Annotated in this window: 48 protein-coding genes and 1 pseudogene (2 of these 49 only partly in view); 35 read left to right on the top strand and 14 right to left on the bottom strand. The window is 72.0% G+C overall.

The features are described from left to right. The 4 genes from HB662_RS00495 to HB662_RS00480 form a co-directional block, all read left to right on the top strand. Positions 1-5,512: the 3' portion of a type I polyketide synthase gene (locus tag HB662_RS00495; protein ID WP_168046093.1), read on the top strand. It extends 1,790 nt beyond the left edge of the window; only the last 5,512 of its 7,302 coding nucleotides appear in the window; its start codon lies beyond the left edge, outside the window; it ends in the stop codon at positions 5,510-5,512. Positions 5,513-5,547: 35 nt separating this feature from the next. Beyond that, complete coding sequence (locus HB662_RS00490; RefSeq protein WP_168046091.1) at positions 5,548-6,870, top strand: aminotransferase class I/II-fold pyridoxal phosphate-dependent enzyme; 1,323 nt, start codon at positions 5,548-5,550, stop codon at positions 6,868-6,870. Further along, positions 6,867-7,982: a hypothetical protein gene (locus tag HB662_RS00485; RefSeq protein ID WP_168046089.1), complete on the top strand. Its 1,116-nt coding sequence runs from the start codon at positions 6,867-6,869 to the stop codon at positions 7,980-7,982. The genes HB662_RS00490 and HB662_RS00485 overlap by 4 nt, the downstream gene beginning before the upstream one ends. A 71-nt stretch (positions 7,983-8,053) precedes the next feature. Next, positions 8,054-9,373 (top strand): capsule biosynthesis protein, encoded by a 1,320-nt coding sequence (locus HB662_RS00480; RefSeq protein WP_168046087.1) that lies wholly within the window; start codon positions 8,054-8,056, stop codon positions 9,371-9,373. A gap of 229 nt (positions 9,374-9,602) precedes the next feature. Here the strand turns inward: HB662_RS00480 and HB662_RS00475 are convergent, their stop codons facing one another. Continuing rightward, the gene (locus HB662_RS00475; protein ID WP_245185359.1) at positions 9,603-10,385 is read right to left on the bottom strand and encodes an SDR family NAD(P)-dependent oxidoreductase; all 783 of its coding nucleotides are present in this window, start codon (positions 10,383-10,385) and stop codon (positions 9,603-9,605) included. Continuing rightward, positions 10,382-12,076: a capsular polysaccharide export protein, LipB/KpsS family gene (locus tag HB662_RS00470; RefSeq protein WP_168046085.1), complete on the bottom strand. Its 1,695-nt coding sequence runs from the start codon at positions 12,074-12,076 to the stop codon at positions 10,382-10,384. Before HB662_RS00470 ends, HB662_RS00475 begins: the two co-directional genes overlap by 4 nt. 291 nt (positions 12,077-12,367) lie before the next feature. Here HB662_RS00470 and HB662_RS00465 point away from each other — a divergent pair, with 291 nt between their 5' ends. The 9 genes from HB662_RS00465 (at position 12,368) to HB662_RS00425 (ending at position 21,664) form a co-directional block, all read left to right on the top strand. Then, on the top strand, positions 12,368-12,784 hold the full coding sequence (locus HB662_RS00465; protein ID WP_168046083.1) for a DVU3141 family protein: 417 nt from the start codon (positions 12,368-12,370) through the stop codon (positions 12,782-12,784). 38 nt (positions 12,785-12,822) lie between these two features. Further along, complete coding sequence (locus tag HB662_RS00460) at positions 12,823-13,632, top strand: ABC transporter permease (RefSeq protein ID WP_168046081.1); 810 nt, start codon at positions 12,823-12,825, stop codon at positions 13,630-13,632. Next, positions 13,632-14,282, top strand: a complete 651-nt coding sequence (locus HB662_RS00455) for an ABC transporter ATP-binding protein (protein ID WP_168046079.1) — start codon at positions 13,632-13,634, stop codon at positions 14,280-14,282. Before HB662_RS00460 ends, HB662_RS00455 begins: the two co-directional genes overlap by 1 nt. After that, the gene (locus tag HB662_RS00450; RefSeq protein ID WP_168046077.1) at positions 14,251-15,471 is read left to right on the top strand and encodes a capsule biosynthesis protein; all 1,221 of its coding nucleotides are present in this window, start codon (positions 14,251-14,253) and stop codon (positions 15,469-15,471) included. The genes HB662_RS00455 and HB662_RS00450 overlap by 32 nt, the downstream gene beginning before the upstream one ends. A gap of 212 nt (positions 15,472-15,683) precedes the next feature. Next, positions 15,684-17,477 carry a polysaccharide biosynthesis/export family protein gene (locus HB662_RS00445; protein ID WP_245185358.1) on the top strand — a complete coding sequence of 598 codons (1,794 nt, stop codon included), beginning with the start codon at positions 15,684-15,686 and terminating at the stop codon, positions 17,475-17,477. 130 nt (positions 17,478-17,607) lie between these two features. After that, a complete protein-coding gene (locus HB662_RS00440; protein ID WP_342449412.1) occupies positions 17,608-18,588 on the top strand; it encodes a Bug family tripartite tricarboxylate transporter substrate binding protein in 981 nt (326 codons plus the stop codon). 60 nt (positions 18,589-18,648) lie between these two features. Next, the gene (locus HB662_RS00435) at positions 18,649-19,578 is read left to right on the top strand and encodes a hypothetical protein (RefSeq protein WP_168046075.1); all 930 of its coding nucleotides are present in this window, start codon (positions 18,649-18,651) and stop codon (positions 19,576-19,578) included. A 54-nt stretch (positions 19,579-19,632) separates the two neighbouring features. Beyond that, on the top strand, positions 19,633-20,613 hold the full coding sequence (locus HB662_RS00430; protein WP_168046073.1) for a CorA family divalent cation transporter: 981 nt from the start codon (positions 19,633-19,635) through the stop codon (positions 20,611-20,613). Positions 20,614-20,707: 94 nt separating this feature from the next. After that, a complete protein-coding gene (locus HB662_RS00425) occupies positions 20,708-21,664 on the top strand; it encodes a Bug family tripartite tricarboxylate transporter substrate binding protein (protein ID WP_168046071.1) in 957 nt (318 codons plus the stop codon). 104 nt (positions 21,665-21,768) lie between these two features. Here the strand turns inward: HB662_RS00425 and HB662_RS00420 are convergent, their stop codons facing one another. Then, positions 21,769-22,200: a nucleoside deaminase gene (locus HB662_RS00420; protein WP_168047517.1), complete on the bottom strand. Its 432-nt coding sequence runs from the start codon at positions 22,198-22,200 to the stop codon at positions 21,769-21,771. Between the two features lie 110 nt (positions 22,201-22,310). Here HB662_RS00420 and HB662_RS00415 point away from each other — a divergent pair, with 110 nt between their 5' ends. The 6 genes and pseudogenes from HB662_RS00415 (at position 22,311) to HB662_RS00390 (ending at position 27,733) form a co-directional block, all read left to right on the top strand. Continuing rightward, positions 22,311-23,027: a gamma-glutamyl-gamma-aminobutyrate hydrolase family protein gene (locus HB662_RS00415; RefSeq protein ID WP_168046069.1), complete on the top strand. Its 717-nt coding sequence runs from the start codon at positions 22,311-22,313 to the stop codon at positions 23,025-23,027. Next, positions 23,024-23,818: pseudogene (locus HB662_RS00410) on the top strand (pseudouridine synthase); the annotation flags it as partial. The gene HB662_RS00415 and the pseudogene HB662_RS00410, both read left to right, overlap by 4 nt. A 148-nt stretch (positions 23,819-23,966) precedes the next feature. After that, positions 23,967-24,536, top strand: coding sequence for a 16S rRNA (guanine(966)-N(2))-methyltransferase RsmD (rsmD, locus tag HB662_RS00405; protein WP_342449411.1), 570 nt, complete (start codon positions 23,967-23,969; stop codon positions 24,534-24,536). 53 nt (positions 24,537-24,589) lie between these two features. Further along, entirely contained in the window at positions 24,590-25,303 is a 714-nt protein-coding gene (locus HB662_RS00400) for a sulfotransferase family protein (protein WP_168046063.1), read from the top strand. A gap of 100 nt (positions 25,304-25,403) precedes the next feature. Further along, the gene (locus tag HB662_RS00395; RefSeq protein WP_168046061.1) at positions 25,404-26,168 is read left to right on the top strand and encodes an EAL domain-containing protein; all 765 of its coding nucleotides are present in this window, start codon (positions 25,404-25,406) and stop codon (positions 26,166-26,168) included. Between the two features lie 86 nt (positions 26,169-26,254). Next, positions 26,255-27,733 (top strand): methyl-accepting chemotaxis protein, encoded by a 1,479-nt coding sequence (locus HB662_RS00390; protein ID WP_168046059.1) that lies wholly within the window; start codon positions 26,255-26,257, stop codon positions 27,731-27,733. A 123-nt stretch (positions 27,734-27,856) separates the two neighbouring features. On the opposite strand, the gene HB662_RS00385 is transcribed toward HB662_RS00390, so the two are convergent. Continuing rightward, the gene (locus HB662_RS00385; RefSeq protein ID WP_171970196.1) at positions 27,857-29,212 is read right to left on the bottom strand and encodes a glycosyltransferase; all 1,356 of its coding nucleotides are present in this window, start codon (positions 29,210-29,212) and stop codon (positions 27,857-27,859) included. Between the two features lie 214 nt (positions 29,213-29,426). Between HB662_RS00385 and HB662_RS00380 the strand changes: the two genes are divergently transcribed. Beyond that, positions 29,427-30,884, top strand: a complete 1,458-nt coding sequence (locus tag HB662_RS00380; protein ID WP_280863880.1) for a mannose-1-phosphate guanylyltransferase/mannose-6-phosphate isomerase — start codon at positions 29,427-29,429, stop codon at positions 30,882-30,884. A 40-nt stretch (positions 30,885-30,924) separates the two neighbouring features. Beyond that, positions 30,925-33,117, top strand: a complete 2,193-nt coding sequence (locus HB662_RS00375) for a glycosyltransferase (protein WP_168046057.1) — start codon at positions 30,925-30,927, stop codon at positions 33,115-33,117. On the opposite strand, the gene HB662_RS00370 is transcribed toward HB662_RS00375, so the two are convergent. Together HB662_RS00370 and purD are read right to left on the bottom strand one after the other, a co-directional pair. Continuing rightward, entirely contained in the window at positions 33,095-33,778 is a 684-nt protein-coding gene (locus HB662_RS00370) for a PEP-CTERM sorting domain-containing protein (protein ID WP_209443049.1), read from the bottom strand. The two genes, HB662_RS00375 and HB662_RS00370, sit on opposite strands and share 23 nt — an antisense overlap. 147 nt (positions 33,779-33,925) lie before the next feature. After that, positions 33,926-35,197, bottom strand: coding sequence for a phosphoribosylamine--glycine ligase (gene purD / locus HB662_RS00365; RefSeq protein WP_168046055.1), 1,272 nt, complete (start codon positions 35,195-35,197; stop codon positions 33,926-33,928). Positions 35,198-35,251: 54 nt separating this feature from the next. Here purD and xseA point away from each other — a divergent pair, with 54 nt between their 5' ends. The 3 genes from xseA to HB662_RS00350 are packed head-to-tail and all read left to right on the top strand — an operon-like array spanning position 35,252 to position 38,282. Next, positions 35,252-36,718 carry an exodeoxyribonuclease VII large subunit gene (xseA, locus tag HB662_RS00360; RefSeq protein ID WP_168046053.1) on the top strand — a complete coding sequence of 489 codons (1,467 nt, stop codon included), beginning with the start codon at positions 35,252-35,254 and terminating at the stop codon, positions 36,716-36,718. Continuing rightward, on the top strand, positions 36,715-37,536 hold the full coding sequence (locus tag HB662_RS00355) for a M23 family metallopeptidase (protein ID WP_168046051.1): 822 nt from the start codon (positions 36,715-36,717) through the stop codon (positions 37,534-37,536). The genes xseA and HB662_RS00355 overlap by 4 nt, the downstream gene beginning before the upstream one ends. Then, positions 37,533-38,282 (top strand): SDR family NAD(P)-dependent oxidoreductase, encoded by a 750-nt coding sequence (locus HB662_RS00350; RefSeq protein ID WP_168046049.1) that lies wholly within the window; start codon positions 37,533-37,535, stop codon positions 38,280-38,282. Before HB662_RS00355 ends, HB662_RS00350 begins: the two co-directional genes overlap by 4 nt. 118 nt (positions 38,283-38,400) lie before the next feature. Here HB662_RS00350 and HB662_RS00345 read toward each other — a convergent pair whose 3' ends face one another. The 5 genes from HB662_RS00345 to HB662_RS00325 form a co-directional block, all read right to left on the bottom strand. After that, entirely contained in the window at positions 38,401-39,432 is a 1,032-nt protein-coding gene (locus HB662_RS00345) for an amino acid ABC transporter substrate-binding protein (protein ID WP_168046047.1), read from the bottom strand. A 62-nt stretch (positions 39,433-39,494) separates the two neighbouring features. Continuing rightward, complete coding sequence (locus HB662_RS00340; protein WP_168046045.1) at positions 39,495-40,688, bottom strand: MFS transporter; 1,194 nt, start codon at positions 40,686-40,688, stop codon at positions 39,495-39,497. A gap of 296 nt (positions 40,689-40,984) precedes the next feature. Continuing rightward, complete coding sequence (locus tag HB662_RS00335; RefSeq protein ID WP_168046043.1) at positions 40,985-42,625, bottom strand: acyl-CoA synthetase; 1,641 nt, start codon at positions 42,623-42,625, stop codon at positions 40,985-40,987. A gap of 64 nt (positions 42,626-42,689) precedes the next feature. Beyond that, the gene (locus HB662_RS00330; protein ID WP_168046041.1) at positions 42,690-43,496 is read right to left on the bottom strand and encodes an enoyl-CoA hydratase; all 807 of its coding nucleotides are present in this window, start codon (positions 43,494-43,496) and stop codon (positions 42,690-42,692) included. A gap of 99 nt (positions 43,497-43,595) precedes the next feature. Then, positions 43,596-44,219, bottom strand: a complete 624-nt coding sequence (locus HB662_RS00325) for a hypothetical protein (RefSeq protein WP_168046039.1) — start codon at positions 44,217-44,219, stop codon at positions 43,596-43,598. 158 nt (positions 44,220-44,377) lie between these two features. Between HB662_RS00325 and HB662_RS00320 the strand changes: the two genes are divergently transcribed. The 4 genes from HB662_RS00320 to HB662_RS00305 all read left to right on the top strand — a co-directional run bounded on the left by HB662_RS00320 (position 44,378) and on the right by HB662_RS00305 (position 47,185). Further along, positions 44,378-44,683 (top strand): DUF4212 domain-containing protein, encoded by a 306-nt coding sequence (locus tag HB662_RS00320; RefSeq protein ID WP_168046037.1) that lies wholly within the window; start codon positions 44,378-44,380, stop codon positions 44,681-44,683. Between the two features lie 3 nt (positions 44,684-44,686). Then, positions 44,687-46,474 (top strand): sodium:solute symporter family protein, encoded by a 1,788-nt coding sequence (locus HB662_RS00315; RefSeq protein WP_168046035.1) that lies wholly within the window; start codon positions 44,687-44,689, stop codon positions 46,472-46,474. Positions 46,475-46,563: 89 nt separating this feature from the next. Further along, complete coding sequence (locus tag HB662_RS00310; protein ID WP_168046033.1) at positions 46,564-46,884, top strand: YggT family protein; 321 nt, start codon at positions 46,564-46,566, stop codon at positions 46,882-46,884. Between the two features lie 10 nt (positions 46,885-46,894). After that, on the top strand, positions 46,895-47,185 hold the full coding sequence (locus HB662_RS00305) for a hypothetical protein (RefSeq protein WP_168046031.1): 291 nt from the start codon (positions 46,895-46,897) through the stop codon (positions 47,183-47,185). A gap of 22 nt (positions 47,186-47,207) precedes the next feature. Here HB662_RS00305 and HB662_RS00300 read toward each other — a convergent pair whose 3' ends face one another. Then, on the bottom strand, positions 47,208-47,837 hold the full coding sequence (locus tag HB662_RS00300) for a Tat pathway signal protein (RefSeq protein WP_168046028.1): 630 nt from the start codon (positions 47,835-47,837) through the stop codon (positions 47,208-47,210). Between the two features lie 204 nt (positions 47,838-48,041). Between HB662_RS00300 and HB662_RS00295 the strand changes: the two genes are divergently transcribed. The 4 genes from HB662_RS00295 to HB662_RS00280 are packed head-to-tail and all read left to right on the top strand — an operon-like array spanning position 48,042 to position 51,504. Next, positions 48,042-49,757, top strand: a complete 1,716-nt coding sequence (locus HB662_RS00295; RefSeq protein ID WP_168046026.1) for a tetratricopeptide repeat protein — start codon at positions 48,042-48,044, stop codon at positions 49,755-49,757. Continuing rightward, positions 49,754-50,614: a 4-(cytidine 5'-diphospho)-2-C-methyl-D-erythritol kinase gene (locus HB662_RS00290; RefSeq protein ID WP_168046024.1), complete on the top strand. Its 861-nt coding sequence runs from the start codon at positions 49,754-49,756 to the stop codon at positions 50,612-50,614. The genes HB662_RS00295 and HB662_RS00290 overlap by 4 nt, the downstream gene beginning before the upstream one ends. A 42-nt stretch (positions 50,615-50,656) precedes the next feature. Beyond that, positions 50,657-51,037, top strand: coding sequence for an ArsR/SmtB family transcription factor (locus HB662_RS00285; protein WP_245185355.1), 381 nt, complete (start codon positions 50,657-50,659; stop codon positions 51,035-51,037). Further along, positions 51,034-51,504 carry an SRPBCC family protein gene (locus HB662_RS00280; protein ID WP_168046022.1) on the top strand — a complete coding sequence of 157 codons (471 nt, stop codon included), beginning with the start codon at positions 51,034-51,036 and terminating at the stop codon, positions 51,502-51,504. Before HB662_RS00285 ends, HB662_RS00280 begins: the two co-directional genes overlap by 4 nt. Before the next feature lie 4 nt (positions 51,505-51,508). Here HB662_RS00280 and HB662_RS00275 read toward each other — a convergent pair whose 3' ends face one another. Next, entirely contained in the window at positions 51,509-52,678 is a 1,170-nt protein-coding gene (locus tag HB662_RS00275; RefSeq protein WP_168046020.1) for a pyridoxal phosphate-dependent aminotransferase, read from the bottom strand. A gap of 56 nt (positions 52,679-52,734) precedes the next feature. Then, positions 52,735-54,270, bottom strand: coding sequence for a gamma-glutamyltransferase (locus tag HB662_RS00270; protein ID WP_168046018.1), 1,536 nt, complete (start codon positions 54,268-54,270; stop codon positions 52,735-52,737). On the opposite strand from HB662_RS00270, the gene HB662_RS00265 reads away from it, so the two are divergent. The 3 genes from HB662_RS00265 to HB662_RS00255 all read left to right on the top strand — a co-directional run. After that, positions 54,209-55,615 carry a M48 family metalloprotease gene (locus tag HB662_RS00265; protein ID WP_168046016.1) on the top strand — a complete coding sequence of 469 codons (1,407 nt, stop codon included), beginning with the start codon at positions 54,209-54,211 and terminating at the stop codon, positions 55,613-55,615. The two genes, HB662_RS00270 and HB662_RS00265, sit on opposite strands and share 62 nt — an antisense overlap. 8 nt (positions 55,616-55,623) lie before the next feature. Continuing rightward, the gene (locus HB662_RS00260) at positions 55,624-56,361 is read left to right on the top strand and encodes a DsbA family protein (RefSeq protein ID WP_245185354.1); all 738 of its coding nucleotides are present in this window, start codon (positions 55,624-55,626) and stop codon (positions 56,359-56,361) included. A gap of 83 nt (positions 56,362-56,444) precedes the next feature. Beyond that, positions 56,445-57,071: the 5' portion of a Bug family tripartite tricarboxylate transporter substrate binding protein gene (locus HB662_RS00255; RefSeq protein WP_168046014.1), read on the top strand. The gene runs 333 nt beyond the window's last position; only the first 627 of its 960 coding nucleotides appear in the window; it begins with the start codon at positions 56,445-56,447; its stop codon lies beyond the right edge, outside the window.

Here is a 57,071-nt window from a genome sequence, read left to right as displayed (position 1 = left end):
GGCGCTGGCGGCGGAGGGGCTGCGGCCGGACCTCGTGCTCGGCCATTCGGTGGGCGAAGTGGCCGCGGCCCATGCCGCCGGCCTGCTGGACCTGCCGGCCGCCGCACGGCTGGTGGTCGCAAGGTCGCGCCAGCAGCACCGCACCCGTGGCCAGGGCCGCATGGCGGCGCTGGGCGCCACCGCGGCCGATGCCACGGCGCTGATCGCCGCCGCCGGGCTGGAATCCCGTGTCGAGATCGGCGCGCTGAACGGCCCCGCCGCGGTGACGCTGGCCGGGCCGGAGGCCGACCTCGCCGTACTGCGGCAGGCGGCGGAGGCGCGGCGCTTCGCCTATGTACCGCTGGACCTGGACTACGCCTTCCACAGCGCCGCCATGGATGCGGTGCGCGATGGGCTGCTGGAGGAACTGATCGGGCTCGCCGGCCAGCCCGGCCAGCTGCCGATGGTCTCGACCGTGACCGGCGAGATGCTGGCGGGCGATGCGGTGGGTCCCCTGTACTGGTGGCGCAACCTGCGCCAGCCGGTGAAGTTCGAGCCTGCGCTGCGCACCGCCATCGCCCGCGGCGCCCGGCTGTTCCTCGAGATCGGCCCCAACCCGGTGCTGCAGTCCTATCTGCGCGAGACCGCGCGAGCGGCCGGGGTGGAAGCGGCGAACCTGGTCAGCCTCAGCAAGCGGGATGTCGAGGGCGCGGACCCGTTCCCCGCCATTGCCGACCGCGCCTTTGCCGCCGGCGCTGATCCACGCGGCGGCCCGGCCTTCGCCGGCCCGACCTTCGCAGATATTGGCACCACCCGCCTGCCGCTGACCCCCTTCGACCGCAAGCCGGTCTGGCAGCCGGAGACGGTGGAGGCGAGCCGGCTGGTGGATCCGGTGCAGGACCACCCGCTGCTCGGCTTCCGCCGGGGCGCGGAGGCGGCGGTCTGGACCGTGTCGCTGGACACGGAGTTGATGCCCTGGCTGGCCGACCACCGGCTGGGCCCGGATGCGGTGCTGCCGGCCTCGGGCATGCTCGACATGGCGCTGGCCGCCGCCCGCACCCGTTTCCCCGACGCCGCGGCGCTGGAGGTGGGGGAATTCCGCATCCTGCGCGCCGTGCAGCTCGAACACGGACGGGCGCGGGAATTGCGCTGCACGCTGGATGCCGCCACCGGCCTGTTCCGCATCGAGGGCCGCCGCCGTCTGTCGGAGGAAGCCTGGGCGCTGCATGCGGAAGGCGAGCTGCGCGCCGCCACGGCCGCGGCGCTGGCCCCGCCCGCCTTGCCACCCGGCCCCCCCCTTGGCAGCCTGGGCGGCAGCCCGGCGGCGCTGGATGGCGCGGCCCTGCGCGGCATCGCGGCGCGGCTCGGCCTGACCTATGGCCCGGCCTTCGCGGCGGTGGACAGCGTGGCGCCGACCCAGGTTCCGGGGCAGGTGCGGGTGCGGCTGTCGCTGCCCGAATCGGCGCCGCCGGATGCCGGCTATCTGCTGCACCCCTCCCGCCTGGATGGCGCCATGCAGGGGCTGTTCGCGCTGCTGGCCGAATCGCCGCCGCCGCCTGGCACAGGCCTGGTGCCGGTGCGCTTCGGCCGGCTGGTGGCGCTGGCCGGCGCCGCGCCGGCGGTGAGTGCCGAGATCACGCTGACCCGCCGCGGCGCACGCTCCGCCACCGCGCGGATGGTGTTGCGCGATGCGGTGGGCAGCATCGTCGCCCGCATCGAGGATGCGGTGTTCCAGCGCTTCGCCCTGCCTGGCGCCGCGAATGCGGAGGATGCCGCCTACCGCATCGGCCTGGCACCGGCCGCCGAAGGTGCGCCGCCCGCCCCGGCGCTCGCGCCCGCCCTGGAAGCCGCCCGCGCCGCCGCCGCAGCGCTGGACCTGACCGAGGCAACCCTGCTGCTGGAGGCGCATGTCGCCGCCGCCGCGCAGCGCCTCTACGCCGCCGAGCCTTCCCTGCATGAAGCCGCCCCCGAGGCCTCGGCCTACGAGGCCTTCCTGCGCCGCGCGCTGGTCGAGGATGGCGCGGCGGAGCCGGTGCAGAAGGGCACGCCTGGCGGCATCCGCCTGCTGCCCGACAACGCGCTGCCGGACGCCGCGGAGATCTGGCGATCGGTGCTGGCGGAGCAGCCGGCGCTGGCGCTGGACCTCGCCTGGATCGCCGAAGCCGCGGAACGCCTGCCGGATGCGTTGCGCGGTCGCACCCGCGACCCGGCGCCGCCGCCGGCACAGGGGGAGGGCATGGCACGATTGGCGGAGGCACTGGCCGCCGCGGTCGGCGCGCTCGCCGCCTCCTGGCCCGAAACCCGGCCGCTGCGGATCCTGGAAGTGGGCGCCGCCGGTGGCGTGCTGGCGCGCCGCGTGCTGGCGCGCCTGGCGCCGATGGGCCGCGCGCTGGTCTATATCGCGGCCGGCGAGGGGCGGGTGCCGCTGCCCGAACTGCCGGAAGGCATGCCGGCGGGCAGCGAGATCCGCGGCGTCGTCTGGGACCCCCTCGGGGATGCACCGCCACCGCTGGTGGCTGACCTCGTCATCGGGCTGGCGCCGGCCGCCCGCGCCAAGGCGGGCACCACGCTCGCCGCCGCCCTGCGCCCGGCGCTGGCGGAAGGCGGCGCGCTGCTGCTGGTGGAACCCCTGCCGGGCCGCGTCTGGACCTTCGTCTGCGGCCAGGACCCGGCCTGGTGGACCGGTCTCGGGCCGGATGCGGCAGGTGGCTCGGCCGGCGGCGCGCTGCCGGATGCGGCGTTGTGGCTCGGCCGTCTGGCGGAGGGCGGCTTCCGCGCCACCGTGGCCGAACCGCTTTCCTGTGCGCCCTGGCCGGCCCTGCTGCTGGCCGCCGAACAGCCGCCACCCTCCGCCGCCGCCCTCCCGGCGCCGCCGCGCAGCCTGCTGCTGGCGGATGCCGAATCGGCGCCGCTGGCCGATGCCCTGGCCGCGCGGCTGCGGCGCCGCGGGGCGGAGGTGGAGCAGGCGACGCTGGACGAGATGCCCGCCGCCGGCAGCCTGCGCGGCGTGCGCCTGCTGGTGCTGGCGGCACCGGAGGAGCCGGCGCTGGCCGCGACGCTGGCCACCGTCACCCGCCTGGCGGAAGCCGCCGTTGGCGTTGCCGGCGGCTTCGTGCTGGTGACCCAGGGCGGGCTGCAGCCGCCGGAGGGCTGCCATGTGCCGCAGGCCGCCGCCCTGCTGGGCCTGGCGCGGGTGCTGACGAATGAGATGCCGGCGCTGCGGCCGCGGCGCATCGACCTGGCGCCCGGCCTGGCGCCGGAGGCCGCGGCGCGGCGCCTGGCCGCCGAACTGGCCCAGCTGGTGCCGGAGGCGGAGGTGGTGCTCGGCCCGGATGCACGGCTGGTGCCCCGCCTGCAACGCGGCCTGACGACGCCGGCACCCGGCGGGCCGCTGGCGCTCGGCATCGGCCAGCCGGGCCGGCTCGGCACGCTGCGCTGGGAGCCTGCCGAGGTCCGCGCCCCCGGACCCGGGGAGGTGGCGCTGCGCGTCGAGGCCGCCGGCCTGAATTTCCGCGACCTGATGTGGGCGCAGGGGCTGCTGCCGGAGGAAGTGCTGGAGGCAGGCTTCGCCGGGCCGACGCTCGGCATGGAATGCGCCGGCATCGTCGAACAGGCCGGGCCGGGCGTCGCGCTGCGCCCCGGCACCCGCGTCTTCGGCTTCGCCCCCGGCGCCCTCGCCGCGCGGGTGATCACCCGGGTGGAGGCGATCGCGCCGCTGCCGGAGGGGCTGGACCCGGTGCAGGCGGCGACCATCCCGGTCGCCTTCATGACCGCGCTGCATGCGCTGGAGACCTGTGCCGACTTGCAGGCCAGCGAGACGGTACTGATCCATGGTGGCGCCGGCGCGGTGGGCCTCGCTGCGCTGCAGGTGGCGCAGGCGATCGGCGCGCGCATCGCGATGACCGCGGGCAGCGCCGCCAAGCGCGCCTTCCTGCGCGCCGCCGGCGCCGAGCTGGTGCTGGACAGCCGCGACCCCGGCTTCGCCGACGCGCTGCGCGCCGCCTGGCCGGAGGGTGTGGACGTGGTGCTGAACTCCCTGGCCGGGGAGGCGATGGAACGCTCGCTGGGCCTGGTGAAGCCGTTCGGGCGCTTCGTCGAGCTCGGCAAGCGGGACTATGTGGAGAACCGCCGCGCGCCGATCCGCCCGCTGCGCCGCAATGCCAGCTACTTCGCGGTGGATGTGGACGAGTTGCCGCGCGCCCGCCCGGGCCAGGCCTCCCGCCTGCTCGGCCAGGTGCGTGACCGGCTGCAGGATGGTTCGCTGCGGCCGCTGCCGCATGCGCTGTTCGGGCCGGAGGAGGTGGAGGCCGCCTTCCGCACGCTGCAGGCCTCCGCCCATATCGGCAAGCTGGTGATCCGCCCGCCCGCGGAGCGTCCGGCGCTGGCGGCCCCCTGGGCGCCGCCGGCCGACCAGACCCTGATCGTCGTCGGCGGCACCCGCGGCTTCGGCCTCGCCACCGCGCGCTGGCTGGTCGGGCAGGGGGCGAAGCACCTCGCGCTGATCGGCCGCAGCGGCGGCGAGGAAGCGGCTTCCGCCTTGCGTGAGCTTTCGGCACTCGGCGCCCGTCCCGCCCTGCATCTGTGCGATGCGGCGGATGCCGAGGCGCTTGGGGCGACACTGACGAAAATCCGCGCGGCACGGCCGATCGGCGGCGTGGTGCATTGCGCCGCGGTGCTGGATGACGGCGCCGCCACGGCGATGGATACGGCCCGCTTCCGCCGGGTGCTGGCGCCGAAGCTGCGGGCGGCGGAGAATCTGGACCGGCTGACGGCGGGCGATCCGCTCACGCTTTTCCTGCTGTTCAGCTCCGCCACCACCACCTTCGGCAATCCCGGCCAGGCCAACTACGTCGCCGCCAACGCGGCGCTGGAGGCGCTGGCCCGCCGCCGCCGCGCCGCCGGCCGGCCGGCGCTGGCCATCGGCTGGGGGCCGATCGCCGATGTCGGCATGCTGGCCGATGACCGGGAGAAGGCCGAGAAGCTGAACCGCCGGCTCGGCGTCACCGGCATGACCGCCGCGGAATCCCTCGCCGCCCTGCCGGCGCTGCTGGCCGCCGCCGATGCCGCGCCGCTGCTGGTGCGGCTGTCCAACGGGGAAGGCCGCTTGGCCTTGCCGATCATGGCGGAGCCGATGCTGGCGGCGCTGGCCGGCGCGGAGGCTCCCGCGGCCTCGGACGACCTGCGCGCCCGCCTGCCCACCCTGCCGCGGCCGGAGGCGGAGGCGCTGATCCTGCGCCTGGTGACGGAGGAGATCGCCCGCATCCTGCGGCTGCCGGCCGAGGCGGTGGCGGCGGATGCGGCAGTGACCGGCCTCGGCCTCGACAGCCTCGGCGCGCTGGAGTTGCGCGGCGGGCTGGAACAGCGCCTCGGGGTGCAGGTGGCGCTCGCCGCGCTCACGGAGGAGTTGACGGTGGGGGCCTTGGCACGGCAGATCGCGGATGCGGCGCTGGCGCCGCCGGGCGATGAGGTCACCATCTCCACCTTGATGGAATCCTTCGAACCGAGCGCCGGGGCGGTACGTGCGGCCGAATAGCGGCCGGCGGGACAGCTAAGGATCAGCACCAGAGCATGAGTCGCGGTCAGGGATTCGGCCTTTCCAACGCCGCGCGGCTTGCGCTGGTCCAACGCCTTGCGCGGCGGCGCGAGGGGCAGGAGGCGCAGGCCGCCTCGGACCAGAAGGGCTTCGGGGCCATCCAGGGGCTGCGCGATTTCGGCCTGATGCAGGAGGCGATGGGCGCGCTGTCCATCGAAAGCCCGTTCTTCCGCGCGCATGAGGGAAGGGCCGGGGCGCACAGCCTGATCGGCAACCGCGACACCATCAATTTCGGCTCCTACGACTATCTCGGGCTGAACGGCGACCCGCGCCTGCACAAGGCGGCGGCGGACGCCATGGCGCGCTACGGCATCTCCGCCAGCGCCTCGCGCCTCGTCTCCGGCGAAAGGCCGGTGCATGGGGAGCTGGAGCGGCGGCTGGCGGCGCATTACGGCCAGCAGGCGGCGCTCGCCTTCGTCAGCGGGCATGCGACGAATGTGACGGTCATCGGCCATCTGATGGGGCCGCGCGATGTCATCGTGCACGACGCCGCCATTCACAATTCCTGCGTCGAGGGGGCCAAGCTGTCCGGCGCCCGGCGCGTGTCCTTCGCCCATAACGACACCCGCGCGGCGGAGCGCGAGATGGCCAGCGTGCGGCGCAGCGCCGGGCGGGCGCTGCTGCTGGTCGAGGGGCATTATTCCATGGATGGCGACGTGCCGGACCTGGCCGCGCTGGTCCGCATCGCCCGCAAGCACGACGCCTGGCTGATGGTGGATGACGCGCATGGCCTGGGCTGCGTCGGCGCCACCGGCAAGGGGGTGTTCGAGGCCGCCGGGGTCGATCCCGCCGAGGTCGATATCTGGATGGGCACCCTGTCCAAGACGCTCTGTGCCGCCGGCGGCTACATCGCGGCGCGCGGCGACCTGATCGACTGGATGCGCCACACCGTGCCGGGCTTCGTCTATTCCGTCGGCCTGTCGCCGCCGCTGGCGGCTTCCGCCGCCGCGGCGATGGACGTGATGGCGGCGGAACCCTGGCGGGTGACCAAGCTGCAGGCCAACGCCACGCTGTTCCGCGACCTGTGCCGGTCGCGCGGCTTCGACACCGGAAATTCGGAGGGGCTGGGCATCGTTCCCGTGGTGCTCGGCAGCTCCGTGCGCGCCATCCGCGTCTCGGCGGCGCTGCTGGACCATGGCGTCAACGCGCTGCCCATCGTCTTCCCGGCGGTGCCGGAGAAGCTGGCACGGCTGCGCTTCTTCCTCTCGGCCGAGCATTCCGAACAGGACGTACGGGATGCCGTGGCGGCGCTGGTGGCCGCGACGGACGGCGTGGCGCCGGCCGACCTCGCCGGGTGAGCCTGCACGCCAGCCTTGTCGCCACCGCCGCGGAAGCACGCGCCTTCCACGCCCTGCCGGCACGGCTGCGCCACCTCGGCTGGTCCGTGCCGCTGCGGTGGGAGGAGGCGCGGATGTTCGATCCGGGCTTTTTTCACTTCCTGGCGGATCATCACGTGGCCCGCTTCCTGGCCTGGCGCGATGGCAACCCGGTCGGGCGCATCGCCGCCTGCGTGCCGCATGATGCCACCGCACCCGCCAGCTTCGGCTTCCTCTGCACCGAGCAGGACCCGGCGGTGGTGGCGGCGCTGCTGGGTGCGGCGCGTGACTTCATCCGCGCACAGGGCCGGGCGGAGATGACCGGCCCGTTGTCCTTCACCATCAACCATGAGGTCGGCGCGCAGATCGGCTTCCATGACCGGCCGCCGATGCTCCGCATGCCGGGCACGCCCGGATGGCTGCCCGCCATGCTGGATGCCGCTGGCCTGCTGCCGGTGCAGGACGTACTGGCCTGCACGCTGGATGTGCCGGCCGAGCGCCACTCGGCGCGGTTCGCCGCGCTGGCGCTGAAACGCCCGGCGGATATGGCGCGGCTGCGCCTGCGGGTGATGGACCGGCGCGACTTCGCCGGCGAGGTCCGCCGCATCGCCGCGCTCTACAACGATGCCTGGGGCGCCAATTGGGGCGCCGTGCCGCTGCGCCCGGCGGAGGTGGAAAGCCTCGGCAAGCTGCTGCGCCCGCTGTTGTGGTCCGGCGAGGTCGTCTTCGCCGATTGGGACCGTACGCCGGTCGGGCTGGTCGCCGTGGTGCCGAACCTGGCCGCGGCGATGCCCGCCAATGGCCGCCTGCTGCCGTTCGGCTGGCTGCGGCTGGTGGGCGTGCTGGCCGGGCGCGTGGCCTCCGCGCGGGTGCCCATGCTCGGCATCACACAGGCCTTCCGGGGGCACCCGGCCAGCGCGCTCGCCATGGGCGCCCTGCTGCGGGAGGCGATCGGCCTCGCCGCACGGCGCGGTTGGCAAAGGCTGGAAATCTCCTGGATCCTGGAGGGCAACGCGGCAATGCGGAATGCCATGGCGCGGCTGCCCGCGCCGGTCAGCGGGCGCTGGCGGCTGTGGCGGGGCACGGTTGTGTGAAACCTCGCGAAACCGACCAGGTACTTCCCGGCATTGACAGTTTCGGCACCGGTGATGGCTATGGGGTGCACATGCCGCCCCATCCTTCGCACGCATCTCCGCCGGACCGGACCGGGGAAACTCAGGCCCGGCCCCGGACCGGCCCTCGGCACTTCCTGTTCCTTCAGGGGCCGATCAGCCCGGTCTTCTTCGAGGTCGCGGCCGGGCTCGCGCAGCTCGGCCATGTCGTGCACCGCATCAACCTGTCGCTGGGCGACCGCCTGTTCTGGCGCCAGATGCCGGGCGTGCGCCCGGCGGTGGACTACCAGGGGACGCAGACCGCCTGGCCGGAGTTCATCGCCGACTACCTCGATAAGCATGGCATCACGGATATCCTGCTGCTCGGCGAACAGCGCGCCTACCACCGTGCCGCCATCGCCGCCGCGCATCGGCGCGGCGTGACCGTGGCCGTGACCGATTTCGGCTATTTCCGCCCGGATTGGGTGACCCTGGAACGCGACGGCATGGGTGGGGACAGTCATTTCCCGCGCGACCCGGGCGCCATCCAGGCCCTCGCCCAGGGCCTGCCGCCGGCCGACCTGACGGAGCGCTATCGCGACGATTTTCGCCTGCAGGCACAATGGGACGTGGCCTACCACCTGGCCAACCTCGCCCCCTGGCCGTTCCCGCGCTACGTCAGCCACCAGCTGCACCACCCGATCTACACCTATCTCGGCATCGCCCGGCGCCTGCTGCGGCGCCGCGCGGAGCATGCGGAAGGGCTGCGCGCGCTGGAGGCGATCGGCAGCGCGCCGTTCTGGCTGTTCGCCATGCAGATGGAGACGGATTTCTCCGTCCGCGCCTATTCGCCCTACCCCGACCTCGACACGCCGATCGCGGAGGTGCTCGACAGCTTTGCCCGCATGGCCCCACCCGAGGCGCAGCTTCTGGTGAAGGTGCACCCGCTGGACCCCTGCGTGAAACGCTGGGGTCGCCGGGTGAACGCCATGGCGCGCCGCGCCGGAGTGCAGGGCCGCGTCCATGTGGCGCATCACGGGCCGCTGGACGCCATGCTGCTGCGCGGGCGCGGCCTGATCACCATCAACAGCACCGTGGGGCTGCGCGCCCTGGCCCTCGGCCGCCCGGCCAAGGCGCTGGGCGAGGCGGTGTGGAACGTGCCGGGCCTGGCGCACCAGGGGCCGCTCGACCGCTTCTGGGCCGAGGCGGAACTGCCCGACCTGTCGCTGCGCGACGCCTTCCTGGCCGCCCTGCAAGCCACCACCCAACTCCGCGGCGTATTCTACGGCACCGAAGGCCGCGCCGCGGCCGTGCAGGCCATCGTCGCGACCCTCCACGCCGACCGCGTCGGCCCGGGCCTGCAGGCGCCGGCACGGACCAGCGCCGAGGTGTAGCGCGGGTGATGGCAGGGGGGCGTCAGCCCCCTGCACCCCCGACCAGGGGCCTCGGGCCCCTGGACCGCGAGGACCTGGGTGAAGGTGGCGGAGGGGCCGGGACGACCGCGAGCATGGAGCGCGCACCGGCCCCTCCGCCACCATCACTGACGAATCACGAGGTCCAGGACCCGGGTCCTGGCGGGGAGGTGCAGGAGGGGCAGCGCCCCTCCTGCAAGCCACCCGCGCCTTACCCCTCCGGGCTCACCCGGAACCGCATGCGGCGGCTGGCCCAGTCACCGAGGCGCGGGGGCATCAGGGCGAGCAGGCGCAGGGTCAGGGCGAGGGGCCAGGGGAAGGCGGCGTTGGGGTGGCCGGCTTGCAGGGCCTGGTGGACCCGGTCGGCGGCCTGGTCCTGGGTCAGCAGGAACAGGCGGGGGCCGTGGAAGCGTTCGCCCATGGCGCTTTCGAAGAAGCCGGGGGTGATGATGGTGACGCGCAGGCCGCGCGGCGCTTCGGCGGCGCGCAGGCCCTGGCCCCAGGCGATCAGCCCTGCCTTGCTGGCGCAGTAGGCGGGAAAGTCGGGCAGGCCGCGGAAGCCGGCGACGGAGGCGATCAGGCCGATCCGCCCGGCGCCGCGCGCCCGCATGCCGGGCAGCAGGGGACCGATCAGGTTGATGGCGCCGATCAGGTTCACCGCGACCTGTCGTGCGGCGGCGGCGGTGTCTTCGGGCGTGCCGTCCGGCGCGGTGCCGGCGGAGGTGCCGGCATTGGCGACGACCAGGTCCACCGGCCCGGTGGCCTCGAAGGCGGCCAGCGCCGTGGCGATGCCGGCGGCGTCGGTGATGTCGAGCGGGGCGGTGGTGACGCTGGCGCCGCGGGTCCGGCATTCCTGCGCCACCGCCTCCAGCGCCGTGGCGGAGCGCGCGGTCAGCAGCAGGCGGGTGCCGGGGGCGGCGAAGCGCCGGGCCAGCGCGGCGCCGAGGCCGCGGGAGGCGCCGCTGATGACGATGCCGTTCGGTGCGCCCATCATTGCCAGCCTCGCAGGCGGGCGATGCTGCGCGTGAGGAAGCCCTGCAGCGCGCGCAGCCGGGCGCGGCGGCCGGTGGGGAACAGGTCCGGGCGGTCCATACGGTCCAGCAGCACCTCGGGCGGGCAGGGCAGGCGGGTCAGCGGGTCGATGCAGCGCGGATAGAGGATCAGCGCCCCGGCCACCAGTTCGTCAAGCGTCAGGTGGCGGCTGCGGGGCGGGGTGGCGGGCGGGCCGCGATCCTCCGTCAGGCCCCAGCCGGCATAGAAGGGCGTGCCCCAGCAGGTGACGGGCAGGCCGCGCAGCAGCGCCTCGAACCCGGTGAGGGAGGTGATGGTATGGACCTCGTCCACCAGCCCGAACAGCGGCGCCATGGGCACGCCGCGCAGCACCTGGTCGGCCAGACCCTCCAGCTCCGCCTCGGCGATGCGGCCGCGGCGGAAGCCGGCCTCGATGTCCGGATGCGGCTTGTACAGGATGAAGGCCTTCGGCGCGGCGGCGCGGACGGCGCGCAGCAGATGCAGGTTCTGGCGCACGCGGCCGGCGCCAAGCCGGATGGAGGCGTCGTCCTCCACCTGGCCGGGCACCAGGATGCGGATGCGGCCGGGTGGTGCTGCGATCTCCGGCACGGCGCCGGTCAGGTTGTATTTGGTGACGCCGCGCGCCACGACGGCCAGGCGCAGGGCGCGGGCACGGGTGAGCAGGGCGGGCGGGAATTCGGCGGTGGCCAGCAGCCGCGCCAGGTCGCTCTCCCGCCCCGGATCGTAGTAGGGGCCGCACTGGTCCAGGGCGAAGGAGGCGCCGGCGCGGAAGGCGGCGCCAAGGCCGGCGGAGCGGATGAAGCCATCCTCCAGCCAGCGCAATTCCACCCCGGCGGCGGCGCAGCGCGCCGGCAGGTCCTCGGGCGCGCTGGCGGACCAGGCGAGCAGGGCGCCGCCGCGGCGGGCGGCCAGCGCCACGGCGCGTTCCGGATTGCCGCTGAAGCTGGGCGGTGGCGCGGCGGAGGCGAGCAGTTCGCGTACTCGCTCCCGCTTGTAGGGGTGGATGCCGAGGCAGGCGGCGATGCCGCGCCCCTCTGCCTCCCGCGCCTGCCACAGGGCGAGCAGGTCCAGGCCCTGCTCGATGCTGCAGGCTTCGCCGCGGAACGGATCGGCGGCGCGGGTGGCGGCGAGCAGGGCGGCCCAGGTGGTGGCGGCGTCGGCGCCGGCCAGGGGGCCATCGGCCAGTTCAGCGCCGGCGGCGAGTGCCAGCAGCGCCAGGTCGCGGCTGGCGCCGTGCAGGGGCAGGCCGAGGTCGAGCAGGCACCAGGGATCGGTCGCCGGCAGGCTGCCCGGCAGCACGGGGGCGCCAGCCGCGAAGGGGTCGCGCAGCAGCAGCACCGGCTCGTCTGCTGCCTTTAGCGCATGCAGCCTGGCCAGCGCGGCCTGCCGCCCGGCCGGGTCGCAGGGGTCGAGCAGGATGTGGCGGGCAGCACCGACCTCGGGGTGGTGCCGGGGCAGGCCGGGTGGGGCGCCGAGTCGGCCGGCCGCCATCGCCGCCATCACCTGGCGCGCCTGCGCCAGGCCGGGTGCTGCCGGCTGGCGGGACAGCGCAGTTGCCACCGGGTCCGGTCCGGTGGCGATCACCAGCAGCAGCGGGAGTTGCCGCGCACCGAGGCGCGGCGAGCGGAAGGGCCCGGTTGTATAATGCAACATGGCGTGATCCGCAGGGGTGTTCCCCCTTCGGATGCCGTCGGGCCCGGCTGGTTGCAGCGTCGGCGCCTCGCCCGCTGTCGTGGCCAGCAGGCTGTGGCCAGGGAAGAAGGCGGGCAGGTAAGGGATGGCCGCCAGTGCGGCAGGCGGCAGCCGGAGCGGCGGCAGCGCGGCGTCCGCCGGCGTGGGGCCGTGATCCCCGGCTTGCGGGGGTGCTTGCCGGGGTCCTTGCATGGGTCGCTGCATGTATTTGCATTTTGCCTAAGCGGAGGGCTTCGGCTAGTCTCGACAACCATGATGCACTGCACACAGGTGCCGGCCAAGCCGGCTGCCTTCTCCAATGCCCCTGTGCTCCTGCGCGCCACGGTTGTGCTGCTGGGGCTGGTGGCCTTGACCGGTTGCGCGCGACTGGGGGCGGAGGGGCTGGGCAGTCGTGCGACGCCCGTGGCCAGCGCCCCGGCCTCGAGCGACCCGCTGGTGGTGTGGGCGGGCCAGGCGCAGCCCGGTGCGGTGGATCGGGTGACGTTGGCGAACGGGCAGACCGCGCAGGTTCGGCTGGTGCGCGCCTATTACGCCGCCAGCGGGCGCGAATGCCGCGAGATGCTGGTCGGTGCCGGCATGGTGGAACGATCCCGCCTGGTCTGCGCCGTTCCGGGTGGCTGGGTCGAGGCACGGTCCCTGCTGCGTGGCGGCGGGGCCGCCAGGCCGTGAGTGCGGCCACCGGTGGCCCGGGAGGGCCGCCCAGGGGGTTGCCGGATGGGTTTCCGGCTGCGCGGAGTCAATTCGACCGTACGATCGAGGGGCTGAAGGTCCAGGGGCGGGTCATCCACGCCCTGCTGCTGCGCGAGTTGCAGACCCGCTTCGGCCGCGGACATCTTGGCTTCCTCTGGCTGTTCCTGGAGCCGCTGCTGCTGGCCAGCATGATCGGCGTCATCAAGTCGTTCGTCTCGTCGCGGGAAATGGGCAACGTGCCGCCCTTCCTGTTCTCGGTGGTGGGCTACGCGCCGTATTTCGCCTTCCGCGCCATCATCAACCGCGCCACCACCGCCTTCCAGGCCAATATGACGCTGATGTATCACCGCCAAGTGCGGCTGATCGACATCATGCTGGCGCGCCACCTGCTGGAGATGGCCGCGGTCACCTGCGTGCTGATCATCGTGCTGGCCGGCACGTCCTGGATCACCGGCTTCATGCCGCATGACCTGCCGACGATGGTATTCGCGCTGCTGCTGCTGTTCGCCTTCGCCAATGGCCTTGGCCTGCTGGTTGCCGCCGGCGCCGCACGGTGGGAGGTGGTGGACCGCATCGTGCATCCGCTGACCTACATCTCGCTGCCCTTCTCCGGCGCGCTGTTCGCGCTGCACTACCTGCCGCGTTCCTGGCGCGAGATGCTGCTGTGGAACCCGCAGGCCAATGTGCATGAGATGCTGCGCGACGGCATGTTCGGCGACCAGATCCCCGCCTACTACGATGTGCCCTATGTGCTCGCCTGGGTGGTGCTGGTTAACCTGCTCGGCATGGCCGCGGTGCGCGCCGTGCGCACGAAGCTAGAATTCTGATGATCTACTTCGACCGGGTCTCCAAGCACTACGAATTGCGCGGCGGCGGCAAGAAGCACGTGCTGCGCAACGTCTCCGGCATCATCCGGCCCGGCGATGCGCTGGGTATCCTGGGCCGCAACGGCGCCGGCAAATCGACGCTGGTGCGGATGCTGGCCGGGGTGGAGCACCCCAATTCCGGGCGCATCGAGCGCCGGATGACGGTGTCCTGGCCGCTGGCGCATGGCGTCGGGCTGCAGAATTCGATGTCGGGCGCCGACAATGCCCGCTTCATCGCCCGCATCTACAACCAGCCGATCAAGAAGGTGCTCGACTTCGTCGAGGATTTCGCTGAACTCGGCCCGTACATGGACATGCCGGCCAAGACCTATTCGGTCGGCATGATGGGGCGGCTGCTGCTCGGCTTGTCCTTTGCGGTTGATTTCGACTGCTACCTGATCGACGAGGTGACGGCGACCGGCGACCAGCGCTTCGTGGCGCGGGCGCAGGCATTGCTGGCGGAGAAGACCCGCGGCCGATCCCTCGTGCTGGTCAGCCACGTGCCCGAACACCTGAAAATGTATTGCCGCTCCGCCGCGGTGCTGAACGAAGGCAGTCTGACCTTCTTCGAGGATGTCGATGAAGCTGTCGCCACCTATAAGGCCCTCTGAGGCCGCCACCACCTCCGGCGTGGACGCGCCGCTGCCGCAGGCGCGGCCGCGGCCGCGGCCGCGGCGCAGCCTGTTCGCGCGACTGCGGCCGAAAAGCGCGCTCGGCTGGTACGTGCTGCTCGTGCTGCTGCCCACCGCCATCGTCGGCGCCTACTACATGACCTATGCGGCCGACATGTACGAGGCCGAGGCCCGCATCCTGGTGCGCGGGCGGCCCGGTGCCAGCGGCGGCGGCGGGGCGGCCGGCATCGCCAGCATCCTCGGCGCTTCCGCCGGCGCGGTCCGGCCGGGGGCGGAGGAGGCGCAGGCGGTACGGTCCTTCGTGGATAGCCGCGATGCAGTGGACGGTCTCAGCCAGCGGTTCAACCTGGCCGAGATCTGGCGCCGGCCCGAAGCCGACCGCGTTTCCCGCCTCTGGTACGAGGATCCGGAAGCCGAGCGGCTGCTGCGCTACTACCGGCGCCGCGTCTCCGTGGAATACGACCTGGAGACCGGCATCATCACCCTGAAGGTGCTGGCCTACCGGCCGGAGGATGCGCAAGCGCTCGCCGAGGCGCTGCTGGCGCTGTCCGAGGATCTGGTCAACCGCTTCTCCGCCCGGACCTCTCAGGACACGCTGCGCGTCGGGCGCGAGGAGGTGCAGATCGCCGAGCAACGCGTGCTGTCCGCCCGCGCGGCCGTGACCGCCTTCCGCGAGCGGGAGCAGACGCTGGACCCCACCGCCTCCGTCGGTTCCGCCGTGCAGACGATCGGGCGGCTGGAGGCGGCGCTTTCGGCCGCACGGACGGAACTGCAGGAAAAGCAGGCCTTCATGCGGCGCGACAATCCGCAGGTCCAGGTGCTCAACAACCGCATCGCGGCGCTGCAGGCCCAGATCGCGACCGAACGGCAGCGCCGCACCAGTGGCGACGAGACGCTGACGCAGCAGCTTTCGGGTTATGAGCGCCTGCAGCTCGAGCGTGAATTCGCGGAACGGGTCTATGCCTCCGCCATCGGGTCGATGGAGGCGGCGCGCGCCGATGCCCAGCGCCAGCAGGTGTTCCTGATGCGCGTTGTCGAGCCGAACATGCCGGAGCGGGCGACCTTCCCGAAGGCGATGTTCAACACGATCACGCTGCTTGTGGCGCTGACCGTGCTGTTCGCGATCGGCTGGCTGGTACTGGCTGGCGCCCGTGAGCACGCCAGCTGAGGCGAGGGCCGAGGTGAGGGTCTGCGGCAACAGAAGCGGGCAATCCAGGCCCGTGCATCACGGCGGCGTGGCCTTTTCCACGCCGCCAGGACAAGTTGCCCCGACGAGGCTGCCCCCGAAAGGCTGCTCGCACAGATTGCCAAGCCAGGTTGATCGCTGGGTCTAACCGCTGGCCGGCCTCGCGCCGGCTCCATTTCCGGATTCTGCCCGACATGCTCGACTTCGCCCGCCGCCCGACTGCCGCGATCCACCGCCTGGCCTGGCACCGCCTCCCCCGCATGGTGCCGCTGCTGGCCCTGCTGCTGGCGCTGCTGCTGCCAGGGATTGCGGGCGCGCAGATCCAGGCGCCGGGGCTGCCGAATGCGGGCCAGGCAATTCGTGGCCCGGCCGTGGGCAGCCTGCCGGCGCTGCTCGGCAATACCGGCGACACCATCAACACCGCCCGCGCCGGCACATCCACCGCGGCGGAGGGCGGCCCCGTGGCCGTCGGGCCGATCGGCGACCCGGCGCGCGCCGCGGGCCCGGCCACCGTGGTGTTCGGCGCGGCGCTGTTCACCCGGGCGCCCCCCTCGGCCACCGATTCGCCCAACCCGAACTATGTGATCCGGCCGGGCGACCGCGTTTCCGTCACCATCTGGGGCTTCATCGAGGCCTCGGTGGTCGGCGTGGTGGACCCCGAGGGCAACCTGTTCCTGCCGCAGATCGGCCCGGTCCGCCTGGCCGGCACCCGCGCCGGCGATGTGCAGCGGGTGGTGGAGGCCGAGGTCCGGCGCGTCTACTCGCAGCAGGTGCAGGTCTATGCCGTGCTGCTGAATGCCAGCCAGGTCGGCGTCTTCGTCACCGGCTACGTCCGCCTGCCCGGCCGCCACATGGGCGCCGGTTCCGACAGCATCCTGGACTACCTGACGCGCGCCGGCGGCGTGGATCCGGGCCGCGGGTCCTACCGCGACATCGTGGTGAACCGCGGCGGCCGTACCGTGGCGCGGGTGGACCTTTACCGCTTCCTGCTGACCGGGCAGCTGCCCAACATCACCATGCAGGAAGGTGATACCGTCGTCGTCGCGCCGCAGGGCGCCATGGTCGGCGCCGATGGCGCGGTCCGAAACAACTTCCTGTTCGAGGTCAGCGGCCGGTCGATGCCGGGGCGCGAATTGCTGAACCTCGCCTCGCCCCTGCCGGCGGCGACCAATGTGGTGATCCGCGGCACCCGCGGCGGCCAGCCCTTCGCCCGCTACGTCACGGTGCGGGAACTGGGCGGGCTGCAGATGATGGACCAGGACACCGTCACCTTCATCACCGATGCCCCGGCGCCCACCGTGCGCGTTTCGGTCGAGGGCAGCCGCATTGGACCCTCCGTGCTGATCGCGGATCGCGATACCTCGCTCTGCACGCTGCTGGACCATGTCGCGGTGGACCCGGTGCTGGCCAACCCGGCCGGCGTCTTCCTGCTGCGGCCCTCCGTCGCGGCGCAGCAGACGCGCGTGATCAATGAGGCGATGGACCGGCTGGAGCGCCAGCTTTTCATGTCCGTCTCCTCCACCACCGGCGTCGCCGAGATCCGCGCGGTGGAGGCCAACCTGGTCTCCTCCTACATCCAGCGCGCCCGCCGCACCCGGCCGGAAGGCCGCCTGGTGGTGATGGACCGCACCGGCCGCTGCGCCGATGTGCGGCTGGAGGATGGCGATGTCATCGTCGTCCCGGAGCGGGTGCAGACGGTGCTGGTCTCCGGCGAGGTGGCGGTGCCGCAGGCCGTGGTGTGGCGGCCGGACATGCGCATCCCCGACTATGTGCGCGCCGCCGGCGGCTTCGCGGAACGCGGCGTGGAAAGCCAGGTGATGATCCGCAAGGCATCCGGCGAGCTGATCCTGGAGCCGACCGAGGGCCCGGCGCCCGGCGACGAGCTGATCGCCCTGCCGCGTCTGGACCCGAAGAACTTCCAGATCGCCCGCGACCTGCTGAACCTGATCTTCCAGTCGGCCCTGTCCGCCCGCGTCTTCATGAACTGAGCCCGCGCGGGCGTGATTTGCTGAGTGATGCCGCGCCGCGCAGTGGAGATTGCGGCGCGGCGCGGGGCGCGATACCAGATCAGGTGAAGACCGGCCCAAGGCCGGCACCTGGCAGGGAGGCCGCACCGCAGTGACCAAGACCACGATTCCGCCCATCGGCCGCCGCACCGCACTCGGCCTCGGCGCCGCGCTGCTCTCGGCGCCGGCGGTATGGGCGCAGGACCGCTACCCGAACCGGCCGATCCGCCTGCTGGTGCCCTGGGCCGCCGGCGGCACCACCGATATCCAGATGCGCGCCTTGGCCGACCAGGCTTCGAAGCGGCTCGGCCAGCCGATCGTGGTGGAGAACCGCGCCGGTGCCGGTGGCATCCTGGCACCGCAGCAATTGCTGAATGAGCGGCCGGATGGCTACGTGCTGTCGCAGATGCCGATCAGCGTGTTCCGCCATCCGCAGATGGCCCCGCGCGCGCTGTTCAACCCGCTGGAAGACTTCACCTACGTCATCCACCTGACCGGCTACCTGTTCGGCATCGTGGTGAACGCGGACAGCCCCTGGCAGACCCTGTCGCAGTTCCTGGACTACGCGAAGGCCAATCCGGGCAAGGTGAACTACGGCACGCCGGGGGTCGGCACCTCGCTGCACATCACCATGGAGCAGATCGCCGGCCAGCGCGGCATCGAATGGACGCATGTGCCGTTCCGCGGCTGGGCGGAGAACAGCCAGGCGCTGCTCGGCAACCAGATCCAGGCCAGCGCCGACAGCTCCGGCTGGGCGGAGCTCGTGCTGTCTGGCCGCCTGCGCCTGCTGACGACCTGGACCGCGGAGCGTGCCAAGCGCTTCCCCAATGTGCCGACGCTTAAGGAGAACGGCATCGACATCGTCTCGGCCTCCCCCTACGGGCTGGCCGGTCCGAAGGGGATGAACCCGGACCATGTGAAGGTGCTGCACGATGCGTTCCGGGGGGCGCTGTTCGACCCGGCCCATATCGCCATCCTGGACCGCTTCGACATGGCGCCCTTCCACCTCGGCCCGGATGAATACGCCGCCTTCGCCCGCCGCCAATATGCCGAGGAAGGCGAGATGATCCGTCGCCTCGGCCTGCGTCTGTGATGTGAACCGCCGCCCGGCCAGACATCTGGCCGGGGCGGCGGGGCTGTGGCATCCCGGGGCATGACCTCCACCGCCCATATCCGTTGCGGCGACGACCTGCGGGACCTGCTGCCGCGCGCCGGCCATGACGGGGCGTACCTGCCGATCGCGGACCCGGTCTGCGTCGGCGCCGTCTCCGATGACGAGCTGATGGCCTATCTTGGCCTGCGCGCTCGCGTGATCGCGCTGCATGCAGGGGTGGACGGGCAGGAAGCGCGGCTGCGGCTGGGCCGGGAATACATGGCGCTGAACGGGCTGGCGCGGTTCGACCGGGTGCTGCTGTGGTTCGAGCACGACCTGTGGGATCAGGCCTGCCTGATCCGCGTGCTGTCGCTGCTGGCGGATCGTGCCTCGGCAGCGGGGGCGCCGCTGGCGGACCGGCTGTTCCTGATGCCGGCCGATGGTCGCCGGCCCTTCGCCCATCTGGCGGTGGAGGAACTGGCGGCGCTGCAGCCCGTGCCGCTCGGCGCGCTGCAACTCCAGGCCGGGGCCGAGGCCTGGGCCGCCTTCGCCAGCCCCGATCCCACGGCGCTGGACCGCCTGAGCCGCCGCGCCTCGCCGCTGCCGCATCTGGCCGCGGCGATGCGGCGCCACCTGAAGGACCTGCCCTGGCGCGCCGATGGCCTGGCCCTGACCGAGCGGCTGCTGCTGCGCGCGGTGGCGGATGGCGCGGCGGACGAGGCGGCCGTGCTGCGCGCCCTGCTGGCGGCCGACCCGGTGTTCCACGTCACCGACCTGATCGTGCGGGAGGTGGCGCAGCGCCTGGCCACCGGCCCGCACCGGCTGATCACCCGCGAGGCGCCCTGGCGGCTGACGGAACGCGGCGCCGCCGTCCTGGCGGGCGAGGCGAAGCACCGCCCGGCGCCGCGCTTCCAGGGGGCGGTGATGGTGGGGCCGGACCCGCTCTGGTGGTGGGATCCGCGCGCTGCCGGCGTCCACCACGCGGCCTGACGCGGCGGGCTGGGCGCGGGTATAAACCCGCCACGCCCTCCGGTCCGATCGCCCATGCCCGATTCCGCCGCCAACCTGCCACCCTGCCATGGCCTGATTGCCGCCTGGCGGCTGGGCGATGCCGCAACGCCGCTGACCCCGCCAGATGTGGCGCGGATGGTCGAGGACGGGGAGGGGCCGCTCTGGCTGCATCTCGACCTGGTCGATGCGCGGGCCCGGCAATTCCTGCTGGCGCTGCCCGGCCTGCCCGCCGCCGCCCGCGCCGCGCTGGTGGAGGCGGAGGAGACGACGCGCGTCGAAGTCGCCGCAGGCGCGCTGTTCGGCTGCCTGCCGGACATCCATTTCGACGCGGAGGCGCAGGGCGCGCCGCCGGTCGGCCTGCTGCATTTTGCGCTGTCGCCCGGGCTGCTGGTCACCGCCCGCCGGCACCCGCTGCGCGGCGTCCACCTGGCGCTGGAGACCCCGCGGGTGACGCTTCCGGCCGAGGCGCTGGGCAGCGTGCTGCGCCACGCCATGCTGGAGTTCGCCCAGGTCATCGGTCTGCTGGCGCGGCAGATGGCGCTGATCGAGGACCAGCTTCTGCGCCCCGACCGCAACCCGCCGCGCGACGCATTGGCCACCCTGCGGCGGGAGGCGCTGCGCCTGTCGCGCCACCTGGACCCGCTGGCCGAGGCGCTGGACGATCTGGCGGAGGATTGCCCCGCGCCCCTCGCCCCGCTGGCGGCGCCGCTGCTGCTGGAGGCAAGGCGCAGCCGGGCGGCGGCCCGGGCCCTGGCCGCGGTGCTGGAACGCGGCCGGATCGCGCAGGACCAGGCGGCGTCGCGCGTCGCCGAGGAAACCAACCGCCGCCTGCTGGTGCTTTCGGTCATCTCCGCCGCGATGCTGCCGGCGAGCCTGGTGGCCGGCATCTTCGGCATGAATGTGGGCGGCCTGCCGGGCGTTGAATCGCCCGGCGGCTTCGCCATGGCGCTGAGCCTCATCGCCGCCTCGGTCGGCGGGGTGCTGCTGGCGCTGCGGCTGGGGCGGATGCTTTAGGCGGCCGGCCGCGGCGGGAGCCGCGCCGCGCGGGGTTGAGGCGACCCCCGGCCCGCGCCATGCTGCCCGCCGGGGAAACGTCAGGACGAATGTCATGCGCATGCGGATCATCGCGGCTGCAGCCTTAAGCCTTTTGACGGCACTGCCGGCGGCGGCGCAGGGGGCCTGGCCGGAGCGGCCGGTGCGGCTGGTGGTGGGCTTCCCGGCCGGCGGCCCCACCGACATCCCGGCCCGCATCATCGCGGAAAAGCTGCGCGGCCAGCTCAGCCAGCCGGTGGTGGTGGAGAACCGTACCGGCGCAGGCGGCCGCATCGCCATGGACCATGTCCTGTCGCAGCCGCGGGATGGCCACACGCTGCTGGTCTGCACCTATATCGACGCGCTGAATTCGATGAGCGCCTCGCGCCCCTATGCGCTGGGGGAATTGGCGCCGATCAGCCAGATCACCCGCGCCTATTACGCGCTGGTGGTGCCCAACGCCCTGCCGGCGGCCAGCCTCGCGGAATTCGTCGCCCTGGCGAAGGCACGGCCGGAGGGGATGGCATTCGGCCATGTCGGCCCCGCCTCGATGCCCAACCTGGTGGCGCGGATGTTCGAGGGGGCGGCCGGGGTCACCATGGTGGAGGTGCCGTATCGCGGCACGCCGCCGGTGCTGCAGGACCTGATTGCCGGGCGGCTGCAGCTTTTCGTCGGGCCGCTGGTCAACACCATGCCGCTGGCGCAATCCGGCCAGGTGCGGGCGATCGGCGTCACCAGCCCGCAGCGCCTTGCGGTGGCGCCGGACGTGCCGACGCTGGCGGAGCAGGGGATGGAGCTGGTCGCCTTCGGCTGGCTCGGGATCTGCGGCGGGGGCGGCACGCCGCCGGCGGTGGTGCGGCGGATGAACGAACTGGTCACCGCGGCCGTCGCCTCCCCCGAATATCGCGCGGCTGTGGAAGGCACCGGCGCCGCGGCGGTGTCCTCCACGCCGGAGGAACTGGAGCGGCTGATGCAGGACACCGTGACGCAGTACGGCGCGGTGATCCGGCGCTTCAACATCCCGATGGAGTGAGACAAGGAAGCCATCGCCTGGAACCTGCGGCCGCCGCGCCATGTGGCGCGGAGCCACGCCGGCGATCGAGGCGGTGATCGGCCGCGATCACCGGGATCTGGATGCTACCGCAGCCCCGCGAAGAATTCCCGCAGCAGGGCGGCTGCCTCACCCTCCCGCACCCCGCCCACCACTTCCGGGACGTGGTGGCAGGTGGGCTGGCTGAAGATGCGGGGGCCGTGCTCCACGCCGCCGCCCTTCGGGTCATAGGCACCGAAGACCAGGCGCTTGACCCGGAAGAAGGCGGTGGCCTGGGCGCACATGGCGCACGGCTCCAGCGTCACCCACAGGGTCGCCTGCGGCAGCAGCTTGTCGCCGGTGGCCGCCGCGGCGGCGCGCAGCGCCAGCAGCTCGGCATGGGCAGAGGGGTCGCGGCGGGCCTCCACCTCGTTGCCCGCGCGGGCCAGCACCTGCCCGGCGGCATCCGTCACCACCGCGCCTACCGGCACCTCCCCGCGCGCGGCGGCGGCGCGGGCTTCCTGCAATGCGATCTCCATGGGCGACATGCGGCTGATTTGCCCCGGCGGGCGTGGCGGGTCGAGCGGTTTCGCCCGGATTTCGTCGCCTTCGGGCGTGCCGGGCGGCGCGGAAGTGCTATAGCGGCCGGATGAACAGACGCCCGGTCATCGGCGTGACCCTGGATGCGGAACCGGCCGGCGGCTGGTCCAAGCTGCCCTGGTACGCGCTCCGCCAGAATTATTTCGCCAGTATCATCGCGGCCGGGGGCCTGCCCGTCGCGCTGCCGCACCATCCCGAACTGGCGGTCGAGTATCTCGACGTGATCGACGGGCTGCTGGTCACCGGCGGCGCCTTCGACGTGGACCCGGCGCTGTGGGGCGGCGGTGCGCCGCATCCGAAGGTGACGCTGAAGCCGGGGCGCACGGATTTCGAACTCGCCGCGACGCGCGCGGCCCTGAACCGGGACCTGCCGGTGCTCGGCATCTGCGGCGGCCAGCAATTGCTGGCGGTGGCGCTCGGCGGCACGCTGATCCAGCACATCCCGGACGAGGTGCCGGGCGCGCTGGCGCATGAGCAGCCGAATCCGCGGACGGAGCCTGGGCACCAGGTGGCGATCACGCCGGACACGCTGCTGGCCCGCATCGTCGGCACGCAGATGATGGCGGTGAATTCGGCGCATCACCAGGCGGTGGCGACGCCGGGGCTGGGCGCCGTGGTCAATGCCGTGGCGCCGGATGGCGTGGTGGAGGGGATCGAGCTGCCCGGCCACCGCTTCGCCCTCGGCGTGCAATGGCACCCGGAATATGCGGTGGACCCGCGCGACCCGGATATCCTTTCGGCCTTTGTCGAGGCGGCCCGCCGATGACCGACGAACCCGAGGATCTCACGCCCGAGGCCCCCGAAGCCATCGAGGACACTGGCGAGCGCGGCGAGCGCATCGCGAAGTACCTGGCGCGGGCCGGCATCGCCTCCCGCCGCGATGCGGAGAAGCTGATCGCGGAAGGCGTGGTCAAGCTGAACGGCAAGCCGGTGGATGGCCCCGCCACCTTCGTGAAGCCGGGCGACCGTGTCTCCGTCTCCGGCAAGACGGTGGCGACGGCGGAGCGCACCCGGCTGTTCCGCCACCACAAGCCGGATGGCGTGGTTACCACCCACAAGGACCCGCAGGGCCGCCCGACGGTGTTCGAGCGCCTGCCCCCGGCGATCGGCCGCGTGGTCTCGATCGGCCGGCTCGACCTGACCAGCGAGGGGCTGCTGCTGCTGACCAATGACGGCGCGCTGGCCCGCAAGCTGGAACTGCCGAGCAATGGCTGGCTGCGCCGCTACCGCGTGCGGGTGTTCGGCCATGTCGATGAGCGCGCCTTCGCGGCGCTGTCGCGCGGCGTCACCATCGAGGGCGTGGCCTATGGCCCGATCGAATGTGGGCTGGACAGCCGCCAGGGCGGCATCGCCTGGCTCACCGTCAGCCTGAAGGAAGGCAAGAACCGGGAGATCCGCCGGGTGATGGCGCATCTCGGCCTGCAGGTCACAAGGCTGATCCGCACCGCCTACGGCCCCTTCCAGCTCGGCACCCTGCCGAAGGGCGCGGTGGAGGAGGTGCATCCGAAGGTGATGCGCGAACAGCTCGGCATCGGCGAGGCCCCGGCCAAGCGCCGGCGGCGCGAGGAAGTGGCCGCCGAGGCCGCCGCCGCCGCCGCGCCGCCGGCCGACCCCTCGGCCGAACCGGCGGCACCCGTCAGCAAGCGCCCGCCCCGCCCGGGCAATATCCCGCGCGCCCGCAACGCCGAACCGCGGAGGCATGTCCGTGCTCCGACTCGTCGCCGGACTCCACCGCGGGCGTAGGCTGGCCGCGCCGCCGGGGGAAACCACGCGGCCGACCAGCGACAGGGTGCGCCAGGCGGTGTTCGACATGCTGCTGCATGCGCCCTGGGCGGATAACGGGACGGGTGAAGGTGCCGTGGAGGGCCAGCGCGTGCTGGACGCCTTCGCCGGTTCCGGCGCGCTGGGGCTGGAGGCGCTGTCGCGCGGCGCCGCCCATGCCTGCTTCCTGGAAAGCGACCGCGTGGCGCTGGCCGTGCTGCGGCAGAACGTCGTCGCGCTGAAGGAGGAAGCCCGCTGCACCGTGCTGGGCGGCGACGTGCTGCGCCCCCGTGCGGCGCCCGCCCCCTGCGGCCTGGTGCTGCTCGACCCGCCCTATGGAAGGGACCTGGTGCCGAAGGCGCTGGCCGCGCTGTCTGCCGCCGGCTGGATCGCGCCCGGCGCGCTGGTGGTGGCCGAGACGGGGCGGGAGGAGGCGCTGGAAGCCCCCGGCTTCACCGAGGTGGCGGCGCGGGAGCACGGCGCGGTGCGGGTGGCCTTCCTGCGCGCGGCCTGAGGCTGGACAGCCGGGCTTCGTTACGCTTTGCAGGCGAGGCTGCGGAGCCTGCGATGACCTACGTCCTGACGCACCACAAATGTGCCAGCGCCTGGCTGGCACGCTACCTCGGCGCCTATGCGCGGATGAACGGGCTGTCGCTGTCCGCCACGCATCTCAGCGCGCATCTGCCGGAGGATGCGGCGCAGCTCGTGCTGCTGGCCAATGCGGCCTATCCGTTCCTGGCGGGGCGCATCCCGGGCGGCATCCACATCATCCGCAATCCGCTGGACCTGGTGGTCTCCGCCTATCACTCCCATCGCAACACCCACCCGACCGAGGGCTGGCCGCAACTGGCGGCGCAGCAGGACCTGCTGCGGCGGGTGCCGGCGGAGGACGGGTTGCTGCTGACCCTGGCCTTCCTGGAACGGGCGGATTTCCACCCCGGCGCGGTCGGCCCGCTGCACGCCCTGCGGCATTGGGATTTCGACGATGCGCGCTTCGTCACGCTGCGGATGGAGGATGTGGTGCAGCGGCCGACGGAGCGCCTGGGCGGTCTGCTGAAGGCATCGCACCCCGGCCACCTGTTGCCGCCGGCGGACCAGCACAGCTTCGCTGCGGTGGCCGGGCGCCCGCCGGGGCAGGTGGACGCCGGCTCGCACTACCGTGCCGGCACCGCCGGGCAGTGGCGCAGCGAATTGCCGGACTCGGCGATCGGCTATCTGCGCGCCCATCTGGCGCCGCTGCTGCACCGCTTCTACCCGGAGACGCTGCCGGCATTTGCGTGAGGATATCCGCCCCCGCAACATTTGATCGCTGGCATTTACAACTTGGATTGGCGCGCCGCGTATCGATTGGACAACCATCGACCGACGGATTGCCGACCCCATGCCGCCAAGCGCCGCCAACTGTGCCGCCTGCAGGACCGAAGCCAGCCTGTTCCCCTTCACCATGGCCTTCCAGCCGGTGGTGGACGTGGTCGCAGGCCGAATCGTGGCGCATGAGGCGCTGGTGCGCGGACCGGCGGGGGAGGGCGCGGGTCATGTCCTCGACCAGGTCACCGACCTGAACCGCTATGCCTTCGATCAGGCCTGCCGGGTCCGCGCCATCGAGATGGCGGCGGCACTTGGCGTGGATTGCGGGCTCAACATCAATTTCCTGCCGAATGCGGTGTATGAGCCGCGTGCCTGCATCCGCCGCACCCTGGATACCGCGCGCCGCACCGGCTTTCCGCTGAACCGTTTGACCTTCGAGATCGTCGAGAGCGAGCACATCGCCGACCTGGACCACACCCGCAGCATCATCGAGGAATACCGTCGGCACGGCTTCAAGATCGCGCTGGACGATTTCGCCACCGGCTATTCCGGCCTGTCCCGCCTCGCCGAGCTGCGGCCGGACGTCATCAAGCTGGACCGGGCCCTGGTGCAAGGCTGCGACCGGGACCGCGTCCGCCTGGCCATCATCGCCGCGCTGGTGGGGCTGGGGGCGGAACTGGACATCGAGGTGGTGGCCGAGGGCGTGGAACAGCCGGGGGAGGTCGTCGCTCTGCGCGACACCGGGCTTCGCTTCATGCAGGGCTTCCTGTTCGCGCGGCCGGTGCTGGAGGGGCTGGCGAAGCCGGAGGATGTGCTGGCGCCGCTGCGGCACGGCTGATCGAGGATTCGGCAGCAGCACAAAGGATCGGGTAACCGAACTGAACTAGATGTGATTCCGGGCAATGATGCCGGGGACAGCATCCGATGTTTGGCTACCAGAATAGGAAGGCGCGCGTAGCTGGTCTTGATGGCGGGGCACTCGATGTGCTGCGCACCAATGTGATGCTGGCTGATACCGACCTGAACATCACCTACATGAATGCCAGCGCGACCGCGCTGATGCGGGAGGCGGAAGCCGACCTGCGGAAGGAATTGCCGCATTTCAGCATGGCCCGGCTGGTCGGCAGCAACATCGACATCTTTCACAAGAAGCCGGCGCATCAGCGCCAGATGCTTGCCGCGCTGAAGGCGCCGCACGCGGCCACCATCCGCATCGGGCCGCGCGCCTTCGACCTGCTGGTGACCCCGCTATGGGACGGCACCCGGCGCAGCGGCTTCGTCGTCGAATGGGCCGATGCCAAGGCGCGGCTGCTCAACCTCGACTATGCGGCGCAGCTGGCGGCCATCGACCGGTCGCAGGCGGTCATCGCCTTCACGGTGGATGGCACGGTGATCGAGGCGAATGACAACCTGCTGAAGACGATGGGCTACGGCATCGAGGAGGTGCGGGGACAGCCGCACCGGATGTTCATGGGCCAGCAATTCGACGAGGCGACCTACCAGGAGCTCTGGTCGGATTTGCGATCCGGCAAGCCGCGGATGGGGCAGTTCCGCCGCTTCGGCAAGGGCGGCCGCGAGGTCTGGCTGGAGGCGACCTACAACCCGATCCTGGATGGCGCCGGCAAGGTGGCGAAGGTGGTGAAGTTCGCCAGCGATATCACCGTGCAGGTGAAGCTGCTGACGGATCTGAAGACCATGATCGACCGCAATTTCAGCGCGATCGACCAGGCCATCGGCGAATCGACGGAGGAGGCGAGCGCCGCATCCGCCGCGGCCGACGAGACCGCAAGCAACGTGCAGCTCGTCGCCGCGGCGTCGGAGGAACTGGCCGCCTCGATCGGCGAGATCGCCCGCTCCATGGCCAATTCCCGCACCGCCACCGATGCCGCCTTCGAACAGACGGTCAGCGTGGCGCAGAGCACGGAGGCGCTGGCCAATGCGGCGCAGGCGATGACCAGCATCGTCGGCCTGATCCGCAACGTCGCCAGCCAGATCAACCTGCTGGCGCTGAACGCGACCATCGAGGCGGCGCGTGCCGGGGAGGCCGGGAAGGGCTTCGCCGTGGTGGCCAGCGAGGTGAAGAACCTGGCGGTGCAGGCGGCGGCGGCGACGCAGCAGATCTCCGGCGAGATCGACGGCATCCAGGCCACCTCCGCCGCCGTGGCCAGCGCGCTCGGCACGATCCGCGACGCCGTCACGACGGTGCGGGAAAGCGTGACGCAGACCGCGGCGGCGGTGGAGGAGCAATCCGTGGTGACGCGCAGCATGTCCGGCAACATGCATGGCGCCTCCACCGCCGTGACCACCGTCTCCACCAGCGTCGGCGGCATTTCGGCGGCGGTGCTGCGGGCGGCGGAGGCGGTGGCGACCACGCGCCGGGCGGCGGAAGTGCTGGTGCGTTAGCAGGCTTGGGTGAGGGGGCTGCGAAAACCGGAGGTCGTTCAGACGCTTGCACTTCCCCCTGACCCAACCCTCTTCCCCAGAAGAAGTGGGGGAGAGGGCTTTCAGAGCGAATTTCTCAGCCCGCTACGGGTTCAGCGTGATGCCGATGCGGGCGTACATCTCAGCCAGCCGCCGGCCGTAATGCGCCCCGTCGAACAGCGCCGCTTGGCCCGGCCCCTTGCCGGAAAGCGCCGCACGAAGTTCGGCATCGCCGTCCAGCGCCTGGATCGCCTCCGCCATCGCGCGCGTGTCGTAAGGGTCTACCGTCAGCGCCGCATCGCCCACCACTTCCGGCAGGGAGGATGTGTTGCTGGTCATCACCGGGGTGCCGAGCAGCATCGCCTCCAGCGCCGGCAGGCCGAAGCCCTCATACAACGAGGGGAACAGCAGGGCGCGGGCGCCGCGCACCAGGCTGACCAGCAGGCGGAACGGCGCATAATCCAGCAGGATGACGCGGTCGCGCAGCTTGCGGGTCAGCGCCTGCACGCCGTCGAAGGGGCCGGGGTCGGCCATGACGCGCTGGTCGTCCTCGTAGATCAGGCCGAGCTCCTGGCGCATCTGCCAGGCCTGCTTGCCGCAGATCACCAGCGGCTTGGTGCTGCCGGAGGCGAGGTAGGCCTCGATCAGCCGGCCGACATTCTTCTTCGGCTCGATCGCGCCGAAGAACAGCCAGTACTCGCCCCATTCCAGCCCGAAGGCGCCCTTCACCTCGGCGCGGGCCAGGTTCTCCGGCTTGCGGGCCAGGCGGTCCGGGATTTCCACGGATTGGTAGGTGTTGGAGATCTTCTCCGCCGGCACGCCGAGCAGGTTGATGATGTCCCGCTTCGAGGCCTCGCTGACCGTCACGATATGGTCGGCATGGGCGGCGATGGCGCGGCAGGTGCCGAGGTAGCGGCGCTTCACGTCCAGCGTGGCATACGGCATCCGCAGCGGCACCAGGTCGTGGATGGTGTAGATGTTCTTCGTGCCCTCCACCCGCAGCGGCAGCGGGTAGGTCCAGTGCATCACGTCCTGCTGGTCCGGCAGCTTCACCCGGCCCATCTTGTTCTTCAGGCCGAAGCTCTGCACCGCGGCGCGGAACAGCTCCGGCGCATTCCACAGCGTGTCCGCATGCGGCAGCCGCGCCTCCAGCCCCTGCCGGATGACGCGGTCGGTCAGCGGCACGCGCTTCGCTTCCTCGCCATAGGACAGCTTCACGCCATGGATGGCATCGTCGATGGCGCGCTTCAGCCAATGCGGCGGCCGGGGCCGCGCATCGTAGAGGGTGACCTCGCGCAGAAGCTCATCCTTGCCGGTGGAGCCGCGCTGGCCGTATAGCACGCCGACCTCCGCCCCCAGGGCGCCCAGCCGATGCGACAGGTTGCGGGCGTAGGTCGCCACGCCCGTCCCCTGGTCCAGCGCCAGGTTGTAGCCGTCGATCGCGATCCGTGGCTTCGACACCGGTCACCCTTTCCTGTCGCACCGCGCCGCCCTGCCGGGGCAAGGCGGGCCCGCGGGGGTTAAGCGACCTGCGGCGGCGGCCGTCAACCTCCGGCCGCCGCACCGCGCGCCCCGGGCCGGGCGACACGCGATGACACGGAGCCACCTTGCCTTCGCCTTTCTTTTTCCCACCCCCTGCGACATACCCCCGGGCATGCCCGGAAATGACCGCCCCATGCCCATGAGTGCGATGCAGGCCCACACCACGGACGCCCCGCGGGATGCGATCGTCCCCGTCATCCTGTGTGGCGGCACCGGCAGCCGGCTCTGGCCGCTTTCGCGCGAAGGCTATCCCAAGCAGTTCTGGCCGCTGGTCTCGGCCGGCACCATGTTGCAGGAAACCGCGGAGCGCGCTCGCGGCCCCGGCTTCGCCGCCCCCGTGGTGGTCTGCGGCGAGGCGCATCGCTTCCTGGTGGCCGAACAGCTGCGCGAAGCCGGCATCGAGGGATCGCGCATCATCCTGGAGCCGGAGGCGCGCAACAGCGCCGCCGCCATCGCCGCCGCCGCCGTGCTGATCGGCGAGGAAGCCCCCGGCGTCACCCTCTGGATCATGGCTGCCGACGCCGCGGTGCAGGATGTGCCGGCGCTGCTCCGCGCGCTGGGCGCCGCGGCCGCGGCCGCCGCCGCCGGCCGCATCGCCACCTTCGGCATCCGGCCCACGGTGCCGGAGACCGGCTATGGCTACATCGAGGCCGGCGCCGCGCTGCAGGGCGTGGAAGGCGCGCTGGAGATCGCCCGCTTCGTCGAGAAGCCGGATGCGGCGACCGCCGCGCGCTTCCTGGCCGGCGGCCGGCATCTGTGGAACAGCGGCATGTTCGTCGCCTCCACCGCCACGCTGCTGGCCGAGCTCGAGGCGCATGCGCCGGATGTGCTGCGCGCCGCCCGTGGCGCCGTGGCCGAGGGCACGCGGGACCTCGGCTTCGTCCGCCTCGGCGCCGGCTTCGCCCAGGCGCCTTCCGTGTCGATCGACACGGCGGTGATGGAACGCACCAGCCTGGCCGCCGTGGTGCCCTGCGATCCGGGCTGGTCCGATGTCGGCAACTGGTCCTCGCTGTGGGACATCGCGCCGAAGGATGCCGAGGGCAACGCGACCAGCGGCCCGGTCGCCCTGCTCGGCGCGCGGCGCTGCTTCGTGCGGTCCGAGGGCATTCTCAGCGCCGTGGTCGGGCTGGAGGATGTGGTGCTGGTGGTGACGGATGACGCGGTGCTGGCCTGCCACCGCGACCGCGCCCAGGACGTGAAGAAGATGGTCGAGCAGCTCAAGGCCACCGGCCGCCGCGAAGCCACGGAACACCGCCGCGTCTACCGCCCCTGGGGTGCCTATGAGGGCGTGGCGCTCGGCAACCGCTTCCAGGTCAAGAAGATTTCCGTCCGGCCGGGCCGCAAGCTGTCGCTGCAGAAGCACTATCACCGGGCCGAGCATTGGGTGGTCGTCGCCGGCACCGCCATGGTGGAACGCGACGGGGAACGGATCCTGCTGCGGGAGAATGAGAGCGTCTACCTGCCGCTAGGCTGCGTCCACCGGCTGGAGAATCCGGGGATGATCCCGCTGACGCTGATCGAGGTGCAGTCCGGGTCCTATCTCGGCGAGGATGACATCGTGCGGCTCGAGGACAATTACGGCCGGGCCTGATGTGATGTAGACCGGGGGCGACGGAACAGGGTCGTCTGGCATGGATGGTGTGCGGCGGAGCGAAGGTGCGGGCGTGCTGGGGGAGGCGGATCGCCGGCGCGATGCGCGCGACTGGCGCGGCGCCGCCGAAGGCTACGCCGCCTGGCTGGCGCAGCACCCGGATGACTGGGGCATCTGGGTCCAGCACGGCCATTGCCTGAAGGAACAGGGCGACCCGCTCGCCGCCGTCGCCTCCTACCGCCAGGCTGAACGTGGGCTGGCGGAGGATGCGGACCTGCAGATCCAGATCGGCCACGCCCTGAAGCGTGCCGGCGACCGTGCCGGGGCGCGCGCCGCCTATGCCCGCGCGCTGGACCTGACGCCCGACAGCGACCTCGCCTGGCGTGAGGTCGCGACGCTGCTGGCCGAGGGTGGACTGGCGGAGGCGGCGGCGGAGGAAGGTGCCGGGCTGACCCTGCTCGGCGACCTGTCCGTGGTCTTCGACCTGTCCGACCTGCTGTCCTGGTTCGGCGGCAACCGGGCGCCATCCGGCATTCAGCGCGTGCAGATGGAGATCGTCGGCCCGGCGCTGCGGCCCGGCGGCGCGGCGTCCACCGTGCTGCTGGCGGTGTTCGATGCCGAGGCCGGCCTGTGGCGCGCCTTGCCGCGGGAGATCTTCCTGCGCCTGGCCAGCCTGGCACGGGCCGGCGCCGACCCGCTGGACCCGGCATGGCGGGAGGCCGTGGGCCTGGCGCGGGAGGCGGTGGCGGCGGCGCCGGAACTGGTCTTCCCGCAGGGCGCCTGGCTGGTGAATCTCGGCTCCTCCTGGTGGCTGCGCGACTACAACCTGGCGCTGCGCGCGGCGAAGGCGCGGCATGGCCTGCGCTACGCCGCCCTGGTGCATGATTGCGGACCGCTGGTGGTGCCGGAGCACAATGCGCCGGCGATGGTGGCGGAGTTCGCCCGCTGGTTCGCCGGCCTCGGCGCCCATGCCGACCTGCTGCTGGCGGTTTCCGAGGCGACGCGGAAGGACATCGAGGCGCTGCGCGCGAAGCTGCTGCCCGGCCTGCCGGCGCCGCCCGTCTCCGTGCTGCGGCTGGATGCCCAGCCGGTGCGCGTGCCGCCGGCGCCGCGGCCGCATCCCGGCATCGCGGCACTCGCCGGGCGGCCCTATGCGCTGTTCGTCGGCACGCTGGAATCGCGCAAGAACCACCTGTTCGTGCTGAACGCCTGGCTGGCGCTGACCCGCAAGCACGGCGCGGCGGCGCTGCCGCTGCTGGTGCTGGTCGGGCGCCCTGGCTACCTCTCCGATCCCGCCTTGGCCCTGCTGCGCAACGCCCCGGCCTTGCGGGACGGGGTGCGGCTGCTGGTGGATGTGCCGGATTCGGCCCTGGCCGGGCTGTATGAGGGCGCGCTGTTCACCCTGTACAACTCCTTCCATGAAGGCTGGGGCCTGCCGGTGACGGAGGCGCTGTCGCATGGCAAGGCGGTGCTGGCGCCGGACCATAGCGGGCTGCTGGAGGCGGGGCTCGGCCTGGCCCTGCATTTCCGCCACCAGAGCGAGCCGGATTTCCTTGAGGCGGTGGAGCGCCTGACCTTCGACGCCGCCTACCGCCACGCGCAGGAGTCCAAGGTGCGGGCCGGGCTGCAGTTGCGCGCCTGGAAACAGGTGACGGAGGACCTGCTCGGCCGCCTGTCTGCCGACGCACCCGCCGAAGGCCCGCCGGGCCCGGCCTCCCCCCTGGCTCCGCCGTTGGGCACCCTGCACCGTCTGGCCGAGATCGCGGCCCCGTTGCCCAGCCCGGAAATGGCCCTCGCCGACCTGCTGCGCGCAGGCGAGGGGTGGCACGGCGCGGAGGAATGGGGCTGCTGGACGCGCCCCGGCCGCGCGCTGCTGCGCCTGCCGCTTCCCGCCTCCGCCGAGGGCGTGCTGCGCCTGCACCTGATGCTGCGCGGGCCGGCCCGGGCGCAGCGCGTGACGCTTGCCATGCCGGGGTCCGGGCCGGGGGCAGAGCCGCTGGTGATGGAGCTGGCCGCCGATTCGCGTGCCGTGGCGGCACTGGAGGTGCCGGCGGGCGCCGGCCGCGTGCTGGAACTCGCCATCGAGGCGGATGCCGCGCCAGAAAGCGCCGACCCGGCAGCGCGGGAGGTGGGCGTCGGCGTGGTGTCCGTGATGGCCTGCGCGGCGCAGGATCTGGCCGCGCGGCTGGCCTATCTGGAACGCCAGCGCTTCATCTGGCCCGAGCCGGTCTGACCCACCGCCGCAGCGCGGCGAGGCCGGCCAGACCGAGTCCGAACAGCGCCAGGGAGGCCGGCTCCGGCACCGCGACCACCGGGGCGGGGTCGGGAATGCGCGTCGCGGTCAGCTGGCCGCTGAAGCTGCAGGCGCCGGTCCAGCCGCAGGGACCGCCGCGATCCGTGTTGTATCGGCCGGAAACCGCGCCGTCGGCGCCGAGCACCAGTCGCGCGTCGGATTCGCTGTTGTTGTAGGTGATGCTGCCGGTCGGGAACACGGATCCCGCCGCGCCCGCCAGCAGGAAGTTGTAGTACTGGCCGTTCCCCGGATTGGCATTCGGCGTCAGGAACTGCGCCAGCCCGCCAATCAGCGCCGAGCCCCGGTCGAAGGTCGCGAAGAACAGGTCCAGCAATCCCGGGGGCGCTGGCGCGATGGGCGCACCGACCGGGTGCCGGTTGTTGTCTGCGCTCAGGCGGTAGCCGCCGCCGACGATCCGGTCCTCCAGGATGAACTGGCCGACCGTCAGCACGTCGTTCGGACCGCCTGGGTGGGGGCCGATGTGGGTGGCGACGGTCGGCCCGGCTTGCTCGAAACCGAAGATGATCGCGGCCGAGGCGGGCGGCGGCGCAAGCGTCGCACTCATCAGCAGAGCCAGGCCGGCCGCCAGCGCGTTCCGCATGGGTCTTTCCCCCGCCAGCGCACCTTGCGGCAACATGTGTTGCCCGCCGCGGGAGCGTGACGGAACGCTTTTACCAAAGGCGCAGTCCCGGCCCCAACCACGGGACGCTTGGCGGGTGTTCACATTCCGGCGTTTACCAGCGCGGGCTCAGCCCAGGGCGCGCCAGCCGATATCGCGGCGCGCGAAGCCTTCCGGCCAGTCGACCGCGTCCACCGCCGCATAGGCGGCATCCCGCGCGGCTGCCAGGCTGGCCCCGCGGCCCTGCACCGCCAGCACGCGGCCGCCGGCGGCGCGGATGGTGCCGGCTTCGTCGCGGGCGGTGCCGGCGTGGAACACCAGCACGCCGGGGATGGCCGAGGCTGCCTCCAGCCCGCGGATTTCCGTGCCGCGGCGCGGGGTGCCGGGGTAGCCCTCGGCGGCCAGGATCACCACCAGGCTATGCGCGGCGTCCCAGTCCAGCGTCTGGCCGGCCAGGCTGCCGGTGGCGGCGGCGTGCAGCACGGGCAGCAGGTCCGACCGCAGCAGGGGCAGCAGCGTCTCGCATTCCGGGTCGCCGAAGCGGACGTTGTATTCGATCAGCTTCGGGCCGGTGGCGGTCAGCATCAGCCCGGCGAAAAGCACGCCGCGGAAGGGGGTGCCGCGGCCGGCCATTTCGTCCAGCGTTGGGCGGATGAAGCGGGCCATCACCTCCTCCCGCAGCGCATCCGTGAAGGCGGGGGCGGGGCTGTAGGCGCCCATGCCGCCGGTGTTCGGGCCGGTATCGCCATCGCCGACGCGCTTGTGGTCCTGCGCCGCGCCGAAGGCCAGCGCTTCCGTGCCATCGCACAGGGCAAAGAACGAGACTTCCTCGCCTTCCAGAAACTCCTCGATCACCACGGCGGCGCCGGCGCTGCCATGGATGCGGTCCTCCATGATGGCGGCGATGGCCGATTCGGCTTCCTCCACGGTCATCGCCACCACCACGCCCTTGCCGGCGGCCAGGCCATCCGCCTTCACCACGATCGGCGCGCCCTTCTGCGCCAGATAGGCGCGGGCGGCGGCGGCATCCTCGAAGCGGGCCCAGGCGGCGGTGGGCACCCCGGCGGCATCCGCCACCTGCTTGCAGAAGGCCTTGCTGCCCTCGAGCTGCGCGGCGGCGGCGGAAGGGCCGAAGCAGGGGATGCCGGCGGCGGCGCAGGCATCGGCGAGGCCGAGTGTCAGCGGCGCCTCCGGCCCCGCCACCACCAGGTCCACGGCATTGGCCTGGGCGAAGGTGGCCAGCGCCGCGATATCCTCCACCCCGATCGGCACGCATTCCGCCACCGCGGCGATGCCCGGGTTGCCGGGCGCGCACCACAGCTTGCCCAGCTTCGGCGAGCGGGCGATGGCCCAGCACAGCGCATGTTCCCGGCCGCCGCCGCCCACCACCAGCACCCGCATCACGATCTCTCCGCCCGGCTTCGCGCTGGCGGCCCCTTAGCATAGGGTCCGCGCATGGACACGACGCCCGCCGCCCCGACCAGTAATGTTCCCGAATACGCAGTCTCCGAGATTGCCGGCGCCGTCCGCCGCACGCTGGAAGGCGCCTTCGGCCGCGTCCGCGTGCGGGGCGAGGTCTGCGAGGCCAAGCGCTACCCCTCCGGCCACTGGTACCTCTCGCTGAAGGATGAGAATGCCAAGCTGGAATCGGTGATCTGGAAGACCACCGTGCCGCGGCTGGCGATCCAGCCGGAGAATGGCGTGGAGGTGATCGCGACGGGGCGCATCACCACCTATGCCGACCGCTCCAAATATCAGCTGGTGATCGACCGCCTGGAATTCGCCGGCGAGGGCGCGCTGCTGGCGCGCATCGAGATGCTGCGGAAGAAGCTGCTGGCGGAAGGCCTGTTCGAGGAGGACCGCAAGCGCGCCCTGCCGCGGCTGCCGGTGGTGATCGGCGTGGTCAGCAGCGAGGCCGGCGCGGTGATCCAGGACATCCGCACCACCATTTCGCGGCGATTCCCGCGCCGCGTGATCCTGTGGCCGGTGCCCGTGCAGGGGCAGGGGGCGGCCGAGAAGATCGCCGCCGCCATCGCCGGCTTCAACGCGCTGCCCCTGGGTGGGGCGATCCCCCGCCCGGACGTGATCATCGTGGCGCGCGGCGGCGGCAGCCTGGAAGACCTGATGGCCTTCAACGAGGAGGTGGTGGTGCGCGCCGCCGCCACCTCCGCCATCCCGCTGATCTCCGCCGTGGGGCATGAGACGGACACCACGCTGATCGACTTCGCCTCCGACCGCCGCGCGCCGACGCCCACCGCGGCGGCGGAGATGGCGGTGCCGGCGCGGGCCGATCTGATGGCCGACCTGTCACAGCGGGAGGCACGGCTGCGCGGCGCCATGGTGCGGCAGTTGCGGGCGGCGGAGACCGTGCTGCTGCGGCTGGAGCGCCGCCTGCCGGATGTGCCGGCGCGTGTGACGGATCTGCGTCGCCGGCTGGACGAGGCGGAGGAAGGATTGGCCCCCGCCCTCGTCGCCTTCGTGCGGCGGCGGCATGAGGCGCTGGCCCGGCTGCCGATGCCGCATCCCCGTGCCGGCATCGCCGCCCGCCGCGCGACGCTCGCCCTGCTGGAGGGCCGCAAGGGCGCCGCCTTCGCGCGGCTGGCGCAACGTGCCCAGGGCGCCCGCGCGTTGCAGGCCTTTTCCGCCGCGCCGCTGGCCGCGCTGATGCGGGAGAAGGCGGCGAAACTGGCCGGGCTGTCGGCGCGGCTGGAGGCCGGGTCCTACCAATCCGTGCTGGCGCGTGGCTTCTCGTTGGTCCGCGACGCGCAGGGCCAGGCGCTGACCCGCGCCGCGCAGGTGGCACCTGGCGCGAAACTCTCGATCGCCTTCGCCGATGGGGATGTGTCCGCCACGGCGGAGGGCGAGGCGCCCCGCCGAACCCGCACGGCCAAGACCCCACCAGCGCAGGAGACCCTGCTTTGATCGCTCGTCGTCTGATGCTCGCCGCGCCGGCTCTTCTGCTGGCCTGCGCCCGCCGTGCCACGGCCCAGCCCATCACCTGGAACGGCGTGCCCGCCCAGGGCGGGCTGCTGCGTGGCCAGGCGGCGCCCGGCACGCGCATGACGCTGGATGGCAGGCCGCTGCGCGTGGCGCCGGGCGGGGAGTTCGCCATGGGCTTCAGCCGCGACCATGACGACAGCGCCACCCTGGCCATCATCCACCCCGATGGGCGGCGGGAGGAACGGCGCCTGCCGGTGGCGAAGCGGGATTGGGACATCCAGCGCATCACCGGCCTGCCCGGCGGCATGGTCAGCCCGGATGCGGCGGCGCTGCGCCGCATCACCCGCGAACGCGCGCTGCTGGCCGCGGCGCGGGCGGTGGACAGCGCGGGCACGGGATTCATGGCGGAGATGGCCTGGCCGGCGCGCGGGCGCATCAGCGGCATCTTCGGCAGCCAGCGAATCCTGAACGGCCAGCCGCGCCAGCCGCATTACGGGCTGGATGTGGCCGCCCCCACCGGCACGCCGATCCAGGCCGCATTGCCGGGGCGGGTTTCGCTGTCCGGCGATTACTTCTTCTTCGGCCAGGTGCTGGTGGTGGACCACGGGCATGGGGTGAACACGCTGTATGCGCATCTGTCGGAGCGCATCGCGCGCGATGGCCAGATGGTGGAGAAGGGCGAGCGGATCGCGCTGATGGGCGCGACCGGCCGCGTCACCGGGCCGCATCTGCATTTCTCGCTGTCCTGGTACCAGACCTTCCTGGACCCGCAGCCGTTGCTACCGGCGCAGCAGGGATGACCGGCTTCGCGCGCTACCCCTCCCTCGCCCACCGCGTGGTGCTGGTCACCGGCGGCGCCTCCGGCATCGGGGCGGAGGTCGTGGCGGCATTCGCCGGGCAGGATGCGCGCGTGGCCTTCCTGGATTTCGACGATGCCGGCGGCCAGCGCGTGGCGCGGCAGACCGGGGCGCTGTTCATCCATTGCGACCTGCGCGACATCGCCGCGCTGCGGGCCGCCATCGACCATGTGGCGCTGACCTTTGGCGCCGTGCAGGTGCTGGTGAACAACGCCGCGCGCGACGACCGGCACGCGATGGAAAGCGTCGAGCCCGACTACTGGGACGAGCGCATGGCGACCAACCTGCGCCACATGTTCTTCTGCGCCCAGGCCGTGGCGCCGGACATGCGCAAGGCCGGTGCGGGGTCCATCATCAACATGGGCAGCGTCAGCTGGATGGGCGCGCAGGGCGGCATGCCCGCCTACACCGCGGCGAAATCCGCCGTGCGGGGCCTGACCCGCGGCCTGGCGCGCGACCTCGGCACGGATGGCATCAGGGTGAACGAGGTGGTGCCGGGCTGGGTGTTCACCGAGCGGCAGGAGGCCCTGTGGGCGACGCCGGAGGGGGTGGAACGCCACCTGCAGAAGCAATGCCTGAAGCGCAAGGTGATGCCGCCCGACATCGCGCGGATGGTGCTGTGGCTGGCCGCCGATGACAGCGCGATGGTGACGGCGCAGCATTTCGTGGTGGATGGCGGCGGGATCTGAACCCCGCCGCCCGCCCCGCCCTGCACCTGAGGGGGTTCAACCTGTGGCCGCCAGAGGCGGCCGAGGCGCCGAATGGCGCCCGCCGCACCTGCGGCGAGCCCCGCGGCGCCCGAGCGGTCTATCTCAAGGGCAGCGCGTAGATCAGGCCGCCGCCGGTCCATAGCCGGTTCGGGCCGCGCGGCAGGTTGACCGGCGTGCTCGGGCCGAAATGCCGGTCGTAGATCTCGCCGTAATTGCCCAGCGTGCGGACGATGTTGTAGGCCCAGGCCGGGTCCAGCTTCAGCGACTGGCCGAGTTCCGGCGTCACGCCCAGCAGGCGGCGGGTGTTCGGGTTCACGCTGGTGCGGCGCATCTCCTCCGCATTGGCGCGCGTCACGCCCTGTTCCTCCGCCTCGATGACGGCATAGGTGTACCAGCGCACCAGGTCGAACCACTCATCGTCGCCGCGGCGGATATAGGCGCCGTAGGGCTCCTTGGAGAACCGCTCCTCCAGGATGGTCCAGTCATTGGGCCGCGGCATGGAGGACCTGACGCCCGCGAGCTGCGAGGCATCCGTGCCGAAGGCATCGCAGCGGCCGGCCTGCAGCGCGGCGCTCGCCTGGTCCGTGCGCTCATACAGCACCGGGCTGAAGGGCACGTTGATGGAACGGAAGTAATCCGCCGTCACCTGCTCGTTCGTCGTGCCCTGGATCAGGCAGATGGTGGCGCCGCGCATCTCCGCCACCTTGGAGACGCCGAGGTTGTTGCGCACCATGAAGCCGTGGCCATCGTAGAAATAGGTCACCGCATGGCGTAGGCCGAGCGTGGTGTCGCGCAGCATCGTTTGCGTCGAGGTGCGGAACAGCACATCGACCTCGCCCGAGCCCAGCGCCGTGAAGCGGGTGGAGGAGGACAGCGCGACGAAGCGCACCTTGGCAGGATCGTTGAAGATCGCCACCGCGACGCCGCGGCAGAGATCCACATCCATGCCCTGCCATTCGCCGCGGCTGTCCGGCAGCGCGAAGCCGGCGACGCCCGTGTGGATGCCGCAGACCAGCAGGCCGCGCGCGCGGATCGCATCCAGCGTCGGGCCGGCCGCGGCCGGTGCAGGTTGGAAGAAGGTCGCGCAAACGGCGACAACCGCGGCCGCAAGGCCCCGTGCCCAAGACATTTTTGAAGCCCCTGTTTGATTGCCGAGGCCGAATGGTCTCGCAGCCTGCCGGGGCCTGTCAATCAGGCAGCTTGCACCGCACCCGCCGGACGCAGGATGGAGGAGGCGGCGAGCCAAAGCAGCAGCGCCGCCGCCGCCACGCCACCGAGCACCAGGAAGGCGGCGCCATAGCCGTAATGCTGCGCCACCAGCCCGCCCAGCGTGGCGCTCAGCGCCGCGCCCACGCCCTGCAGCGTCATCACCGCGGCAAGGCCCGCCGTGACATGGCCGCTGCCATCGAGGATGCGGGAAACCAGGCCCGGCACCGCGACGCCCAGCATGCCCGCGCCGACACCATCCAGCATCTGTACCGGCACCAGCACCAGCGGATGCACCACGAAGCCCGCCAGCATGCCACGCAGCGGCAAGGCGGCGAGCGCGAGGACGAACACCACCCAATAGCCGCGCCGCGTCGCCAGCCGGGCGGCGAGCAGTGCCATCGGAATCATCGTCACCTGCGCCAGGATCACCGTGGCGGCGGTGTAGCCGGCCGGGTCCACCGTCGGGTCGCGCGCCACCATCGCCTGGCCGAGCAGCGGCAGCATCGCGGCATTGGCCAGGTGGAACAGCATCAGCGTGATTGCCAGCAGCAGCAGCGCGTGGGTGCCGAACAGGGTGGGCAGCAAGGGCTCCGGCGCCTTGGCCGTCAGGCCGCGCGCGGCGGCGTGGTCGATCTCGCCCGGGCGGATCAGCAGCACGGCCAGCACGGCGCCCAGCGCCATGACCGCCATCAGCACGAAGACCGCGACCAGCCCGAACCACCAGCCGAACAACCCGGCCAGCGCGGCGGCGGAGGCATTGCCGGCGTGGTTGAACGCCTCGTTGCGGCCGAGTTGATGCGCGTAGCCCTTCTGGCGCACCAGGCCGAGGGTGATGGCGGCGATGCAGGGCACCACCAGCGCGCCGCCGATGCCCGCCACCGCCTGCGCCACCGCCGTCACGGCGAACAGTGGGGCGAAGTAGTTGATGGTGCAGGCTGCGATGATGGCGATCGCGGCGATGACGATGAGCGCGCGCTTGTGCCGGGTGGCATCGACCAGCAGGCCGAGTGGCGTGGTCGCCGCCATGCCGGCAATGCCGCCCAGCGTCATCACCAGGCCGATCGCCGCCGGTTGCCAGCCCTGTTGCTGCAGGAACACGCCGAGGAAGGGGCCGAGCCCGTCCCGCACATCGGCCATGAAGAAGTTCAGCGCGTTGAGCGCGGTGATGGAGGACATGGGCGGCAGCGGATCCTTGCGCAGGCGTTATGCACATCGCGCCGCAACCACAGGGGTTTCACCTGCGGACAAAGAAAAACCCCGGCGGATCGCTCCGCCGGGGCCTTTGCATGGATCCTGTGGCGTTGCCGCCTTGAGCCTAGTGACTCGCCGCCGCAGTGGCGGTGGCGATGATCCAGGCCGCGGAACGGACGCCCGCATTGATACCATGAGACACTGGATCACCTCCTTTCGGTTGTTGAAGACTGCCAGGATGATGGGGAGGCGCCGCGGGATGTGCAAGCATAGATTCGCAGTCAGACGCTGCCTTCCCGCGCCTGGGCCCGCAGTACATGCTTCTGGATCTTGCCGGTGCTGGTCTTCGGCAGTTCCGCGAACACCACGTGGCGCGGCACCTTGAAGCTGGCGAGCCTGCCCTTGCACCAGGCGATGAGATCCTCCGCCGTTGCCGCGGCGCCCGGCTTCAGCTCGATGAAGGCGCAGGGCGTCTCGCCCCATTTCTCGTCCGGCCTTGCCACCACGGCGGCCACCGCAACGGCCGGGTGCTTGTACAGCGCGTCCTCGACCTCGATGGAGGAGATGTTCTCCCCGCCCGAGATGATGATGTCCTTGGAACGGTCCTTGAGCTGGATGTAGCCATCCGGGAAGGTCACGGCGAGGTCGCCGGTGTGGAACCAGCCGCCGGCGAAGGCCTTCTGCGTCGCGGCCTCGTCCTTGAGGTAGCCCTTCATCACCACGTTGCCGCGCATCATCACCTCGCCCATCGAGGTGCCGTCGGCCGGGATCGGTGCCATGCTGTCGGGGTCCATCACGGCCAGGCCCTCCAGCGCGATGTAGCGCACGCCCTGGCGCGCCATCAGCGCGGCCTGTTCCTGCGCCGGCTTCGCGTCCCAGGCGTGGTTCCATTCATTCACCACCGATGGGCCGTAGCATTCGGTCAGGCCATAGACATGGCAGACGGCGAAACCGGATTCCTTCATCGCGCCGAGGACCGCCTCCGGCGGTGGGGCGCCGGCGGTGACGAACTGCACCTGGTGGGCCAGCGGCTTCTTCTCGGCTTCGGCGGTCGCCAGCAGCGTCGCCATGACGATCGGCGCGCCGCACATATGCGTCACGCCCTCCGCCGCCATCAGCGCCCACATGGCGTTGCCGCGCACCGCGCGCAGGCAGACATGCGTGCCGGCCTGCGCCGTGATGGACCAGGGGAAGCACCAGCCATTGCAATGGAACATCGGCAGCGTCCAGAGATAGACCGGATGCTTGCCGATGCCGGCGGACAGCATGTTGCCGACGGCCAGCAACTGCGCGCCGCGATGGTGATAGACCACGCCCTTCGGCCGCCCCGTGGTGCCGGAGGTGTAGTTCAGCGAGATCGCGTCCCACTCATCGCCCGGCAGCGGCCAGGCGAAATCCGGGCTGCCCTCCGCGATCAGCGATTCATAGTCGATGGCACCTTCCAGCCGGTTGGCGCGCGCCGCGTCGCTGGCCTCGGGGTCATTCACCTCCACCAGCAGCGGCTTCACCTGGCATTGCTCCAGCGCCATGCGCGCCAGCGGCACGAATTCGCGGTCCACCACAAGCACCTTCGCCTCACCATGGTCGAGGCAATAGGCGATGGTCGCGGCATCCAGCCGCGTGTTCAGCGTGTTCAGCACGGCGCCCGACATCGGCACGCCGTAGTGGCATTCCAGCATCTCCGGGATGTTCGGCAACAGCGCCGCCACCGTATCCCCCCGCACCACGCCGCGGCGGGCCAGTGCATCGGCCAGCGCGACGCAGCGGGCGCGCAGGTCGCGGTAGTTGCGGCGCACGGCGCCATGCACCACGGCGGTGTGGTCGGGGAAGGTGGTGGCCGCGCGTTCCAGGAACAGCAGCGGCGTCAGCGGCTGGTGGTTGGCGGGCGTGCGGGGCAGCGCGTCGTAGTCGGTGGCAGCCATTCCTGGATATCCTCGGGCGAATTCTTGGGCGCCGTGCTTCTGGAGCGCCGGGTGCCGGGTGGTCTCAGCGGTCCTGCCAGACGGGGCTGCGCTTGGCCAGGAAGGCGCCGATGCCTTCCTCCGCATCCGCCGCCAGCAGGTTGTCGGTCATCACCGCCGCGCAATGGGCATAGGCCTGGTCCAGCGGCAGGTTGCGCTGGCGGTGGAAGGCCGCCTTGCCGAGCCGCACGGTATGCGCGGACCGCGCGGCGATCTGCTCCGCCAGCGCCGTCGTCGCCTCGGTCAGCTGGGCCGCCGGCACCACGCGGTTGACCAGGCCGATGCGCTGGGCTTCCGCGGCCGGCACCATCTGGCCGGTCAGCAGCATTTCCAGCGCCGGCTTGGCCGGCACGGCGCGGGACAGGGCAACGGCCGGGGTCGAGCAGAACAGGCCGATATCGACGCCGGGCGTGCAGAACTTCGCCGCCTCGCTCGCCACCGCCAGGTCGCAGCTCGCGACCAGCTGGCAGCCGGCGGCGGTGGCGATGCCCTGCACCTCCGCGATCACAGGCTGGGGCAAGGCCACGATCGTCTGCATCACGGCGGCGCAGCGCTGCATCGCGGCCGTGTAGAAGCCGCGGCCGGCATCCTCGTCGTTGCGATGGGCCGTTATCTCCCGCAGGTCATGGCCGGCGCAGAACACCGGTCCACCGGCGGCGAGCACGACGACGCGGACCGCGTCATCCTGCGCGATTTCCTCCAGCGCATGCAGCAGCGCGCCGAGCATGGCGAAGGACAGGGCGTTGCGGCTGTCCGGGCGGTTCAGCGTCAGCCGGGTGGCGCCGGCCGCGCTGTCCTGCCGCAGCAGCAGGGGGGTGGTGCCATCCGGCATCTTACGGGCTTCCCTTTCTGGCCAATCCGGTCCGCAGCCTGCGCCGGGGGCGGGCGGCCGTGCAACTGCCCGGCGTGGGAGGGCGCATCATCGCTCCTCTCATCGCCCCACCAGGCGGGCAGCGAGCGGCGCCGGGTCGAAGCTTTTCTCGATCATCTGCTGAGCTGCCACCAGGTGGAAGCGCAGCGCGCCGCGGATGGCCGGCGTTTCGCCACGCCGCTGGTCGGGGTGGATCGGCAGGGTGGCCATCAGCGGCGGCTCGCAGCGCATCGGCAGGCGGTCGGCGCCCGCCGGCGGTGCCACCTGCTGCGCCAGCAGATGGGCCTCCAGCGTTTCCGCCACCGAATCGAGATCGGCCCGTTCCTCCGGCGGGGCCGGCGCTTCGCGCAAACCCTGGCGGCCGAGGGCCGCCAGCGCCGCGGCCAGCGCCGGCTCCGCGCCCGTGGCATGCGGCCGCAGCCAGCCCTCGGCCACCGCGAGGATGTCGAGCGTCGCGCCGGCCAGGGTCTGCCAGCGGCAATGCGCCAGCGCCGCCTGGAATTCGGCATCCTCGAACAGCATCCGCTCGCCCCGGCCAGCCTTGACCTTGCAGTAATCATAGAGCGGCTTCTGCGCCAGGAAGGCCGCCTGGCGGGCCAGGAAGTCGCCGAATTCGGCAGGATCGGCGCTGAGCGGCCGAGCAAGGAGAGGCCGAGGAAAGTGGCGCGTGAGCCACGATAGCATTGCGTTCTTGCCTCCCGATCGGCAACGATATTGCGTGACGATTCCGGCCCATGCTAGCCGAAGGATCGCATACGATCGCAACCCGGAGCGATCAGAACAGCCGGGGGCGAGGGGAACAGGCCGGAAAACCGGCGCCAAGAGAAGGGGAGTGTGTCCGCATGCCGCTTGTCGGGGATGTGAAGGGACCGCGTGGGCCGGTTGCGGCCGATGTGGACAAGGCGACGGGCGATGCCTACTGGCGTCGAACCTCCAACCTGATGTGGCTGATGCTGGCGATCTGGGCCGTTGCGGGCTTCGGCGTGCACCTGTTCGCCACCAGCCTGAACACCATCACCGTGTTCGGATTTCCGCTGGGCTTCTACATGGCGGCCCAGGGCAGCCTCATCATCTTCGTCGTGCAGCTGTTCTGGTTCGCCAAGCGCCAGAACGCGATCGATGAGGAATTCGGCGTCGAGGAGGAATAGGCCATGTCCGACGCCCCGAAGGCCCAATCCGGCGACTTCCTTTCGAACCTCGGCCGCATCTACGGCTGGTACACCGGCGGCTTCGCCGCCTTCGTACTGGTCCTGGCGCTGCTGGAACAGGTCGGCGTGCCGAACCGGATCATCGGCTACCTGTTCGTCTTCCTGACCATCGGCGTCTATGCGCTGATCGGCTACCTCTCGCGCACCGCGCAGGTGTCGGAGTACTACGTGGCGGGACGGCGGGTCCCGGCGCTGTACAACGGCATGGCGACGGGCTCGGACTGGATGTCCGCCGCCTCCTTCATCGGCATGGCGGGCACGCTGTATCTCCAGGGCTATGATGGCCTGGCCTTCGTGCTGGGCTGGACCGGCGGCTATGTGCTGGTGGCGATCCTGCTGGCGCCCTACCTGCGCAAGTTCGGCGCCTATACCGTGCCGGACTTCCTGGGCGCGCGGTATGGCGGCAACCTGGCGCGGCTGGCCGGCGTGATCGTGCTGATGTCGGCGTCCTTCACCTATGTGGTGGCGCAGATCTTCGGCACCGGCATCATCGCCTCCCGCTTCCTCGGCATCTCCTTCGAGGTGTCGGTCTTCGTCGGCCTCGCCGGCATCCTGGTGTGCTCCATGCTGGGCGGCATGCGCGCCGTCACCTGGACCCAGGTGGCGCAGTACATCATCCTGATCATCGCCTACCTGCTGCCGGTGGTGCTGCTATCCGCCAAAGTGACCGGGGTGCCGGTGCCGCAGCTGATGTACGGCCAGGCGCTGGAACAGATCGAGGCGCTGCGCCTGACGAAGGAGGCGTTGGCCGGTGCGCCATCGCACATCACGCCCTTCATCAACTCGGACCCGATCAACTTCTTCGGGCTGATCTTCTGCCTGATGCTCGGCACCGCGTCCCTGCCGCACATCCTGATGCGCTACTTCACCACGCCTTCCGTGCGCGATGCGCGGCAGAGCGTGGCGTGGAGCCTGTTCTTCATCTTCCTGCTGTACTTCACCGCGCCGGCCTATGCGGCCTTCGCCAAGCTGGAAGTCTTCACCAACGTCATCGGCGCACCGATCGCCAGCCTGCCGGAATGGGTCAGCATCTGGTCCAATATCGGCCTGGTGCGCGTGACCGACGCGAATGCGGACGGCATCCTGCAATTCCGCGAATTCGTCATCAACGCGGATGCCATCGTGCTGGCGACGCCGGAAATCGCCGGCCTGCCCTACGTCATCGCGGGGCTGGTGGCCGCCGGCGGCCTGGCGGCGGCGCTATCGACGGCGGATGGCCTGTTGTTGGCCATCGCCAATGCGCTGAGCCACGACGTCTACTACCGGATGATCGACCCGCAGGCGAACTCCAAGCGCCGGCTGGTGGTGGCGCGCATCCTGCTGGTGGTGGTCGCGATCATCGCCGCCTGGGTGGCGAGCACGCGGCCCGCGGGCATCCTGGCCATGGTGGCATGGGCCTTCTCCATCGCGGCCTCGGGGCTGTTCCCGGCGCTGGTCATGGGCGTGTGGTGGAAACGCACGACCTCGGCCGGTGCGGTGGCCGGCATGGTGGTGGGCTATGGCGTCTGCCTGTTCTACCTGATCGGCACGCAGTACTACGGCATGCCGCTGTGGTTCGGCATCCGCAACATCTCCTGCGGCCTGTTCGGCATTCCGGCCGCCTTCCTCACCACCTTCGTGGTCAGCCTGATGACGCAGGCCCCATCGCAGGCGATGCAGGACTTCATCGACAGCATCCGGACACCGCGCGGCGGCGTGCGGATGGTGGGCGGCGAGAAGGTGCTGGACTGACACACCCCGCTGCAGCCTGAAACCGGGGCGGGGTGCCGGAAGGTGCCCCGCCCTTCCTTTTGCCCGCCCTCCCTTTGCATGAGGCGTGAATGGACCAGCCGCATTTCATCCTCGGCCACCTGCCCTTCTGGCTGGTGACCTACAGCCTGGCGGTGGTCGGCTGGACGCTGTTCGGGCGGTTCCTGATGCAGTTCTTCGTGGCGCCCGACAGCCGGTTGTATATCTGGCGCTGGTTCCGGCTGCTGACGGATTGGGCGGTGCGGGCGGCGGCGTTGCTGGTGCCGCGCTATGTGCAGCCGCAATGGCTGCCGCTGGTCGCCGCCTTCTGGGTGTTCACGGTGCGGATGGGCTTCGGCATCGCCATGTTCGCCGCCGGCCTGGCGCCGAGCGTCGCGCCGACGGCCGGATGAGGGCCTGCCGATGACCCCGCAGACCTTCTTCCTGATCGCGATGTCGCTCAGCCTGCTGAACGGCATGACCAGCCCGGCCACCGGCCTGGTCTTCGGCCTCTGGCCGCTCTGGTACCCGCAGGTGGTCACCCCGGTGCAGGAGCTGGTCTATTACGGGGCCAGCCTGATCGTCGCCACCGCCACCCTGCTCTCGGCCGCCATACCGGCCGCGATCGCCGAGCGGCTCGGCGCCAGCGAAATGGCGACCATGGTGCTCTGGGCCGCCGGCACCGCGCTGCTGCTGGTGTTGAGCCACGCCTGAACGGCGTGGCCCGGTGGGTGCCTCAGCGCCAGACGAAGCTGTTGAGGCTGCAGGTTTCCTGCCGCCGCCGTTCGAAGGCGCGACCGTCCATGTAGACGACCCGCATATCCACCGCGCAGGTCACGCCGGCGGGCAGGGAAACCGCGATGCGCTGGCCCGGCCGTATCACCTGCGTGCCCAACCGGTCCGGGCCCCAGCCGCCATCGGTGGCCAGGGAGACGTAAAGCTCGCGGATCGTGGTGTTGCTGCCGTTCACGAAGTTGAAGGACGGGTTCATCGAGGCCGGCCGCGCCGGCCTGACCTGCGCACCGGCACCGGCCCCGGCGCCGCCACGACCGCCGAAAACCACCTGGCTGATGCGGCAGGCATTCACCTGCATCCGGGTCGATTCGCCGCCGCCCTGGAAGGTCACCCGCAGATCGAGGAGGCAATCGCCGAAGGACGGCACCACCCAGACGCGCTCGCCATAGGGCAGTACGGAGGTGCCCAGGATGTCCGGGCCCCAGTTGGAGACGCGGGAGGAGGAGACATAGGCACGCTCGATGGTTCGTCCGGTCTCATTGACCAGCCAGAACCGGTTCTGCGCCTGCGCCGAGCCGGCGGCCACGAGGCCGGCAAGTAGCGCGAACAGGGCAAGGACGTGGCGACGCATCTGGCGAACTCCCAATTTTCTGGACAAGTTCAAGATGTAACAGCGCCGGGGTGGATGCCGGATGAACATCTCTCCATTTGATTTCGTGTTGTTTCGCGCCCGTGGCCGAACCGCCGGCATCCTCGGCCCCGACTGCCTCCCGGGGGGATCCATGCTGCGATGCATCCTGGCGAAGCGCCGCGCAGGCCTGCTAGGCTTACGGGCATGACATGGTCCGTCCCGCCCCGCCGTGCCCTTCTGCTCGTGGCTGCGCTGCTGTCCGGCTGTGCCGCGGCCGGCACGCCCAGCCCCGCCACCACCCCGGCCGCGGAAGCCGCGGAGCCGGATGGCGTGTTCGGCAGCTACCTTTCCGGCCGCTTCGCGCAATCCGAGACCGATACGCGCGCTGCCGCCGACCGGCTGCTGGAAGCGCTGCGGCGGGACCCGAACCAGGCCGAGGTGCTGAACCGGGCCTTCGCCGCCGCCCTGCTGGATGGACGGCCGGAGGCTTTGCGCCTGGCCCGCCGGCTGCCGCAGAACCAGGCCGCGGCGCTGCTGCTGGTCGGCTCCGAATCGCTCGCCGGGCGCTGGGAACGGGCGGAACAAAGGGTGCGCGCCCTGCCGCGGCAGGGGCCGGCCCAGCTGCTGCAGCCGCTGCTTCTCGCCTGGGTGCAGCAGGGCCGCGGCCAGACCGATGCCGCGCTCGCCACGCTGCGCCCGCTGGCCGACGCCGGCCGGCTGCGCGGCATCCACGCGCTGCACATGGCGCTGATCGCCGACCTCGCCGGCAGGAAGCGGGAGGCGGAGCGCGCCATCCGGGTGGCGCTGGCGGAAACGCCGCAACCCTCGCTGCGGCTGGTACAGATCGCCACCGCCATCTTCGCCCGCAGCGGGCGGGAGGCGGAGGCGATGGCGCTGGTTGATGGGCTGGCGCGCGCGCTCGGCGACTATGCGCTGGCCGCCAGCAACCCGGCGCAGCGCCGCGCCCTGCTGGAGACCCGGCCGGTTTCCTCCGCGGTCGAGGGCATTGCCGAAGCCTACCTGGCGCTCGCGGTGCCGCTGCGCCAGCAGGGGGCGGGCGATGCGGCGCTGATCCTGGCGCGGCTGTCGCTGCGGCTGCGCCCGGATTTCGCGCCGACCCTGCTGCTGATCGCGGAGAACTACGCCGAGGAAAGCCACCCGGAAACCGCGCTGCAGGTGCTGGAGTCGTTGCCGGGCAGCGACGCGCTGGCCCCGGTCGCCGCGCTGCGCCGCGCGGCGCTGTTCGACCGCATGGACCGGGTCGAGGAGGCCGAGGCGGCGCTGCGCGGCCTGGCCGCGGACCTGCCGGAGCAGCCGCAGCCCCTGGTGCGGCTCGGCGACCTGCTGCGGGCGCGCAACCGCTTCCCGGATTCGGTGCAGGCCTATGATGCCGCGCTGGCGCGCATCTCGACGCCGGGTGCGACCGACTGGCCGCTGTTCTACGCCCGCGGCATTTCCAACGAGCGCTCCGGCAACTGGCCGCAGGCCGAGGCGGATTTCAAGCGGGCGCTGGAACTGGCGCCGGAACAGCCCTACGTCCTGAACTACCTCGCCTATACCTGGGTGGAGCAGGGCCGCGAGCTGCCGGAGGCGCGGCGCATGCTGGAACGCGCGGTCGCGCTGCGCCCGAATGACGGCAACATCGTCGACAGCCTCGGCTGGGCGCTGTTCCGCATGGGCGACATCCCGGGCGCCATCGCCGCGCTGGAACGGGCGGTGGAGCTGGAGCCGCGCAACTCCGTCATCAACGACCATCTGGGCGATGCCTATTGGGCGGCCGGGCGCCGGCAGGAGGCCCGCTTCCAGTGGCGCCGCGCGCTGGGGCTGGAGCCGGAGGCGGCGGAGCTGGCGAAGATCACCACCAAGCTGCGCGACGGCCTGCCCAACCCGCCGGCAGCCACGGCGCAGCGCCGCGATTGAGCTCGCAGGATCCGGGCTTCGCCCCGGCGAAGGTGAACCTGTATCTGCGCGTCACCGGCCGGCGCGCGGACGGCTTTCATCTGCTGGACAGCCTCGCGGTGTTTGCCGGCGTCGGTGACCGGGTCTCCGCCCTTCGGTCCCGGCGCCTCATCCTGGCGCTGGACGGGCCGGAAGCGGGGGAGCTGGCGGCGGAGGCGGATAATCTCGTGCTACGCGCCGCCCGCGCTTTGGCAGCAGCGGCCGGCTGCCCACCCGGGGCCATGCTGCGGCTGGAGAAGCGCCTGCCGGTGGCGTCGGGCATCGGCGGCGGCTCGGCCGATGCGGCGGCCGCGCTGCGCGTGCTGGCGGGGCTTTGGGGCGTGCAGGCGGATCTCGGCGCCATCGCGGCGACGCTCGGCGCCGATGTGCCGGTCTGCGTCGCCGGCCGCCCGGCGCGGATGCAGGGGGTGGGGGAGGTGCTTTCGCCGGTACCCACCCTGCCGCACTGCGGGTTCCTGCTGGCCAATCCGCGCCTGCCGCTGGCGACGCCGGCTGTATTTCGCGCCCGGTCGGGTGGCTTTTCCGAGCCGGCCAGCTTCCCCGCAGGCTGGGCGGATGCCGAAGCGCTGGCCGAGTGGCTGCGCCCCCTGGGCAACGACCTCCAGGCCGCCGCGATCAGCCTGTGCCCGGAGGTGGCGGAGGTGCTGGCCGCCATCTCCACCCAGTCCGCCTGCCTGCTGGCGCGCATGAGCGGATCCGGCGCCACCTGCTTCGGACTCTTCCCCAGCCCTGCCGAGGCGGAGGCCGCCGCCGCCGCGCTGCCGGCCGGCTGGTGGCGCTGGGGCGGTGGCCTGGGTGTCCCGGCGGACCAGCCCTGACTGGCAGCGGCTGGGGGACTCCCCTCGGCGTCGCATGATGGTTTGCCGATCGGCGAACTGAGGGCTATGGTTCGCCGGATGGAGAACCATGCTTCCGGCTTCGACGCGGCCTTCCATGCGCTCGCCGACCGGACCCGGCGGGCCGTGGTCACGCGCCTGATGTCGGGCCCTGCGCCGGTCAAGCAGCTCGCCCAACCCTTCGCCATGGGGCTGCCCGCCTTCCTCAAGCATCTGCGCGTGCTGGAGGACAGCAGGCTGATCGTGACCGAGAAGCAGGGCCGCATCCGCACCTGCCGCATCCGGCCGGAGCGTCTGTTGGAGACGGAGGCGTGGCTCGCCGAACAGCTTGCGCTCTGGCGGGCCAGCACCGATCGGCTTGCCGCCTATGTGGAAAACGAGATGTCGGAGGACGATGCCGCATGACCACCGCCAGCAACGAATTGTCGATCTCCCGCTTCATCAACGCCGCGCCGGCCAAGGTCTGGAAGGCCTGGAGCAGGCCGGAGCATCTGGCGCGGTGGTGGATACCCCGGCCGATCGAATGCAAGGTCATCAAGCTGGACCTGCGCCCCGGCGGTGGCTTCGAGACGCGGATGCGCGAGGGGGAAGGGGACTTCAAGCCGCATGTCGAGGCCTGCTTCCTCGACATCATCCCGGAGCAGCGGCTGGTATGGACGACGACCCTGGCCGAGGGCTGGCGGCCGACGGAGCCATGGCTGGCGCTGACCGCCATCATCAGCTTCGCGGCCGAGGCGGATGGCACCCGCTATGCCGCCCGTGTGCTGCACCGGAACGCGGCCGATAGCCGCCGGCATGACGAACTGGGGTTCCAGCAGGGTTGGGGCACCGCCATCGACCAGTTGGCGGCGCTGATCCGGGAAATCCCGTAGGGTTTCAGCGCCGCAGCCAGGCCTTCAGCCGCGCCGGCGCCTGCACCATCTCCGCTTCCGCCCCGCAATAGCTGAAGCGCAGGAAGCGGTGGCCGCGTTCACGGTCGAAATCGACGCCTGCGGAGGCGGCGATATCGGCGCCCTCCAGCATCCGGGCGCAGAAATCCAGGCTGTCATTGCTGAGGTGCCCGATGTCGCACCACAGGTAGAAGGCGCCATCGGCGGCGGCGATACGGTCGAAGCCGGCCTGCGGCAGGCCTTCCAGCAGGGCGGCGCGGGCGCGGCGGTAGCCGTCCTTGTTCGCCTCCAGCTCCGCCGTGCAGTCGAAGGCGGCCTCGGCGGCGACCTGGGCGATGTGGGGCGCGCTGATGAACAGGTTCTGCGCCAGGCATTCCACCGGCCGGCACAGATCCTCCGGCAGCAGCAGCCAGCCGATCCGCCAGCCGGTCATGCAGAAATACTTGGAGAAGCTGTTCACCACGATGGCGCTGTCGCTGAACGCCGCCGCGGAGCTCTCGGCGACGGTGCCCCAGGACAGCCCGTGATAGATCTCGTCCGAGACCAGCCGCACCCCGTTCGCGTGGCACCAGCGGGCGATGGCGGCCAGTTCCTCCGGCGCCAGCATCGTGCCGGCCGGGTTGCAGGGGCTGGCGACGATCAGCCCGGCGGGCAGCGGGTCCAGCTTCTCCAGCATCGCCAGCGTCGGCTGGAAGCGGGTGCCGGCATCGCAGGCCAGCAGCTGCGGCACCATGCCGAGCGTGGTCAGGATATTGGCATAGGGCGGGTAGAAGGGCGCCGCCATGGCGATGCGGTCGCCCACGTCGAAGGCCGCCAGGAAGGCCAGCGGAAAGGCGCCGGAGGCCCCCACCGTCACCGCGATCCGTGCCGGCGCCACCGTCACGCCGTAGCTGTCCTGGTAGTGCCGGGCGATGCGGGCGCGCAGCGAGGCGAGGCCGAAGGCCTCCGTATAGCCCATCGGCCGGCGCGACTGCAGCGCGCGGATGGCGGCTTCCTCCGCCCCGCGCGGCGCGCCGTTGCCAGGCTGGCCGACCTCCATCCGCAGCACGCCGGGGGCGCCGGCGGGCAGGCTGGCGGCGCGCGCATTGGCGGCCGCGATCACGTCCATCACCAGGAAGGGCGGCGCTTCCGCCCCCCGTCCAATCTTCAGCGCCATGCGCTTTTGCCAATCTTCAGCGCCATGCGCTCAGGCCAACCTTCAGCGCCATGCGATCATGGGTCCACCGCGCCCACGGCGAGGCCGGCGCCGCGCGGGTCCGTTGCCGCCTGGCAGGTCGTGGAATCCCCCGGCAGGTAGCGCGGGCAGGACAGCAGCTGGGTGCGGCCCGGCTCCGGCGCCAGGCCGGCTGCCTGCGCCGCGGCGACGCCGCGCATCACCTGGGACAGCGGCAGCGCCACCGCCATCGGCGCCGCCTGCTGGCCGCTGCCGGCGGCGGCGGCGCGGAAGGCGCGCAGGTTGGGGCTGTGCACCAGCCCGGCCGAGAGCAGCGCCGGCTGCACCTGGCCGATGCCCGGCGCCGCGGCCAGCAGCACGCCGGTGCCCGGGGCGATGCGCCCGGTGCCGAACAGATTGTTCATGGTGAAGGCGCAGGTCACCGCCATGCCCTCGCGGTCGAACACCGCGAGCCCGGTGGAGGCCGGCAGCATCCCCAGCCCGGCGGCCGGCAGGTCGGCGGCGGCCAGCAGCGTCATCGGCGCACCGCCGCGCGCGCGCCAGGCGGCGGCCACCGCCTCGCCCCGCGCGGCGGCGGCCGGCGCGGCGGTGCCGGTCTGCAGCGCGGCGAAGGCGGCGGCGGCGGCCAGCCCGCCATCGGCCGGCGGCGGCAGGAAGGACACCACGTCATTGCCCAGGCTCGCCTGCAGCGCCGGCACCACCTGTGGCACCGCCTCCCGCATTTCAGGCACAGTCAGCATGCCGCCGGCGGCGCGGGAGGTTTCCTCCATGCGCCGGGCCAGCGCGCCCTGGTGCAGGTCGCCGACGCCGGCGGTCCGCAGCGTCGCCAGGGTGCTGCCGAGATCCGCCTGGGTCATCCGCGCGCCGGAGGCCAGCGGCTGGCCGCCGGGACCGGCGAAGGCGGCGGCGGCGCCCGGGTCGGCGAACAGCGGCCCGGCGACGGCGGCGATGTCGGCGGCGAAGGCGCGGCTGACCTCGGTGCCGAAGCGCGCGGCCTGCTCGGCCGGGGCGATCAACTCCTCGAAAGGCCGGCGGCCGGCGCGGGCATGCAGGGCGAACAGGCCGCGCGCCATCAGCGGCACGGCGGCCGGGCGGTCGGCACCGGCCGGCACCGCGGCGCGCGGGCCGGGCGGGAAGACGATGGCCTCGACCTCGTTGCGGCTCGGCACATACAGCAGGCAGGCGCCGCCGCCGCCGAGTCCGGCGCGCGACGGCAGGGTGACGGACAGTGCGAATCCGGCCGCCACCGCCGCATCCGCCGCCGAACCGCCGGCCGCGAGCACGTTGCGGGCGATCAGCGCCGCACGTGGTTCCTCCGCCGCGACGCCGCCGAGGAAGCCGCGCACGAAGCCATCCTGCCCGATCTCGGGCCCGGCCGTCGTCACCCCATCCAGCCCACCGCAAGCGGCCAGCACCGGCAGCAGGGCCATCGCGGCGAAGCCGCGTGTGGGGCGGCGGGCGTTACAAGCCTCGGGGTGGGCCGAGGGCGCCGATCGCGCTAGGCTGGGCGCCATGTCGCGCTCCATGGCCTTCTCGCCCACCGGCTCGATCCCCGGCACCAAGCTGGTCGTCATCCTGGTCGTCCTCGCCCTTCTCGTCGCGCTGGTCGCCCCCGGAATGGCCGCGGCGCAGTCGGCCTCGCAGCGGATCGTCACCATCCGGGATGCGGAGACCGAAAACCTGGTCCGCCGCCTGTCCCACCCGCTGTTCCGCACGGCGGGCGTGGATCCCGGACTGGTTCGGATCACGCTGATCCAGAACCGCGCCATAAACGCCTTCGTCAGCACCGGCAACCGGCTGTTCATCCACACCGGCCTGATCCAGCAGGCCGGATCGGTGCGGGAGTTGATCGGCGTGCTGGCGCATGAGACCGGCCACATCGCCGGCGGCCACCTGGCGCGGCTGCCGGATGAGATGCGCGCGGCCATGCTGCGCTCCGTCGCCGCCATGCTGCTGGGCGGCGCGGCGGCCGCGGCCTCGGGCCAGTCGGGCGCCCTGATGGCCGGCATGCTGGGCGGCCAGGCCAGCGCCATGGGCGAATTCTACGCCTTCACCCGCAGCCAGGAACAATCCGCGGACCAGGCGGCGGTAACCTATCTGGACCGGCTCGGCTGGTCCTCCCGCGGCATGGAGTCGCTGCTGGAGAAGCTGCTGGAACAGGAACTGCTCGCGGTCGGCAGGCAGGACCCGTATTTCCGCACCCACCCGCTGTCCCGCGACCGGCTGGAATTCGCCCGCGAGCATATCGCCCGGTCCCGCCACGCCAATGCGCCGCCCCCGCCGGGCTTCGAGGAGAGCTTTGCCATGGTGCGGGCGAAGCTGGATGGCTTCATCGACCCGCCCGCCATGACCTGGCGCCGCTATCCTGCGAGCGATGCCTCCGCCCCGGCCCGCTACGCACGGACCATCGCGCAATTCCGCTCCGGCCGCATCCCGGAGGCGGTGGCGATGGTGGATGGGCTGATCGCGGAGGCGCCGAACAGCCCCTGGCTGAACGAACTCAAGGGCCAGATCCTGTTCGAGGGCCATCGCCCGGCGGAGGCGCTGGCGCCCTATGCCCGTGCCGCCCGGCTGGCCCCGGATGAGCCGATGATCCGCCTGAGCCATGCCCGCGTGCTGATCGAGCTCGGCCAGCCCGCCCAGCTGCGTGAGGCGGTGAAGGAGCTGGAGGCGACCTTGCGGACGGAGCGCGAGAGCCCCTTCGTCTGGCGCCAGATGGCCGTGGCGCAGGGCAGGCTGGGCAACATGCCGCAGGCCGACCTCGCCTTGGCGGAGGAGGCGCTGCTGCTGGGCGACCCGCGCAGCGCCCGGACGCTGGCCACCCGCGCCGCCGAGGCGCTGCCCGCCGGCCCGCAGCGGCTGCGGGCGCAGGACCTGCGCAACGCCGCCCAGCCCGAGAACCTGCCGCAACGCCGATGAGGACACAGATGCGCCGAATGATCCGGGCCGCGGCCCTGCTGCTGGCCCTGGCCCTGCCTGTCACGGGCTGGACCCAGGGCTTCACCTCCGCCCAGCGCGCCGAGATCGTTGAGATCCTGCGCCAGGCGCTGCGCCAGGACCCGACCATCCTGCGCGACGCCATTGGCGGGCTGGAGGCCGCCGAGCAGGCTGCCCGCGCCACGGCGCAGCGCGACGCGATCGGCGCGCAGGAGGCCGCGCTGTTCCGCGATGCGGCGGACCCGGTGAAGGGCAACCCGCAGGGCGACGTGACCCTGGTGGAGTTCTTCGATGCCCGCTGCGGCTACTGCAAGCAGCTGCATCCGACGATGGAGGCGCTGATCCGCCGCGACCCCAACCTGCGCGTGGTGATGAAGGATCTGCCGATCCTCGGCCCGAACAGCGTGCTCGCCTCCCGCGCCTTGCTCGCGGCGCAGCGGCAGGGTGGCTATGGCCGGCTGTACGACGCGCTGATGGCGCTGCGCGGCGAGCCGACGGAGCCTGTGCTGCGGCAGCAGGCTGAGCGCGCGGGGCTGGACTGGGCGCGGCTGCGGCGGGACATGGACGACCCGGCGGTGGCGGAGCGCATCCAGGGGAACATGGCGCTGGCCCAGTCGCTGGGCATCGAGGGCACGCCCGCCATGGTGATCGGCCGCACCCTGGTGCCCGGCGCGGTGGACCTGCCGACGCTGGAGCGGCTGGTGGCGGAAGCCCGCGCCGCCCGCTGACCTCGCCACGCCGCGGCGGCCTTGACCGGCCGGGCCCTGCGGGCAAGCGTTCCCCGAGAAGAAGATCACTCGGGGGAACCAACATGAAGACCAAGATTGCCCTGGCCTTCGGGCTGCTGCTGGCCGTGGCCCATCAAGTGAATACCGGCGGCGCCTGGGCGCAGGACAGCTACCCGTCCCGCCCGGTGCAGATGGTCGTGCCCTATCCGCCCGGTGGCAATACGGACCTGATGGCCCGCGCCCTGCAGCCTGAACTCAGCCGGATGCTCGGCCAGACCGTGGTGATCGTCAACCGCGGCGGCGCGGCGGGTACCATCGGCGATGCGCAGGTCGCCCGCGCGGCGGCCGATGGCTACACGATCGGCATGTCGCCGAACAACCCGCTGACGGCGCAGCCGCATCTGCAATCCTTGTCCTACGCGCTGAACAGCTTCCGCTTCGTCTGCCTGGTCTATGACAACCCTCAGGTGCTGGTGGCCGGGCGCGGCGCGCCGTTCCAGGATTTCGCCGGCATGATCGCCCACGCGAAATCGGGGAAGGAGGCGCTGGTCTATGGCTCGCCCGGCCAGGGCAGCACGCAGCACATCCTGATGGCGGCGCTGCTGAAGGCGGCGGGGGTGGATGGGCTGCATGTGCCCTTCACCGGCGCCGGGCCGATGGCCACCGCGGCACTAGGCGGGCAGATCCAGGTCTTCGTCGAAAGCCCCTCG

This window comes from Falsiroseomonas frigidaquae, from assembly GCF_012163145.1.
Lineage (GTDB): Bacteria > Pseudomonadota > Alphaproteobacteria > Acetobacterales > Acetobacteraceae > Falsiroseomonas > Falsiroseomonas frigidaquae.
Note: the sequence above shows the minus strand (reverse complement) of the source record. Positions and strands in the feature narration are given on the sequence as shown.

Bases quoted from the DNA above. Each gene is read 5' to 3' on its own strand.
- HB662_RS00490 (WP_168046091.1), top strand. From the start codon at position 5,548: ATGAGTCGCGGTCAGGGATTCGGCCTTTCCAACGCCGCGCGGCTTGCG.
- HB662_RS00340 (WP_168046045.1), bottom strand. From the start codon at position 40,688: ATGTCCTCCATCACCGCGCTCAACGCGCTGAACTTCTTCATGGCCGAT.
- HB662_RS00320 (WP_168046037.1), top strand. From the start codon at position 44,378: ATGCCGCTTGTCGGGGATGTGAAGGGACCGCGTGGGCCGGTTGCGGCC.
- HB662_RS00420 (WP_168047517.1), bottom strand. From the start codon at position 22,200: ATGGAGATCGCATTGCAGGAAGCCCGCGCCGCCGCCGCGCGCGGGGAG.
- HB662_RS00375 (WP_168046057.1), top strand. From the start codon at position 30,925: ATGGATGGTGTGCGGCGGAGCGAAGGTGCGGGCGTGCTGGGGGAGGCG.
- HB662_RS00350 (WP_168046049.1), top strand. From the start codon at position 37,533: ATGACCGGCTTCGCGCGCTACCCCTCCCTCGCCCACCGCGTGGTGCTG.
- HB662_RS00265 (WP_168046016.1), top strand. From the start codon at position 54,209: ATGTCGCGCTCCATGGCCTTCTCGCCCACCGGCTCGATCCCCGGCACC.
- HB662_RS00380 (WP_280863880.1), top strand. From the start codon at position 29,427: ATGCCCATGAGTGCGATGCAGGCCCACACCACGGACGCCCCGCGGGAT.
- HB662_RS00390 (WP_168046059.1), top strand. From the start codon at position 26,255: ATGTTTGGCTACCAGAATAGGAAGGCGCGCGTAGCTGGTCTTGATGGC.
- HB662_RS00480 (WP_168046087.1), top strand. From the start codon at position 8,054: ATGCCGCCCCATCCTTCGCACGCATCTCCGCCGGACCGGACCGGGGAA.
- HB662_RS00450 (WP_168046077.1), top strand. From the start codon at position 14,251: ATGAAGCTGTCGCCACCTATAAGGCCCTCTGAGGCCGCCACCACCTCC.
- HB662_RS00425 (WP_168046071.1), top strand. From the start codon at position 20,708: ATGCGCATGCGGATCATCGCGGCTGCAGCCTTAAGCCTTTTGACGGCA.
- HB662_RS00325 (WP_168046039.1), bottom strand. From the start codon at position 44,219: ATGCTATCGTGGCTCACGCGCCACTTTCCTCGGCCTCTCCTTGCTCGG.
- HB662_RS00310 (WP_168046033.1), top strand. From the start codon at position 46,564: ATGGACCAGCCGCATTTCATCCTCGGCCACCTGCCCTTCTGGCTGGTG.
- HB662_RS00300 (WP_168046028.1), bottom strand. From the start codon at position 47,837: ATGCGTCGCCACGTCCTTGCCCTGTTCGCGCTACTTGCCGGCCTCGTG.
- HB662_RS00275 (WP_168046020.1), bottom strand. From the start codon at position 52,678: ATGGCGCTGAAGATTGGACGGGGGGCGGAAGCGCCGCCCTTCCTGGTG.
- HB662_RS00400 (WP_168046063.1), top strand. From the start codon at position 24,590: ATGACCTACGTCCTGACGCACCACAAATGTGCCAGCGCCTGGCTGGCA.
- HB662_RS00475 (WP_245185359.1), bottom strand. From the start codon at position 10,385: ATGATGGGCGCACCGAACGGCATCGTCATCAGCGGCGCCTCCCGCGGC.
- HB662_RS00395 (WP_168046061.1), top strand. From the start codon at position 25,404: ATGCCGCCAAGCGCCGCCAACTGTGCCGCCTGCAGGACCGAAGCCAGC.
- HB662_RS00295 (WP_168046026.1), top strand. From the start codon at position 48,042: ATGACATGGTCCGTCCCGCCCCGCCGTGCCCTTCTGCTCGTGGCTGCG.
- purD (WP_168046055.1), bottom strand. From the start codon at position 35,197: ATGCGGGTGCTGGTGGTGGGCGGCGGCGGCCGGGAACATGCGCTGTGC.
- HB662_RS00445 (WP_245185358.1), top strand. From the start codon at position 15,684: ATGCTCGACTTCGCCCGCCGCCCGACTGCCGCGATCCACCGCCTGGCC.
- HB662_RS00415 (WP_168046069.1), top strand. From the start codon at position 22,311: ATGAACAGACGCCCGGTCATCGGCGTGACCCTGGATGCGGAACCGGCC.
- HB662_RS00370 (WP_209443049.1), bottom strand. From the start codon at position 33,778: ATGCGGAACGCGCTGGCGGCCGGCCTGGCTCTGCTGATGAGTGCGACG.
- HB662_RS00345 (WP_168046047.1), bottom strand. From the start codon at position 39,432: ATGTCTTGGGCACGGGGCCTTGCGGCCGCGGTTGTCGCCGTTTGCGCG.
- HB662_RS00430 (WP_168046073.1), top strand. From the start codon at position 19,633: ATGCCCGATTCCGCCGCCAACCTGCCACCCTGCCATGGCCTGATTGCC.
- HB662_RS00270 (WP_168046018.1), bottom strand. From the start codon at position 54,270: ATGACGACCAGCTTGGTGCCGGGGATCGAGCCGGTGGGCGAGAAGGCC.
- HB662_RS00465 (WP_168046083.1), top strand. From the start codon at position 12,368: ATGATGCACTGCACACAGGTGCCGGCCAAGCCGGCTGCCTTCTCCAAT.
- HB662_RS00260 (WP_245185354.1), top strand. From the start codon at position 55,624: ATGCGCCGAATGATCCGGGCCGCGGCCCTGCTGCTGGCCCTGGCCCTG.
- HB662_RS00315 (WP_168046035.1), top strand. From the start codon at position 44,687: ATGTCCGACGCCCCGAAGGCCCAATCCGGCGACTTCCTTTCGAACCTC.
- xseA (WP_168046053.1), top strand. From the start codon at position 35,252: ATGGACACGACGCCCGCCGCCCCGACCAGTAATGTTCCCGAATACGCA.
- HB662_RS00330 (WP_168046041.1), bottom strand. From the start codon at position 43,496: ATGCCGGATGGCACCACCCCCCTGCTGCTGCGGCAGGACAGCGCGGCC.
- HB662_RS00455 (WP_168046079.1), top strand. From the start codon at position 13,632: ATGATCTACTTCGACCGGGTCTCCAAGCACTACGAATTGCGCGGCGGC.
- HB662_RS00435 (WP_168046075.1), top strand. From the start codon at position 18,649: ATGACCTCCACCGCCCATATCCGTTGCGGCGACGACCTGCGGGACCTG.
- HB662_RS00280 (WP_168046022.1), top strand. From the start codon at position 51,034: ATGACCACCGCCAGCAACGAATTGTCGATCTCCCGCTTCATCAACGCC.
- HB662_RS00305 (WP_168046031.1), top strand. From the start codon at position 46,895: ATGACCCCGCAGACCTTCTTCCTGATCGCGATGTCGCTCAGCCTGCTG.
- HB662_RS00470 (WP_168046085.1), bottom strand. From the start codon at position 12,076: ATGTTGCATTATACAACCGGGCCCTTCCGCTCGCCGCGCCTCGGTGCG.
- HB662_RS00335 (WP_168046043.1), bottom strand. From the start codon at position 42,625: ATGGCTGCCACCGACTACGACGCGCTGCCCCGCACGCCCGCCAACCAC.